Below are 57,370 nucleotides of genomic sequence, written 5' to 3' on the forward strand. Positions count from 1 at the left end.
GCCGAACGATCCGCAGTCGCCGTTCGTGACTTCCGGCATCCGCATCGGCACCCCGGCGGTGACTACCCGTGGTTTCGGTGTCGAGCAGTGCCGGCAACTGGCCGGATGGATCTGCGACATCCTCGATCATCTCGGCGATGCCGATGTCGAGGCGCAGGTGGCCGCGCAGGTCGCCGGACTGTGTGCCGACTACCCGGTGTACCGGTAGCCCGTCGTCCAGTCGGGGTGATGCGCAAGCCCCGGCTGGCCAAGGGCCGCCCTTCAGATGGTGCCTAACGAGACAGCAATACCCAGAATTCAGGAGCACCCCTTATGCAGCGTTATTCCGGCTTCGGCCTGTTCAAGCACTCGTTCAGCCACCATGAGAACTGGCAGCGCATGTGGCGCAACCCGACGCCCAAGCCGCTGTATGACGTAGTCATCGTCGGTGGTGGTGGCCACGGCCTGGCTACGGCCTATTACCTGGCCAAGGAATTTGGCGTGAAGAACGTCGCAGTGGTGGAGAAAAGCTGGCTCGGTGGTGGCAACACCGCGCGCAACACCACCATTGTGCGCTCCAACTACCTGTGGGATGAGTCGGCGCAGCTTTACGAGCACGCCATGAAGCTCTGGGAAGGGCTGTCGCAGGATCTGAACTACAACGTCATGTTTTCCCAGCGCGGCGTCTACAACCTCTGCCACACCCTGCAGGACATGCGTGACGCCGAGCGTCGCGTCAGCGCGAACCGTCTCAACGGCATCGACGGCGAACTGCTCGACGCCAAGCAGGTGGCCGAGGAGATTCCTTACCTCGACTGCAGCAAAAATACTCGCTACCCGATCATGGGCTCGACCGTGCAGCGCCGTGGCGGCGTGGCCCGTCACGACGCCGTGGCCTGGGGCTTTGCCCGTGCCGCCGACGCCCTCGGCGTGGACCTGATCCAGAACACCGAGGTGATTGGCTTTCGCAAGCAGAACGGCGCGTGCATCGGCGTGGAAACCACCAAGGGCTTCATCGGTGCCAAGCGCGTCGGTGTGGTCACCGCCGGCAACTCCGGGCATATGGCCCGCCTCGCCGGCTTCCGTCTGCCGCTCGAATCGCACCCGCTGCAGGCGCTGGTTTCCGAGCCGATCAAGCCGATCATCGACAGCGTGATCATGTCCAACGCCGTGCATGGCTACATCAGCCAGTCGGACAAGGGCGACCTGGTCATTGGGGCCGGCATCGACGGTTATAACGGCTATGGTCAGCGTGGCTCCTACAGCACCATCGAGCACACGCTCCAGGCCATTGTCGAGATGTTCCCGATCCTCTCGCGAGTGCGTATGAACCGCCAATGGGGCGGTATCGTCGACACCTGCCCGGACGCCTGTCCGATCATTTCCAAGACGCCGGTGGACAACCTGTTCTTCAACTGCGGCTGGGGTACCGGCGGCTTCAAGGCAACTCCCGGATCGGGTCACGTGTTCGCCGCGAGCCTGGCCAAAGGCGAGATGCACCCACTGGCCAAACCCTTCTCCATTGACCGCTTCCACACCGGCGCACTGATCGACGAGCACGGCGCTGCTGCCGTGGCTCACTAAGGAGACCTGCCATGCTGCACATCTTCTGTCCTTACTGCGGCGAACTGCGCTCCGAAGAGGAATTCCACCCCAAGGGACAGGCGCACATCGCCCGCCCGCTCGACCCGGAGTCGCTGACTGACGCCGAGTGGGGCGAGTACCTGTTCTTCCGCGACAACCCGCGTGGCATTCACCATGAGCTGTGGGTGCATGCTGCCGGTTGCCGCAAGTATTTCAACGTTACCCGTCATACCGTGAGCTACGAGATCCTCGAGACCTACAAGGTCGGTGAGCAGCCCTCGATCACCGCGGATCAGGCTGGTGACAAGCAAGCCGTGGCAAAAGGAGTAACGGCATGAGCCAGGTCAATCGTCTTGTCAGGGGCGGCCGTATCGACCGCAGCCAGCCGCTGACCTTCAGCTTCAACGGCCAGAGCTACCAGGGCTATGCCGGCGACAGTTTGGCCTCGGCCCTGCTGGCCAACGGCGTCGATATTGTCGGTCGCAGCTTCAAGTATTCGCGCCCGCGCGGCATCGTCGCTGCCGGTGCCGAGGAGCCCAATGCGGTGTTGCAGATCGGCTCGTGCGAGGCGACGCAGATCCCCAACGTGCGAGCCACTCAGCAGGCGCTGTACAACGGTCTGGTGGCTCGCAGCACCAATGGCTGGCCGAGCGTCAACACCGACCTGATGGGCATTCTGGGCAAGGTCGGCGGCGGCATGATGCCGCCCGGGTTCTACTACAAGACCTTCATGTACCCGCAGAACCTCTGGCTGACCTATGAGAAGTACATTCGCAAGGCAGCCGGACTGGGGCGCGCGCCCACCGAAGTGGATCCGGATATCTACGATCAGATGAACCACCACTGTGACGTGCTGGTGGTGGGTGCCGGTCCTGCCGGTCTGGCCGCGGCCCTGGCGGCCGGTCGCAGCGGCGCGCGGGTGATCCTCGCCGACGAGCAGGAAGAGTTCGGCGGCAGCCTGCTCGATACCCGCGAAACCCTGGATGGCAAGCCGGCAGCCGAGTGGGTGGCCGAGGTGATTGCCGAGCTGCAGAAGCTGCCGGAAGTGACGCTGCTGCCGCGTGCCACGGTCAACGGTTACCACGACCACAACTTCCTGACCATTCACCAGCGTCTGACTGACCACCTCGGCGAAGTGGCACCCATCGGCCAGCCGCGTCAGCGCATGCACCGTGTCCGTGCCCGGCGCGTGGTACTGGCCAGCGGTGCCCACGAGCGGCCGCTGGTGTACGCCAACAATGATGTACCGGGCAATATGCTGGCCGGTGCGGTGTCCACCTACGTGCGCCGCTACGGCGTGGCGCCTGGCCAGCAACTGGTGCTGTCGACCAACAACGACTATGCCTACCGCGTGGTGCTGGACTGGCTCGATGCCGGCCGTGAGGTGGTGGCGGTGGCCGATGCGCGCAGCAATCCGCGTGGCACCTGGGTCGAGCAGGCGCGTGCCCGTGGCGTGCGTATCCTTACCGGCAGCGCGGTGGTCGAAGCGCGTGGCAGCAAGCGTGTCTCTGGCGCGCGCATCTGTGCCATCGACAGCAAGATGCACCGGGTCACCAGTCCGGGCGAAATGCTCGACTGCGACCTGATCGTCAGTTCCGGCGGCTACAGCCCGGTGGTGCATCTGGCGTCGCACCTGGGGGGGCGCCCGGAGTGGCGCGAGGACATCCTCGGCTTCGTGCCCGGGCCGGGCAACGGTATCCAGCAACGCATCGACGCCGGTGCGGTCAACGGCGTGTTCGCCCTGTGTGACGTGCTGGCCGACGGCTTCGAGGCTGGCGCCAGGGCTGCTGCCGAAACCGGTCACCAGAGCGTCAGCGGCGAGCTGCCGAAGGTCGAGGCGCTGCAGGAAGAGCCGATGCTGGCACTGTTCCAGGTGCCGCATGACAAGCCTACTTCACGTGCACCCAAGCAGTTCGTCGATCTGCAGAACGATGTGACCGCAGCCGGTATCGAACTGGCTACCCGTGAGGGCTTCGAGTCGGTCGAGCATGTCAAACGCTATACCGCGCTGGGCTTCGGCACCGATCAGGGCAAGCTGGGCAATATCAACGGCCTGGCCATTGCCGCCCGTTCCATGGGCATCAGCATCCCGCAGATGGGCACCACCATGTTCCGCCCCAACTACACGCCGGTGACTTTCGGCGCAGTAGCCGGTCGCCACTGCGGCGAGCTGTTTGAGCCCAAGCGTTACACCCCGATGCAGGCCTGGCACCTGAAGAATGGCGCCGAGTTCGAGGATGTCGGTCAGTGGAAGCGTCCGTGGTATTTCCCGAAACCGGGCGAGGACATGCACGCCGCCGTGGCCCGTGAGTGTCTGGCGGTGCGCAACAGTGTCGGCATCCTCGACGCCTCGACCCTGGGCAAGATCGATATCCAGGGCCCGGATGCCCGCGAGTTTTTGAATCGCGTGTATACCAACGCCTGGACCAAGCTGGATGTGGGCAAGGCGCGCTACGGCCTGATGTGCAAGGAAGACGGCATGGTCTTCGACGATGGCGTCACCGCCTGCCTGGGCGAGAATCACTTTGTGATGACCACCACCACCGGCGGTGCGGCACGTGTGCTGGAGTGGCTGGAGATCTACCACCAGACCGAATGGCCGGAGCTGAAGGTGTACTTCACCTCGGTCACCGACCACTGGGCGACCATGACCCTGTCCGGGCCCAACAGTCGCAAGCTGCTGGCCAAGGTCACCGACATCGACCTGGACAAGGATGCCTTCCCCTTTATGAGCTGGAAGGAAGGCCTGGTTGGCGGCGTGCCGGCGCGGGTGTTCCGCATCTCGTTTACCGGTGAGCTGAGCTACGAAGTCAACGTGCAGGCCAACTACGCCCTGGGTGTGTGGGAGCAACTGATCGAGGCGGGCAAGGAGTTCGACCTGACCCCGTACGGTACCGAAACCATGCACGTGCTGCGTGCCGAGAAGGGCTTCATCATCGTGGGTCAGGACACCGATGCTTCGGTCACCCCGGAAGATCTGGGCATGGGCTGGTGTGTCGGCAAGACCAAGACCTTCTCCTGGATCGGCAAGCGCGGCATGAACCGCGCCGACTGCCTGCGTGAAGATCGCAAGCAGCTGGTGGGCCTGAAAACCATCGACCCGAAGAAGGTGCTGCCAGAGGGCGCGCAACTGGTGTTCGATCCGAAACAGCCCATCCCCATGCAGATGGTCGGCCACGTTACCTCCAGCTATATGAGCGCGACCCTCGGCCACAGCATTGCCATGGCCATGGTCAAGGGCGGTCACAAGCGGATGGGTGAGCGGGTGTTCGCCCCGCTGGCCGATGGCCGTGTGATCGAAGCCGAAATCTGCAGTTATGTGTTCTATGACCCGAAAGGGGAGCGCCAGAATGTCTGATTACAACCTTTACCAACAGCGTCCGGCGAACATCACCGGGCAATCGCCGCTACACCATGCCGGCCTGCATGAGCTGGCCGGCAAGGGCCGCAAGAGCGCTGGCATCATCCTGCGCGAGAAAAAGCTGCTCGGGCATTTGGTGCTGCGCGGCGATGCCAAGGACGCCGCCTTTTCCGGCGGCGTGCACAAGGCTTTGGGGCTGGAGCTGCCTGGCGTCCTGAGTCTTGTGTCAAACGGCGAGACCTCGCTGCAGTGGCTGGCCCCGGATGAGTGGCTGCTGATCGTCCCCGGTGGCAGCGAGTTCGAGGTTGAGCGGCGACTGCGCGAGGCTCTCGATGGCCAGCACATTTCGGTGATTAACGTCAGTGGTGGGCAGACCCTGCTGGAGCTGCGCGGCAGCAAGGTGCGCGAACTGCTGATGAAGTCCACCAGTTACGACGTGCATCCAGGCAACTTCCCGGTGGGCAAGGCGGTCGCAACGGTATTCGCCAAGTCGCAACTGGCGATCCGTCACACCGCCGAGGACACCTGGGAACTGGTGGTGCGGCGCAGCTTCGCCGACTACTTCTGGCTTTGGCTGCAGGATGCCAGCGCCGAGTACGGGTTGGCGGTCGAAGCCTGAAGCACACATGAATCGGCCCTCTGCGTTTGTCGCAGCGGGCTTGGGAGAGGGCAGTCTGGTTCTCTCCCGGCGCCACTTCTCTCGGCAACGGGAGTGGGCGTTATTTAGCGGAGCCACATATCATGAGCCGCACTCCCGATACCTGGATACTCACTGCTCACTGCCCCAGTGCCTTGGGCACGGTGGACGCGGTGACGCGCTTTCTGTTCGAGCAGCGCTGCTACGTCACCGAACACCATTCGTTCGATGACCGGCTGTCGTCGCACTTTTTCATCCGCGTCGAGTTCCGCCCGCCTGAGGACTTCGGCGAGGCCGAGTTCCGTGCCGGTCTGGCCGAGCGTCTGGCGCCCTTCGGCATGCAGGTCGAGCTGACGCCGCCGGGCCGGCGGGCGAAGGTGGTGATCATGGTTTCCAAGGCCGACCACTGCCTGAATGATCTGCTTTATCGCCAGCGTATCGGCCAACTGGCCATGGACGTGGTGGCGGTGATTTCCAATCACCCGGATCTGGAACCCCTGGCCAGATGGCATGGCATCCCCTACCACCACTTCCCGCTCGATCCCAGTGACAAGCCGGCGCAGGAGCGCCGCGTGCTGCAGGTGATCGAGGAAAGTGGCGCCGAGCTGGTGGTGCTTGCCCGCTACATGCAGGTGCTGTCGCCGGAGTTGTGCCGCCGGCTCGATGGCTGGGCGATCAATATCCATCACTCGCTGCTACCCGGCTTCAAAGGCGCCAAGCCCTATCACCAGGCCTACCAGAAGGGCGTGAAGATGGTTGGTGCCACGGCTCACTACATCAACAACGACCTCGATGAGGGACCGATCATCGCCCAAGGGGTGGAGGTGGTCGATCACGCCCACTACCCGGAAGACCTGATCGCCAAGGGCCGCGATATCGAGTGTCTGACTCTAGCGCGCGCCGTCGGTTACCACATCGAGAGGCGCGTGTTCCTCAACGCCAACCGAACGGTGGTACTGAGTCCCTGACCTTAACCGGGCCGTGGCGCCAGTCGCCTCCGCCCGTCCGGCTGATGGCCGCTCTGCCAGATTCCACCGGCGGCCACCGGCTACAGACCTCAAGCAACTCCAGTGCAAGGCCACGCGGTCGTCGGCCGCGTCTTGTGTCAACAACAAGAAAGGAGAGTCAAGTATGTCTGGTAATCGTGGTGTGGTTTATCTCGGTGCGGGCAAGGTCGAAGTGCAGAAGATCGACTACCCGAAAATGCAGGACCCGCGTGGCAACAAGATCGAGCACGGGGTCATTCTCAAGGTGGTGTCTACCAACATCTGTGGCTCTGATCAGCACATGGTGCGTGGCCGTACCACCGCTCAGGTGGGGTTGGTACTGGGGCACGAAATCACCGGTGAAGTCATCGAGAAGGGGCGTGATGTCGAGCGCCTGCAAATCGGCGATCTGGTCTCGGTGCCGTTTAACGTGGCCTGCGGTCGCTGCCGTTCGTGCAAGGAGCAGCACACTGGCGTGTGCCTGACGGTCAACCCGGCGCGCGCCGGCGGCGCCTACGGCTACGTCGATATGGGTGACTGGACCGGTGGACAGGCCGAATACGTGCTGGTGCCCTACGCCGACTTCAACCTGCTGAAACTGCCGGATCGCGACAAGGCCATGGAGAAAATCCGTGATCTGACCTGTCTCTCCGACATCCTGCCTACCGGCTATCATGGCGCGGTGACCGCAGGCGTTGGCCCGGGCAGCACCGTGTATGTGGCAGGGGCTGGCCCGGTTGGTTTGGCGGCAGCGGCCTCGGCGCGTCTGCTGGGGGCGGCAGTGGTGATCGTCGGTGACGTTAACCCGGTGCGTCTGGCGCATGCGAAGAAGGTCGGCTTCGAGATTGCCGATCTGTCCAAGGACACCCCGCTGCATGAGCAGATCGCTGACCTGCTCGGTGAACCGGAAGTGGACTGCGCCATCGACGCGGTGGGCTTTGAGGCGCGCGGCCACGGTCACACCGGAGCGCAGCAGGAGGCCCCGGCGACGGTGCTCAACTCGCTGATGCAGATCACCCGCGTGGCCGGCAAGATCGGCATTCCGGGCCTGTACGTCACGGAAGATCCGGGGGCGGTGGATGCGGCAGCGAAGATGGGCAGCCTGAGCATTCGTTTCGGCCTGGGCTGGGCCAAGTCTCACAGCTTCCACACCGGCCAGACCCCGGTGATGAAATACAACCGTCAACTGATGCAGGCCATCATGTGGGATCGCATCAACATCGCCGAGGTGGTGGGCGTGCAGGTCATCAGCCTTGACGACGCACCGCGCGGCTACGGTGAGTTTGATGCCGGGGTGCCTAAGAAATTCGTCATCGACCCGCACAAGACCTTTAGCGCCGCATAGGGCTTAACGATCCGGCAACCCGTACAAAGGGAGCCTATGGCTCCCTTTGTCTTTTCCGACTCAGCGGACGTAGTGCAGGAACTGCAGGTGTCGCTCGTACTGGACGATCAGGTCGTTGATGATTTGCTCGCGGCTGTAGCCGACCAGATCGTAGTCCTGACTGCCTTCGGCCAGATGCACTTCGGCGCGGTAATAACGGCGGTTATGTCGCTGCCTGGTGTTGAGTCCGGCTACGGCGAAGCTGGGTGTGAAATAGCCGCGCATGATGACCTTGTAGACGAAGGGCTTTTCTTCGTCGTGATGCACTTCCAGGCTGAGGCTGGAGGCATCATTGGCCAGGGAGGCTTCCACCCGCAGGTTCTTTTCGCGGAACTGCTCGGCCACCGATTCCATGGCCGGGCGGACCTTTTCCTGCATGAAACGGTAAACCTCGTCGCGCGATGGGTAATGCATCGTCTGGCTCAGGCGCTGGCGCCAGCCGCCCTTGCGCGGGCGGTGGTCGAGAGCAGCCAGTGACAGCAGTTGTGCGCGCTGGCGCTGCGATTCGAGGAAGAAAGCCTTGCGCAGCCCCCACATCATCAGCAGCAGGATTATCGAGAACGGCAGCGAGGTCAGCACCACGGCCGACTTCAGCGCATCAATGCTGCCGGCGAACAGCAGTCCAATGGTGATCAGCGCGGTCATTGCGCCCCAGAACACCCGCAGCCAGCGTGGGCCATCCTCATCGGCGTGGCCGCCCTTGGACGACAAAGTAGAGAGCACCACGGTGCCCGAATCAGCCGAAGTGATGAAGAACACCAGGCTGATCATCACCGTGACGGTAATCACCGTCTTGCTCCAGGGATAGTTGGCCAGCAGGTTGTAGATGGCCATCGAGGGATCAACGATGGCGCCTTCGGCCATTTCCAGCGCTCCACTCAATGCCAGATTCAGCGCGCTGTTGCCGAAAATCGACATCCACGCCAGGGTGAAACCGAGCGGGATGAACAGCACACCGAAGACGAACTCACGAATCGTGCGGCCGCGTGAGATACGTGCGATGAACAGCCCCACGAACGGCGACCAGGCAATCCACCAGGCCCAGTAGAATACGGTCCAGTCGCCCAGCCAGGTGCCGGGGGTATCCCAGGCGTAGAGATCGAAGCTCTTGGCCGGCAGGGTGCTCAGATAGTCGCCGAGATTTTGCACCAGCATTGCCAGAAGATGCTGAGTAGGGCCGGCGAAGAGCACGAACAGCAGCAGCGAAATGGCCAGCAGCATGTTGATGTCGCTCATCACCCGGACGCCCTTTTCCACTCCGGCGATAGCCACCAGCACGGCACCGCCCATCATCACGCTGATCAGCAGCACCTGAACCCATTGGTTGTGGGGGATGGCGAACAGATAGTCGAGCCCGGCATTCAGGTGCAGCACGCCAAAACCCATGTCGGCCCCCAGCCCGAATACCGTTGCAATGATGGCGAAGGCGTCGACGCTGTAGCCGATCGGCCCGTTGATGCGCTTGCCGATCAGTGGGTAGAGCGCCGAGCGCAGTGCCAGGGGCAGGTTGTGGCGGTAGGCGAAGTAGGCCAGGGCCATGGCCACCAGGGCGAACACGCCCCAGCCATGCAGACCCCAGTGCAGAAACAGCAATTGCATGGCCTGGCGTGCCGACTCCAGCGATCCTGGGTCGCCGGTTGGCGGCTGCATAAGGTGCGTCAGGGGTTCGGAGACGCAGAAGAAGAACAGGGTGATGCTGATGCCGGCAGCGAACAGCATGCCGGCCCAGGACAGGTAGCTGAATTCGGGCTGGTCATGATCGGCACCGAGCTTGATGCGTCCATACCCTGACAGTGCGGTGACCACCACGAACACCAGATACAGAGTCATGGCCAGCATGTAGTACCAGCCCACGGTATTCGAGGCCCAGGCCTGAGCGGCCTGCAGCCAGGCGCCGGCTGTCTCGCTATGGGTCACACTGACCAGCCCGAACAACAGAACGAAGGCGGCTGAGCCGATCAGAACAGGGATATTGGTATGCGGGGTGCTGCGCTGGTCCTCATGCATGGGGTCGTTCACCCCTTGGGCTCGGAATGCAAGGCATGTCGGCTCCTTTGACGTTTTTCTCGACAACTTCCATCAGAGGCTTCGAACGCGGCTGGGTTCATTTTTATTGATTGGATGTTCAATAAAAATCCTTGTCTGCTCTATCGGCTACCCCGAGTGCTGTCCCGGGCACCTATTGCAGGCCGTATTTCTTGACCTTGTCGAACAGTGTCGTCTTGGCCAGACCCAGGGCCTGTGCGGTTTGACTGAGGTTGCCGGCGTGGCGCTCCAGGGCGGCGGCCAGCAGGCTGCGCTCGAAGGCTTCCACTGCTTCGTTGAAGCTGGGCGCGTTGCCATCAGCCAGGCCGCTACGTTTGAAAACCGGCAGGCCTAGGGCAAAACGTTCGGCCACGTTGCGCAGTTCACGCACGTTGCCCGGCCATTCATGGGCGCTCAGGGCGGCCAGGGTCTGACGGTCAAGTTCGGGCACGGCGCGATCGAAACGTAGCGCCGCCAGTTGCAGGAAGTGCTCGAACAGCAGAGCGATGTCCTCGCGCCGCTCGCGTAGCGGCGGCAGTTCCAGGGTCACCACGTTGAGCCGGTAGTAGAGGTCGCTGCGAAATTCTCCGCGCTTGCCCAGCTCGCCGAGATCCGCTTTGGTGGCGGCGATCACCCGGCAGTCCACAGCAATCGGCTGGTTCGAGCCGAGACGTTCCAGGCTGTGTTCCTGCAGCACGCGCAGCAGCTTGATCTGCAGATTGATCGGCATGCTCTCGACCTCGTCGAGAAACAGTGAACCGCCATCGGCATGCTCGATTTTCCCGATACGGCGTTTGCCGGCACCGGTGAAGGCGTGTGCCTCATGGCCGAATATTTCGCTCTCGAACAGGCTTTCTGGCAGGCCGCCGCAGTTGAGCGCAACGAACTGCTTGTGCTGGCGCCGGCTGAAGTCGTGCAGGCAGCGGGCGACCAGTTCCTTGCCGGTGCCGGTCTCGCCTTCGATCAGTACGTTGGCATCGGTGTCGGCAACATTGCTGATTAGCTCGCGCAGCTGCTGCATGGCCGGCGATCGGCCGATGATGCGTTGCTCCAGAGCCTGGCGTCCGGCCAGTTGGCGGCGCAGAGAGCTGACTTCACGAGCCAGGCTGCGCTGTTCCAGGGCGCGTCGGGCGACGTCCACCAGGCGTTCGGGGGAAAAGGGTTTTTCCATGAAGTCGTAGGCGCCATCGCGCATCGCGCCGACGGCCATGCTGATATCGCCATGACCGGTAATCAGTACCACCGGCAGGCTCGGATCGCGCTGCTTGAGACGGGTGAGCAGTTCCAGTCCGTCCATGCCGGGCAGGCGGATGTCGCTGACGACGATTCCGGCAAAGTCCGTATCGATCTGCGCCAGCGCCTCCTCGGCACTGCTGACGCCAATGCTGGGGATGTCTTCCAGGGTCAGGGCCTGCTGGCAGCCGAGCAGCACATGGGGGTCGTCTTCGACGATCAGGACGGTCAGGCTGTCGCTCATGATTGCGGCTCTCGTGGGTAGGGCAGGGTGAGGATGAAGGCTGTGCCGCCTTCCTCGGGATGTCGCACGCCAAGGCTGCCGCCGGCAGCGGCGGCGAGGCTGGCCGACAGGGTCAGGCCCAGCCCCAGGCCCTGCTCGCCGGGCTTGGTGGTAAAGAAGGGTTCGAACAGGTGGCTGCGGGCGTCCGGAGCAATGCCCGGGCCGTTGTCGCGTACCTCCATGCGATAGCTGTCGGTCTCGGGCGCGCCATTTAGCCAGAGCTGGCGATCCTCCTGGTCGCGCATGGCATCCAGAGCATTGCTGATGAGGTTGACCAGTATCTGCTCCAGACGGATCTGTTCGATGCCCAGGCGAGTTTCGCTGAACTCGCGGTGGATGGTCAGGCTGGTACGTTGCAGACGCGGGTGCAGCAACAACAGGGCGGCGTCGACTGCTTGGATCAGGCTGGCTTCTCCACTGTCACCGGTGCGGCGGGCGAAGGCACGCAGGCTGGCGGTGATCTTGCCCATGCGGTCGACCAGTTCGTTGATGGTCTGCAGGTTGCTGCTGGCGACATCCAGCGCGCCACGCTGGAGAAAACGCACGGCATTGCCCGACAGTGTGCGCAACGCAGCCAGCGGCTGGTTGAGTTCATGGGCGATGCTGGTGGACATCTGTCCGATAACCGCCAGCTTGCCGGCCTGAACCAGCTCATCCTGAGCCAGGCGCAGGGTGGTTTCGGCCTGCTCGCGTTCGCGTACTTCAGCCTGCAGCCGCTGGTTGCTGGCCTGCAGATCGGCAGTGCGCTCGGCAATCTTGCGCTCCAGTTCATCGTTGGCCGCCTGCAGCGCCTCACGCGCCGCCAGGCGGGTGGCAATCACCTTGCGTCTCTCGTTCCAGGCAATCAGCAGAAAAGCCAGCAGGGCGGTGGCCACGCCTGCCAGCATGCCGTGGCTCATGGCCGCGCTGCGCTGCTCGGCCAACGGACTGAGCAGAGTCAGGTGCCAGGGGGTATCTTCCAGGCGACGGGTTTGCAGCAGATAGTCGGCGGGCAGGTCGGCGGTGGCGAAGCTGACCTGCTCGATACCCTCGGACAGCGGTGAGCGGTTCAGCAGTTGCAGTTCGTCCAGTACCGCCCAGTGGTATTGCAGGCTACGCGCCAGCCGCTCACGGGTCTCGGCGTCCAGCGGTCGCACGGACTTCAGTCGCACTCTGGGATCGCTGGCCAGGATGATGATGCCGTTCTCGTCGCTGATATAGGCCTCCAGATGTGCCCGCTGCCAGCGTGCCTCCAGCGAATCCAGGCGTACCTTGACCACCGCCACGCCGATGATCCGGTCAGCGTGGCGCAGACCGTGGGCCAGATAGTAGCCAGGCTCGCCAATGGTGCTGCCGATGCCGTAGAAGCGGCCGGGGCGACCGACAATGGCGTCCTGGTAATAGGGGCGGAATGACAGATCTTCGCCAAGGTAGCTGTCGGCAGCTTCCCAGTTGCTGGTAGCCACCACTCGGCCCTCGGGGTCGAGAACGTAGATGGCCAGGCTGCCGCTGCGCTCGTTGAGGCCCTGCAGGTAGCGGTTGACGTGATGTCGGCGGTAGGCGGTAGGCGCCAGCAGCAGGCGCGTGACGTTGCCTTCCAGCTCCAGCAGGCTGGGCAGGTAGGTGTATTTGGTGATCTCGCTTTCTACCGCACGGGCGTTGAGTTCCAGCTGACGCTCGCCGTTTTCCGCCAGGGCGCGGATGCCGGCGTGGGCGCTCAGGTGATAGCCGATATAGCCGCAGCCCAGTACCAGCAGGGCCAGCAGCAGAAACAGCAGCAGATGTCGAAACAGACGCGGTTTCACGATCAGGTCAGTGCGGGAACTGGCGGACAGGCATTGCATCACAGTCGTCCCCACACTGGCCAGCCGATTGCTCCGCCCTTCTCCCGGCGGTAGGCGAAGGGCGCAGGCAGCGGGATCAATGCTGCAGGATTTTCGCCAGGAACTGCTGGGCGCGTTCGGAGCGGGCATTGATATCGCCGAAGAACTCCTCCTTGGCGCAGTCCTCGACGATCTGCCCCCGATCCATGAAGATCACCCGGTCGGCCACCTTGCGGGCGAAACCCATCTCGTGGGTCACGCACATCATGGTCATGCCTTCGTGAGCGAGCTGTACCATCACGTCGAGCACCTCGTTGACCATCTCCGGGTCGAGCGCCGAGGTCGGCTCGTCGAACAGCATCACCACCGGATCCATGGCCAGTGCTCGGGCGATGGCGACACGCTGTTGCTGGCCGCCGGAGAGTTGTCCCGGATGCTTGTGGGCATGGGCCAGCAGGCCGACTCGGTCGAGAAGCTTGAGGCCCTTTTCGGTGGCTTCTTCCTTGCTGCGACCGAGCACCTTGATCTGCGCGATGGTCAGGTTTTCGGTGATGGAGAGGTGCGGGAACAGTTCGAAGTGCTGGAATACCATGCCGACGCGCGAACGCAGTTTGGGCAGGTTGGTCTTCGGATCAGCGATGGATGTGCCGTCGACCACGATGTCGCCCTGCTGGAACGGTTCCAGCGCGTTGACGCACTTGATCAGGGTGGACTTGCCGGAGCCGGACGGGCCGCACACCACGACCACCTCGCCCTTCTTCACCTCGGTGCTGCAGTTGGTCAGCACCTGAAACTCTCCGTACCACTTGTTGACGTTCTGGATGGAAATCATACGGCTAACCTTTTTTGCAGGAGCTTGACCAGGCGCGAGGCGGTAAAGCTGATGATGAAGTAGACCAGGCCGGCGAAGATCAGGAATTCATGGGGCTGACCGATGATGTCGCCACGTGAGCGGGCGGAGTTGAGGAAGTCCATCAGGCCCACGGTGTAAACCAGCGAGGTGTCCTGAAACAGGATGATGCTTTGCTGCAGCAGCAGTGGGGTCATCTTGCGGAACGCCTGCGGCAGGATGATCAGGCGCATGCTCTGCGCGTAGGTCATGCCCAGCGCCGAGGCGGCGCCTATCTGGCCCTTTGGAATGGCCTGGATGCCGGCGCGGACGATCTCGCAGAAGTAGGCCGCCTCGAACATCACGAAGGCCACCAGGCAGGAGCTGAATGCCCCCACCGGGGTGTCCTCGCCAGTGATTTCGCGCAGGATGAACGGCACCGCGAAGTAGAACCAGGTGATCACCAGCAGCAGCGGGATCGAGCGGAAGTAGTTGACGTAGGTGGCGGCGAGGTTCGACAGCAGCCTGCTGTGTGACAGGCGCATCAGTGCCAGCAGGGTTCCCAGCACCACACCGCCGAGTACGCCCAGCACCATCAGTTGCAGGGTCACCAGCATGCCGTCCCAGAGCCCCGGCAGGGCGGGAATGATCTGGCTGAAGTCCATCATTTGCCCCCTACGGAAATCAGGCCCGGCACAGCAACCTTCTTCTCGATCATGCGCATGAGCAGCATCAGGCTCATATTCAGGGTGAAGTAGATCAGCGTGGCCAGGGTAAAGGCCTCGAACAGGTTGGCGCTGAATTCGGCGGTCTGCTTGGTCTGCGCCAGCAGCTCCATCAGGCCGATCAGCGACGCTACCGAGGAGTTCTTGAAGATGTTGAGAAACTCGCTGGTCAGCGGCGGGATGATGATGCGGAAGGCCTGCGGCAGGAGGATGTCCTTGTAGATCTGCGGCAGGCGGAATCCCAGTGCGTAGCTGGCAGCGAGCTGGCCTTTGGGCAGTGCCTCGATACCGGTGCGCACCTGTTCGCAGACACGGGCGGCGGTGAACAGACCAAGGCACACCACTACCGAGAGGTAGGCCGAGGTAGCGGGGTTGAGATCCTGCTTGAACCACAGCTCCAGTGGCTCGGGCAGCAGATCCGGTACCAGGAAGTACCAGAGAAATAGCTGCACCAGCAGCGGTACGTTACGGAAAATTTCCACGTAGGCGGTGGCTATGCCAGCCAACCAGCGGTTCGGCAGGGTTCGCATGACCCCGAGCAGCGAGCCCAGCGCCAGGGCGATGAGCCAGCCGGCTAGGGCAATGGCGATGGTCCAGCCCAGGCCGGTGATGAACCAGTCCAGGTAGATCTCGCTGCCGATACCGGTGGACTTGAAGTAGATACCCCAGTCCCAGTTGTAATTCATTGTGATTTCCCCTCTGGTGAGGAAACGATCTGCTGCGCGTCGGCTCTGCTGCGTTAAAAGCAGATTCGGAAGTCGCTTGCGACGCCACTTCAGTGCGACCCCGAAGGGGCGAACGAAGTGAGTCAGGCTCATGAGCTACAGCACACTCCGCTTCCTCATCCGCTTTACTCGCTGGTGCTTGCCCTTCGGGCCAGCCTTTGGCTGTTACTCCCGTTGGCGCGGTGCCTTGCATAGCTCCAGCTCGCGAGATCGTGGATAGTTTCTACTTTGACGAAGGCAAGAGTCGCCCATATCCGCTTGAGCGGACGGTCCTGGCTTTGTCAGAGGTTAAGTGGGGGAAGCCGCTGGCTTCCCCGGAGTCCCCGCGTCGTCACGCCTTGTGAGCGTGACGACGCATCACCTTCAGATCTGTTCTGCAGATTTGTCGGTGGGGTTGGCGATCAGCTTCTTCAGCTCATCGCTCATGGGGAAATTCAGGTTCAGGCCTTTAGGCGGAATCGGCTGCTGGAACCACTTTGCATAAATGTCGTTGATCTCGCCGGAGGCGAAGGTGTCGCTGATGGCCTTGTCGACCACTTTCTTGAAGCCTTCGTCGCCCTTGCGCAGCATGCAGCCGTAAATTTCAAAAGACTGCGGGGTGCCGACCACGGCCCAGTCGTCGGGCTTCTTGGCCTTGGCCATTTCTCCGGCCAGCAGGGCGTCATCCATCATGAAGGCAACGGCGCGGTTTGACTCGAGCATCAGGAAGGACTCGCCATGATCCTTGGCCGAGATCACGTTCATACCCATCTTCTTCTCGGCGTTCATCGCCTTGAGCAGGCGCTCGGAGGTAGTGCCGGCAGTGGTCACCACGTTCTTGCCACTAAGGTCGTCGAAATCGTTGATGCCGCTGCTCTTCTTGGCCAGCAGGCGGGTGCCCACCTCGAAGATGCCGACGGAAAAGTCGACCTGCTGCTGGCGCTCGATGTTGTTGGTGGTGGAGCCGCACTCCAGATCCACGGTGCCGTTCTGCACCAGCGGGATGCGGGTTTGCGAGGTAACCAGGTTGTAGCGCACCTTCAGATCCGGCATGCCCAGTTCCTGTTTCAGCGCCTCGACTACCTTCAGTTGCAGGTCATGGGAGTAGCCGATGGGCTGGCGTGAATTGTCGCCGTAATAGGAGAAGGGGATGGAGGAGTCACGATGGCCCAGAGTGATGGTGCCGGTGTCCTTGATCTTCTTCAGCGTGCCGGTCAGCTCTTCGGCTACAACCGGGGTGGAAAGGACGGCGGCGGCAATGGCCACGCTCAGTACACGGTGGAGGGTACGCATCAATCGAGTCCTCGATGTTGTTGTTGTGTTGGCGCCGTGGCGCCACTTTGCTCACGAAACGTCGTAGGCGTTTCTGCAGTTGAAGAGAGCAGGTTGCGTGCCATCCTCGTTTTTTACTCGGTATTCTTGATAAGTAATTGATATATAAATTTTTTATTCTCTTGTTGAATGTTCAGTGCATAGTCGGACGTTCGGAGTGCCGAAGTGGTGGCATATTTTTGTTCGGAAATCCGAACGAGCTGGCCAGCAGCTCAGTCTGCCTCGCGGCGCAGGGCTTCAATGCGCGCATCCTTGTCCTGCCAGAGCGCCGAGACCCATTCCTGCACCTGTTGACGGAATGTCGGATCGTTCTCGTAGTCACCCTGCCACAGCGCTGGGTTGAGTGCCCGCGTGCGGATGTCGACGATGATCCTGGGTACCTGGCCGCTGAGCAGTGCCCAGAAGCCCGGCACGCGTCCGGAGGGGTAGACCAGGGTGACGTCCAGCACCGCGTCGATCTGTTCGCCCAGGGCGGCCAGTACGAAGGCTACGCCACCAGCCTTGGGCTTGAGCAGGTGGCGATAGGGTGATTGCTGCTGGGCCTGTTTGGTCAGGGTGAAGCGGGTGCCCTCCAGGTAATTGACCACGGTTACCGGTAGGCGCTTGAACTTTTCACAGGCCGCTTTGGTGATCTCCAGATCCCGGCCCTTCATGTGTGGATTCTTTTCCAGGAAGGCCCTGGAGTAGCGCTTCATAAAGGGATAGTCCAGGGCCCAGAAGGCCAGGCCAAGGAAGGGCACCCAGATCAGCTCCTGCTTGAGAAAGAACTTGAAGTAGGGCGTGCGACGGTTAAAGGCCTGCACCAGCGCGGGAATGTCCACCCAGCTTTGATGGTTGCTGATTACCAGATAGGAGCGGTCGCGGCGCAGCTCGGCGTTGCCGCGGATGTCCCATTGGGTTGGCGTGAGCAGGCCGAAGATGCGCTTGCAGTTTTCTGCCCAGAATTCGGCCACCCACATCACCCCACGCGAGCAGGCGTCACGGGCGCTCTGGCCCGGCAGGAGGAACTTGCCGAAGGCAATCAGCAGCATCGGGCCGATCAGGATCAAGGTGTTGGCGAGCAGCAGCAGGCTGGTGGCGATACCGGTCAGCAGTGGGCGCATGTGGACTCCAGGGCAGGCGGTAAAGGGGCATCTTAAGCAAGCCGGGCGCAGGCTCCAAACCTCGGGAGATTGCCACCGGGCGAGGCTGTGGATGAAGGCCGGTCGGTCGCGGGCCGGATAATGTGTGGCGGTTGGTGAGTATCGTCCGCAATGCTGAGCAAATTGTCGCATTTCGAGAAAGCCTGATATCGATTGGCTATTACACTGGGAGAGGCAAGAATCTGGCTCTTGGCTGCTGATGGCAGTGGGCCCGTTTTTTGCTGTGGTTTCCGCTACGGCAGGTTTCCGACGTCACCCAGGGGATGCGTGGACCGTCTGCCGTACGTCACCTTGTTGCTGCGGGAAGTCCAGGGCAGGAGCAGGCCGCAATGCCGGCCGCTTCCCCGCAATCGAGAGGAGTATCTGGCCAGTAGGTCCAACAGGTTGCTGAGGTGTTGCCATGACAGGGGTATTCAGGCCGGGTGTCCGGTTGCTCCAGCGTTTCAGTTTTGCCCGCAAGTTCCAGTTGGTTTTTCTGCTGTTCGCGTTGCCTCTGGGTTATGCCCTGTGGGTGATTGGCAGCGACTATCTAGCGCGGCTGAAGGCCGTCGATGAAGAGATGGAAGGTGCCCGGGCGCTGCAGCGCATGGCATCGGTACAACAAGAGCTGATCGCTCAGCGCACCCTGACCGCCCGCTGGAAGGGCACCGAGAAGTCTGCGCTGAACCTGCTGCAGCAACGCGAGGAGCGGCTTGACGAGGTACTCCGACAAGCCGCCGAGCCGTTGCAGAGCAGCCTGGTCAGTGAGCAGGCACGCCAGCATTTCGAGGCCCTGCTGGGTGAGCGTTCCAGTCTGGGGGTGGACGAGTTGGCCAAGGTCGCCCTGCCCGATGCGCTGGAGCGATATCAAAAGGCGCTGCTGCACCTGATCGCCCTGCGCGAGCAGGTGGCCACCGACAGCAACCTGATCCTTGATCCGCGCCTCGACACCTATCTGATGATGGAGCAGATCACCTACATCATGCCGCGCCTGCTGGAGCAGCTCGGCACCTTCGCTGCGCAAGGCCACGGCGCAGTGGTTTCGCAGCACTTCACCCTGCAGAGCCGGGTATTGATCCGCGATTTGCGGCGCAGTCTGGACGAACAGCGTGCCCAGCTGGTCAAGGCGCAGACCACCCTGGCACGCGAGGCGCCGCGGGCCATGCGGCAGCTGAACGATCCGTTCAAGGCCAGCCTGGATGCCTTCGATGGCTTCCTTGCCGGGATCGACCGTGACATGTTCGAGAACAGCCCCATGACGCTGACGCCCGAGCAATTCCTGCAACGCGTGGATCAACTGGATGCGCAGCTGCAGTCCCTGCAGGAAGCGCTCTATCGGGAATTCGGCGGCAGCCTCGGGCATTACCGACAGCAGGCGCTGCTGACCATGATCGAGGTGATTGGTGCCTTCGTCTTGCTGGCGCTGCTGGCGATGTACCTGCTGATGTGTCTGAATGCCTCGATTCGCATCAGTACCAGCAACATCATCGAGGCCGCACGCGGGCTGCGTGACGGCGACTTGCGCGTGCGCATGGAGGTCAGCGGGCGTGATGACCTGGCCGCTATTGCTCATGCGCTGAATACTGCCGTCGAGCAGATGCGCGAGTCGTTGCAGGGCGTCAACCGGGAAAGCCTGCAGCTTGATGACACGGTTCAGTTGCTGGCCGGGCAGGCGCGCGATGCCCTGGCAGCGGTAGAGCAGCAGCAGGCGCAGATGAGCCAGATCGCTACTGCCGCGACGCAGATGGCTGCCACTGCCCAGAGTGTGGCGCAGAGCTGCGAGCAGGCCGCCATGGAAGCGCAGCAGACGCGTGAGGTGGCGCAAGGCAGCAACCAGCGTAGCGAACGCACCAGCGCCAGCATGCGCCAGCTCAGCAGTCGCCTTGGCGATAGTGCCGAGGCTCTGCAGCAGTTGCGCGAGCAGACCCAGCAGATCAATCGGGTGGTGGAAGTAATCAAGGGAATTGCCGAGCAGACCAACCTGCTGGCACTTAACGCCGCCATCGAAGCTGCACGCGCCGGCGAGGCAGGGCGAGGCTTTGCCGTCGTTGCCGATGAGGTTCGCTCGCTGTCCAAGCGCACCCAGGATTCGACCCAGGAAATCGCCCAGACCGTGGAGGAGCTGCAGCGAGTCGTCGGCCAGTCCGTGGGGCTGATGGAAAGTGCCTGTTCCCAGGCCGATAGCGACATAGGCAGCGTGCTGGCCATGGGCGATGATCTGCAGGCCATCGTCGATTCGGTGCAGCGCGTTACCGACAGGCTGGCGCAGATCGCCACCGCGGCCGAACAGCAGGCGGCCACCGCCGACGAGGTCAGTGGCAACATCCAGCAGGTCGATCATGCTGCCGGGCAACTGCTCGGCAGTGCCCAGGCAGTCAGCCGGGCGACCGAACAATTGCGCCGTGGCAGCGAGGGACTGGCACAGAACACGCGTCGATTCCGACTGGATTGAGGCTGACCAGACGGCGTAACTCTGCTATAGGTCTGTCTTGAGTTCGCCGCCTTCTGACTGGGTTCTGTAGGAAAGGTTGTCGAGCGAAGCATCTCTGGCAGCGCAGGCACTTTTTATACAGAACTCAAGGCCAATTTCACCGTACCAGCAGGAACCCCGTATGAAGACTGTCGCCGAGATCCTCCGCAATAAGCCCAACGCCTACGTTTACAGCGTTGATGTCGACGACTCCCTGCGGGTGGGGCTGCAGGTCATGGCTGAGAAGGGTGTGGGGGCACTGGTGGTACTTTCCGGCGGGCGTCTGGCGGGGATCGTCAGCGAACGCGACTATGTGCGCAAGGTCGGCCTGGCTGACCGGCCGGTGCAGGACGTCAAGGTCAGCGAGATCATGACCCGCGAGGTGATCTGTGTCGGCCCGCGGGACAGCCTGCAGCACTGTATGGAGCTGATGACCGAAAGACGCCTGCGTCACCTGCCGGTACTGGCTGAGGGCGAGCTCATCGGGCTGCTGTCGATTGGTGACCTGGTCAAGGAAACCATCGCCGAGCAGGCCAGCCTGATCCGTCAGTTGGAACAGTACATCCGCGGCGAGATCCCTTGAGCCCTCGCCTTTACCTCGGCGATAGCGCTTTCTGCCGCGGCAGATACTGAACTACCTGCCACAGCGCACTTCACTTCTGCTTCCACGGCCAGGTAGAGGGCGCCATAGCGCCGGGCTCGGCCTGGTTCATTCCCAACGCGCCGAAATTGCCAGCCTATGATCCTGAGGCTGACGCTTGAGTGCGCCGGCTACTGCGATTTCAGAGCGGAAAATCACAGAGCGAGTCCGAGGATTCTTGAGAGTTATCAATATATTCAATACTTTTGTTCTTATTTTTGCGCTTTTTTATCAATTTTATGTTGATAGCATGGGTTCCGTAGCCACTTAGCAGTCTCATCCAGGAGCCTGATCATGAAAAAGCAAATTCTCACCAGCCTTGTTATCGCCGCCCTGTCCGCCAGTGCCTTTGCCCTGCCGCAGTCAGTCACTCAGGTTTCGCCCGCACCTGTTGTTGCCGAGGACGGTTCCGACCGTGTAGGTGTCAACCGAATCGCGGAAGGTGGTGCAGACCGTGTTGGTCTGAACCGTGTAGCTGAAGACGGTTCTGACCGTGTAGGTGTCAATCGAATCGCTGAAGACGGTGCTGATCGTGTGGGAGCCAACCGTCTGGTTTGAAGATCTTCAGTGCCATCCCTTAAGGCGCCCATTCGGGCGCCTTCATCATGTCAGGAGCCTGGTTGTTTCCGAAAAGTCGTTGAGCACAGGTACTTTTCGTACAACACCTAGGAAATACTGCCGAAAGGGCTGAGATGAGCCAGCCGCCGACAATATTTGCCGAATCTGGCTTCGCCCAACAGCCACGCCGGCGGCAGCAAGGCCAGCCCGAGCCCTATGCCGATCAGTGCGCCGGCGGCCGAGTCGAGCAGGGCCATGACAAGACCGAACACCAGCAGCAGACAGCCGGTCAGCGCCAGGCCCCGGCGTTCCCGCGTTTGTCCGGGATAGCGATCGAGCGAAAAACGCGCCATTTTTGAGACTCACATGAAGAATGGGCGCGGCTGATGATGCCGCATCGCCGAAACCTGCGGAAGTCTCCGCTATCCGTTCAGGGCGGGAATCGGCTGCGAAAGGCGTACCAGTTCCACCTGCCACCAGCTCGGTAGCAGACGGCGTATCTCCGGGCGGGAGAAACGATCGTCGATAAGGTAGAGCACGCCCTGATCCTGCGGCGTGCGGATCACCCGACCTGCGGCCTGTACCACCTTCTGCAGCCCCGGGAACAGATAGGTGTAGTCGTAACCGTCGCCGAACAGCTCGTCCATGCGCTGACGGATTTCCTCGTTGACCGGGTTGAGCTGGGCCAGGCCGAGGGTGACAACGAAGGCGCCGATGAGGCGCTCGCCGGGCAGGTCCACGCCTTCACCGAAGATGCCGCCGAGCACGGCGAAGCCGATACCACGGCCGCCGACTTGAAAACGTTCGATAAAGTCCTGGCGAGCCGCTTCGTCCATTTGCCGCGACTGTGCCCACAGCGGGATTTGCGGATGCTCGTGGCGCAGTTGCTGCAGCACCTGCTCCAGATACTGGTAGCTGCTGAAAAAGGCCAGGTAGTTGCCGGGACGCTCGGCATATTGCTGTGCGATCAACTGGCAGATCGGGGTTAGCGAATCCTCGCGGTCGCGGTAGCGGGTCGATAGGTTGCGCACCACCTGCACGCGCAGTTGCTCGGCACGAAACGGCGAGGCAACGTCGATGCAGCGGGTCTCGGCCGGCAGGCCGAGCAGATCCTGGTAGTAGTGACTGGGGCTCAGGGTGGCAGAGAACAGTGTGCTGCTGTGGGCGTCGGCAAAGCGTGGCCCGAGGAAGGGCGCCGGCAGCAGGTTGCGGATGCACAAGGTCGAATGGCTGCGGCCATTGCCGGTTTCGCTGCGGCTGATATCGAACAGCGAGTGCGGGCCGAAGGTTTCGGCCAGGCGGCAGAACAGCATGGCGTCGAGGTAGAAGCGCAGCAACTCGGCGGCATTGCCTTCGGGCTGATCCGTCAGATGGTCGGTGATGGCGCTGACCGCCTTGCTCAGCGCTGCCAGGAGCAGGTCCGGCACCTGTGGAAAGACTTGGTAAGGCAACGGCTGCTCGCGCTGCAACTGACTCCAGTGACGCTCGACTCGCTCCAGAGGGGCATTGAGTTTGCGCGGAGCCTCCCGGCGCATGGCCCTGAAGCGTGCCTGATCCAGTTCGGCGCTGTACATGCCGCGACCGCGCTCGACCAGGTTATGCGCTTCATCCACCAGCAGGCAGACGCGCCACTGGTTGATCAGCGTCAGGCTGTGCAGCAGGGCGCCGAGGTCGAAGTAGTAGTTGTAGTCGCACACCACGACGTCGCACCAGCGACACAGCTCCTGGCTCAGGTAGTAGGGGCAGACACCGTGGGCAACCGCTATTTCGCGCAGCGTCTGTTGATCCAGCCAGCGTTCTTTCAGCGCAGCGCTGCGCGCCACCGGCAGGCGGTCGTAAAAGCCTCTGGCCAGTGGGCAGGAGTCGCCATGACAGGCCTTGTCCGGGTGTTCGCAGGCCTTGTCGCGGGCCACGTGCTCCAGCACCCGCAGAGGGATCTGTGGATCTGGACGGCGCAGTTGCTGCAGGGCATCGAGTGCCAGGCGCCGCCCCGGGGTCTTGGCGCTGAGAAAGAACAGGCGATCGAGCTGCTGGCCGGGCATGGCCTTGAGTTGTGGAAACAGGGTGCCGAGGGTTTTGCCGATACCGGTGGTGGCCTGGGCCATCAGGCATTCGCCATCACGGGCGGCGCGGTACACAGCCTCGGCCAGTTGCCGCTGACCGTGGCGAAATTCGCCGTAGGGAAAGTGCAGCGCCGTCAGCGCCTGGTCGCGGGCCTGGCGGTGAGCCTGCTCCTGACGCGCCCACTCAAGGTAGCGGCGACATTGCAGCTCGCCGAAGCGGCGCAGCGATTCGGCACTATGGCGCTCGCGGTAGACGGTTTCTTCCTGGCTGAGAACGTTGAAATACACCACCGCCAGCTCCAGCTCCTCCAGCTCCAGCGCCTGGCACAGCAGCCAGCCGTAGACCTTGACCTGTGCCCAGTGCAGCAGGCGGTGATTGGCCGGGATGCGTGCGACATCGCCGCGATGGGTCTTGATCTCCTCCAGCAGGCATTGCTGTGGGTCGAAACCGTCGGCGCGACCACTCAGCGTCAGGCCCTGATAGGCACCGCTCAGCGGTAGCTCGGCGAGGTAGCCTTCGCCGCGGCGGGCCACCACCGTGGCGTGTCCGGCGATGCCTTCAGCAGCCGTCGGTGAGGGCGTGAAGCGCAGGTCGAGATCGCCTTCCTTGGCGGTGAACTCGCATAGCTCGCGTACCGCGACATGCAGGCTCACGTTGCCCACTCCACGTAGCAGACGCTGACCGGCATGCCGTGCTCGGCGCAGAACGCCAGCCAGCGCTTCTGGTTGTCCTGCAGGCGATCGCCCGGGCCTTTTACCTCGATCATTTGATAGCGGCCTTCGTCCGGCCAGAACTGGATCAGATCGGGCATGCCGGCGCGGTTGGCGCGGATGTCGCTCAGCAGTCGGCGGAACCAGGCCTCCAGATGGCTGGCGGGCAGGCAGGCCAGGGCCTGTTCCAGCAGCGTCCTGTCGAGCAGATCCCAATAGACGAAGGGCGACTGAATGCCGAATTTTTCCACGTGGGTGCGGTGCATGGCCTCGCGGTAACTGCCGTCTCCAAGGCGGGCCAGACAGGCATCAAACAGCACCGCGCGACGACTGTAGAAGTCGGCGCGGTACAGGTCGGCCGGCGCACTGTGGAAGGGATGAAAGAAGGCGCCGGGTAGCGGGGCGAAAATCGCCTCCCAGCAGAGCAGACCGAACAGCCCGCAAATCAGTGTGTTTTCCACGTAATGCACTGGTGCTTCAGGGCGCGTCAGGTGGGCGGCTACCGCAAGCTCCACGGAAGGGGCGCTGCCGGCAGGCAGGCTCAAGTGCAGACGGTGTTCAGCCAGGCGGGCGGCTCTGGCCGGTGCCGGCAGGCCGAGGCGTCGGTGCAGGCGAACGCAGGCGCGTTCGGCCAGTTGCGCTTCCTCGGCATTCAGCGGAGCCGCCAGTACCGTTGTGCAAAGCGTTAGGGCTTCGGCGTCACGGCCAAGGCGTTCGAGCACGCGGATCTGCCGTTGGCGCGAGCCCGCTGCGCGGCTGTCGCGATACAGCGTCAGGGCTGAAGCCAGCTCGCCGCTGCGCTCCAGTTGCTGGGCCAGTTGCAGCAGCAGACGCTGGTGACGCTCGTCGATATGTGGGCTGTCACTGTGGAAATCGCCCAACAGTTGCAGCACTTCGGTCACTGGCGCGCCTGTCTCGAAGGCTTCGCGGCAGGCGCGCAGATGCAGGTAGTCGTCGATATCGCGGCGATTGCGAAAACCACGCGATCCTGGGCTGATGGGCACCTGTTCATAGCGGAAGATGCCGAGGTCAGCCAGAACGAATTCGGACCAGTCCTGCCCCAGATTGCCGAAAAACATCAGTCGCAGTCGTTCGCACAGTGGCGCAATGGCCAGGCTCAGCAGGCGCTCGCCAAGGTGCGGGCACCAGTCGGAGAAACGCTGCGGTTCGCGGTATCGGTCGCGCAGCCATTTCAGCAGTGCGCTTTTCTTCAGGTTGCCGGCGGGTAGCTCTGCAGCGAACAGTTGCATCAGCTCGCCCTTTAGCAGTAGGGCGCCAAGCTCGTCGGAACTGAGCAGGGCATCTTCGATCAGCCAGCCGCGCGTCAGCAGAGGTTCGGCTGCCTGGGAAATGTCACCGATCTCGGCATAGTGCAGCCGGCCGGCGCGAAAATGCACACCCTTGCGCATTACCAGCCGCACCAGCAGAGCCTGGGAAACCAGCGGCAGCGCTGGCAACTGGTCGATGAAGGCTTGCTCGGTATCGTCCATCAGGTCGCGGTGATGGGCGTCAAGCCAGTCCAGCGCCTTGCAGAAGTTGGCCAGGTAGTAGAGTTCAGGGGAATCGGGGGTTGGCATGACGTACAGTGTTACTGGTTTTTTATACAGATACCAGTGGCGAGCTGCTGGTGCAATGCAGGCTGGATCGGCGGTGCTTCATCGGCTCGCCCATGGTCGCGGGCGCGACATAGATGCAGATCAATGACAGCTTGCAGGTTGTCGCTAGAATTCCCGGTTTTTGCCTTGCAAGCAGGTGCTCCATGACCTTCCGACCCGAATTGCTGTCGCCGGCCGGCAGCCTGAAGAACATGCGCTACGCCTTCGCCTACGGGGCCGATGCGGTCTATGCCGGTCAGCCGCGCTACAGCCTGCGCGTGCGCAACAACGAGTTTGACCACGCCAACCTGGCCATCGGCATCAATGAGGCCCGTGCCCAGGGTAGGCAGTTCTACGTGGTGGTGAACATCGCCCCGCACAACGCCAAGCTGAGAACCTTCCTCAAGGATCTGGAGCCGGTGATTGCCATGGCGCCGGATGCGCTGATCATGTCCGATCCCGGGCTGATCATGCTGGTGCGCGAGCATTTCCCGCAGATGCCGATTCACCTGTCGGTGCAGGCCAACGCGGTCAACTGGGCCAGCGTCGAGTTCTGGCATCGCCAGGGGCTTTCCCGGGTGATCCTTTCACGCGAGCTGGCGCTGGAGGAGATCGAGGAGATTCGCCAGGCAGTGCCGCAGATCGAGCTGGAGGTGTTCGTTCACGGCGCGCTGTGCATGGCCTACTCCGGACGCTGCCTACTTTCGGGCTACATCAACCGTCGCGACCCCAATCAGGGCACCTGCACCAATGCCTGCCGCTGGGAGTACCGCGCCACGCCGGCAGCGGAAAACGAAACCGGCGATATCGTGCGAATTGTCGAGCCGACCCTGGGCCAGGGCGCGCCCACCGACCAGGCCTTCCTGCTGGAAGAGGCCAACCGCCCGGGTGAGCAGATGGCGGCGTTCGAGGATGAGCACGGCACCTACATCATGAACTCCAAGGATCTGCGGGCGGTGCAGCATGTGCCGCGGCTGGTGGCCATGGGCGTGCATTCGCTGAAGATCGAAGGGCGTACCAAGAGCCACTACTACTGCGCGCGTACGGCACAGGTCTATCGCCGTGCCATTGATGACGCAGTGGCCGGTCGGCCGTTCGATCGCAGTCTATTGCTGGATCTGGAGTCGCTGGCCAATCGTGGCTACACCGAAGGTTTTCTGCGCCGCCACGTCCATGACGAGTATCAGAACTACCAGTACGGCAGCTCTCGTAGTGAACGTCAGCAGTTTGTCGGCGAGCTGACCGGCGAGCGTCGTGGCGAGCTGGCCGAGGTCCGGGTGAAAAACCGCTTCGAAGTCGGCGACCGCGTTGAGTTGATGACGCCGCAGGGCAATTTTCGCTTCACGCTTGAGCATCTGGAAAATGCCCAGGGCGAAGGCATTGGCCTGGCTCCGGGTGACGGCCACCGGGTGTATCTGCCGGTGCCTGTCTCGGCTGATCTGAGCTACGCGCTGCTGGCACGCGATATCGACTGAGGTTGCTCGGCGCTCAGAGCGACAGAGCCTGCTGACGCCGGCGCTGGCTGCTTAGCTGGCGCTCCAGCTCCTGCAGGGTATCGATGCCATGGCGGCGGGCCTTGCTGAACAGCAGCAGGCTCAGTTCGGCGGTGACCAGCGCGTCGGCGCTGGCGTGGTGGCGCTGCTGTACCTGCAGGCCGAAGGTGCTCGTCCATTCGTCCAGGCTGCCGTGGCGTACCTGGGTTTGCGGACAGACCAGCGGAGCGATTTCGGCCACGTCAAAGAAAGGGTGCTGCAAACGGTAGCCCAGACTCTGCTTGAGCGCGGCAGCCAGCATGCGCCGGTCGAACTCGGCGTGGAAGGCCAGTAGCGGGCTGTCTGCGACGAACTCCATGAAATCCAGCAGCGCTTCGGCCGGGTCATCACCGCGTGCCACCTCGCTGGGGGCAATGCCGTGGATCAGGGTGCTGGCGCTGGCCTGGTGATTGGGGCGGTGCAGGGTGCGTTCGAACTGCTGGGCGAAGTCGATGGCTCCATTCTCGATTACCACCGCGCCGATCGACAGTACCTGGTCGCGGCGCAGGTTCAGGCCAGTGGTTTCCAGGTCGAGCACGACGAAACGCTGCTGCAGCAGTGGGCGATCGTCCGGTGCGGCAGGGGCGGGCAGGGTGGCGCGGCGCTCCAGCTGGCGCTGGGTCAAGGCCGGGCCGCGACCGCTGAACCAGATGAACTTGCTCATAACTGATACCTCAGGGCCAGGCTGCTCTGCAGGCGTTGGGCCTGGCGAAAGGACTCACGCAGGATGCGCCGGTCGAGCAGGTTCAGGCTGTCCGGATCCAAACGGTTGGAATAGGGGCGGTTGTCGCGTGCCTGCAACTGATGTTGTTGCATGCGGGTTTGCTGGATGAAGTGATAGGCCTCCTCGAAGGCGGCGCCATCCTGGGTGTCGATCACGCCCCTGGTGACCAGCGCACGCAGGCGTTCGAGGGTGCCGACTGCGCTTACGCCATGGGCCAGGGCCAACAGGCGGGCACCATCGACAAAGGGCGTCAGCCCCTGCACCTTGAGATCAAGGGTGTCCTTGTCGAGGCCGGAGCGGGCCACCACGAAATCCCGGAAGCGCCCGACCGGCGGTCGCTGGCGCAAAGCGTTCTCGGCCAGCATGCGCTGGAACAGGCTGTTGTCGGCCACCTGTTCGAGCAGTTCCTGGCGCAATTGCTCACAGCCTTCGGACGAGCCCCAGATGGCGCGCAGGTCGAAGTAGATGGATGAGCCGAGCAGGTTCTCCGGCGTGGCTTCAAGGACAAAGTTGCGAAAGCGCCGTGACCATTCCAAGCGTGACAGGCACAGCTCGGGGTTGCCGGCCATGATGTTGCCCTTGCACAGGGTGAAGCCGCATTGCGCCAGACGCTGGTTGATCTCTGCCGCCAGTGGCAGCAGGCGTGCGCGGATGGCCTCGGCCTCGGCGTGGTCGCCAGCCTCGAACAGGATGCCGTTGTCCTGATCCGTGTGCAGGGTCTGTTCGCGGCGCCCCTCGCTGCCGAAGCACAGCCAGGTGAAGGGCACGCCGGGGTCGCCCATGTCTTCCAGGGTCAGCTCGATGACCCGGCACACGGTGTGATCGTTGAGCAGGGTGATGATGTGGGTGATCTGCGTTGAGCTGGCGCCATGGGCTAGCATGCGGTCGACCAGCAGGCGAATATCGCCGCGCAGTCCGGCCAGAGTTTCCAGCTTGCCGGCATGACGGATGGTGCGGGCCAGATGCACCAGATCGACACGCTGCAGGCTGAACAGGTCGCGTTCGGATATCACTCCGCAGAGCTGATCGTTTTCCACCAGGCAGACGTGCGCGATATGCCGTTCGGTCATGGCGATGGCGGCATCGAAGGCGCTGTCCCCCGGTGCCAGGAAGAAGGGGCGCGGAGTCATCAACCGGCTGATCGGCTGGCTCAGGTCAACGCCGTCGGCTACCACCCGGCGCAGGTCGCGCAGGGTGAAGATGCCCAGCGGCCGGCGCTGCGGATCGACGATGACGATGCTCCCTACGTGCTGTTCGTGCATCAGGCGCACGGCGTCGCACAGAGGGGTTTGCGGGGGGCAGTTGATGGGCTGACGCATGGCCAGTTCGCCCAGGCGGGTGTCCAGCGAGTACTGGGCACCGAGGCTTTCCACAGCGCGCAACTGCACCTGCTGATTGACCTGATCGAGCAGGCTGCTGACACCGCGCAGGGCAAAGTCGCGCAACGGATTGGAAAGAGCGAACAGACGGACGAAGGCGGCCTTTGGCAGCAGCAGGCAAAAGGTATCCTCGGCGGCCAGGTGTTCGGTGCGGGTGGCGCGCTCGCCGATCAGCGCCGCCAGCGGGAAGCATTCGCCGACGGTGATCTCGAAGGTGGTTTCCGTGCCGCGTTGTGCCGAGTGCGGTCGCTCGCCGTGCACCCGGCCCTGCTTGACGATATAGAAGTGCTCAACCACGCCGTCGTCGGGCCTGATGATGGATTCGCCGGCGTCGTAGAAACGCAGCTGGCAGTTTTCCACCAGATAGGCCAGGTGGGCGATGTCCATCTGGTTGAAAGGCGGAAACTTCTGCAGGAACTCCATTGTGCCATGGATGTTCTGTTTCACGGCCGTCACGCCCGCCTGGTTGATTGCATTCGTTGAGCTCATGGCCGGTCCGAAGCGTTTCTATGACGCTTAGGCTCTGCCCAAAACACTCGAATTTCCATTGGACGTAAGTCTATGCGTTGAGCGAGGCACTGTGTGATCAGGAATGCATCCAGGACGGAACCTGAGTCTGTCCCTTCGCTTCCGCCAGTCCTGCTGAGTGCCTGTGCGGCGGACTTTGGCGGTTCAGGCAAAGGCCATTTTCAGTTCAATGATTTGAGCTTGTTACAGGGGGTCGGTGCATTTCGTCAGGATGATGTCAAAAAAATGTTCAATTTGGTGCATAATTTGGAATTACGTCAATAATGTGTCGTTAGGGTGAGAGGTGCTTTCACATAGTGATGGCGCCTTCACAAGGATGTTTGCGGTGTTTTCAGGTTCCAGACTAAGGTTCGCGGATCGGATTCGCGGGCATGGCTTTTTGTTTTTCCGATTCCCTGCTTTCTGTTTTTCGATTCTGGCTGCGCAGGCGGCGCAGGGACAGGACGCCTACGACGTGCTGCTGGAAAAGGCCCGCGCAGGTGACTATGCGCCGGCACTGAATTTCCTGCGGATGCAGGCGCAGCCGTCTTCCGGGCGTTTTCAGATCGATCACGTGCTGATTGCCGGCTGGGCTGGCGAGGATGCGGAAGTCACGGATGTGTACGAGCAAATTCGCGATGAAAGCATTCTGTCGGCTGATGCGCTGGCCACAGTGGCCCGTGCTTACCGTAATCAGAAGCTCTGGCAGCATGCCCTGGATACTTACCGTGAGGGTATCCGGCGTTATCCCGCACATGAGGGACTGCGCCTTGGGCAGGTGATGACCCTGGCAGACGCAGGCCAGGTGAGTACTGCGATAGAGCGTGGACAGACATTGCTGAGGCAGGCACCGGCGAATCCGGATCGACGCTTGGCACTGGCCTACGCTTATGTGGCCGATGGGCAGCGTTTTGCCGCTCACACAGAGCTGGATCGGGCTTTGAGCCTGGCCCCGGAACGTCAGGACGTACTACGCGAATACCTGTTCAGCCTGCAGCGTTTGGGGATGCCGCAACAGGCACTGGAGCTGCAGGCCCGCTATCCCGGAATACTGACGGCCGCACAGATTCGTAGCCTGCAAGGCGATGCACTGGCCGAGCAGGTACGCCTGGCTGACCTGCCTACTCGTGCCGAGCATGAGCGATACCAGATCGCCGGGCGCGCGCTGGCACAGGCGGAAAAACTCTCGGGGCAATGGCAGAAGCTGCCCGAGGCGCAGGATGACCTTTTGCGCTTGCGCATCGATCGTCTCGGCGCATTGCATACGCAGCAGCGCATGAGCGATGTGCTGGAGGAGTACGAGCAGCTTCAGCGTGCAGGGGTTGAACTGCCCGACTATGCGCTGCGCTGGGTCGCTTCGGCGGCGCTGTTTCTGCGTAAGCCCGAGCTGGCGGCGAGTCTCTATGAACAGGTGGTTGCCGGAGAAACCGACAAGCATCCGCTATGGATGGAGGATCAGCGTAGCCTGTTCTATGCCCGTACTGAAAGCGGGCAGTTGGAACAGGCCAGGTTGCAGGCCGAAGCGCTGGCGCAGACCCAGTCGCCTCAGCGCTATCTGCAGGGCAATCCGGAGCCGCTGCCGAATGCCAACTGGCTGGATGTGCAGGTGCTCAGGGCGGCGGGGCTGATTCAGGTCGATGAGCTGCCAGAGGCTGAGCGCTTGCTGAGCGATATGCTGGCCACGGCGCCCAACAATACGGTTCTGCGTACCACGCTGGCAGGCCTGTATCTGGAGCGCGGCTGGCCGCGGCGTGCGGAGGACGAGTTGAAGGTAGCCGAGAGCACGGCTCCGCGTGATGTCCGGCTGGAGGTTGAACAAGGCTTTGCCGCTCTGGATTTGCAGGAGTGGCGACAGCTGGATCTGCTAACTGACGATGTTCTGGAGCGCTATCCGGAGACCTTGCCTGTGCAGCGTCTTGAGCGTCTGCGCGATATCCATCGAATGGCCGAATTGCGTGTTTCCGCTTATCGCGGTCAGGGCTCTGGCAGTGCAGTTTCCGGCGGGCATGACCTGGGCATCGATACGCTGCTCTACAGCCCTCCCATCGCTCAGGACTGGCGTCTTTTTGCCGGTGCCGGTTATGCCAAGGGCGATTTTGATGAGGGTACGGCCCATCACCGCTGGCAGCGGGCTGGGCTGGAGTGGCGTGTGCGCAACCATACCGTGGAGGCCGAATTTTCCCGGCATGACTTCGATCATGGGGATAAGCCGGGCTTTCGTCTTAGCGGCATACACGACATTGATGACCACTGGCAGTACGGCTGGAGTGCGGAGTACTTGTCGACACAGACGCCTCTGCGGGCGCTGAACTCGGACGTGACTGCCGACAGCCTGAGCGGCTACCTCCGCTGGCGTGCTGATGAGCGCCAGGAGTGGCGCTTGTCTGCCAATGCCGTCAATTTCAGTGATGGCAATGATCGTTTCGGCCTGGTGCTGGATGGTTATAAGCGTTTTTACACGCAGCCGACCTGGAATGCCGGTTGGGGGCTTGAGCTGGCGGCCAGTCTCAACAGCAGCGATGACGACGTTCCTTATTTCAACCCCAAGAGCGAGCTGGCGGTAATGCCGAAAGTACGGCTGCAGCACACCCTGCACCAACGTTACGAAACACGTTGGACTCAGCATGTCGAGCTGGGGGGCGGTGCCATCTATCAGCGTTATTACGGTACTGATCCGGCAGCGCTGATTAGCTACGGCCAGCGTCTGAGTCTGGATGACCGATTCGACGCCGGCTTGGGCCTCTCCGCCCTGAGTCGTTCCTACGATGGCGATCGGGAACACGAAATTCGCCTGCTGTTCGACCTCAACTACCGCTTCTGAGGATTCAAGGATGGTAACTCTCTGCCGTAGCGCACTCATAGGACTGGCGCTGCTGATGCTCAATGCCTGCGCCGTCGAAGCTCCGCCGTTCACGCCGCCGAGCGAACGTCCGCTGGCGCCAGGTGAACAGCCCTGGCCCAAGGGCAAACTCTTGGCGCTGACCTACCATGATGTCGAGGACGGCACGGCTGATCAGGCTTTCATGTCAGTGCGTACTGCCAAGCTGATCGAGCAGTTTGCCTGGCTCAAGGCCAACGGCTATCAGGCTGTTTCAATCGATCAGGTTCTGGCCGCACGCGCGGGCGGGCCGGCCTTGCCCGAGCGGGCTCTATTGCTGTGCTTTGACGATGGTTACAGCAGCTTTTACGAGCGCGTCTGGCCGATTCTCAAGGCCTATCAGTGGCCGGCGGTACTGGCTCCGGTTGGCATCTGGGTGGATGCGCCGGAAGGCCAGACTGTCGACTTCGGCGGACTGCCGGTTGAGCGCGGGCGCTTTCTGACCTGGGAGCAGGTGCGTGAAATATCCCGCTCCGGGCTGGTCGAAATCGCGGCTCATACCAATGCCATGCACTACGGTGCGCTGGCCAATCCGCAGGGTAATCAACAGCCGGCAGCCGTTACCCGTATCTATGATCCGCAGAGCAAGCGCTATGAGAGCGATGCCGAGTACAAGAGTCGGGTGACTGGCGATGTTCGCCGCATCAGCGACAAGATCGCTGCCGCCACCGGGCGGCCGCCGCGTGTCTGGGTGTGGCCATACGGTGCAGCCAGTGGCACCGCTCTGAGCATTCTGGATGAAAACGGCTATGAGCTGGCGCTGACCCTCGAAGATGGCCTGGACAGTATGGACAGTCTCTATGGCGGCGCACGCCAGTTGATCGCTAACGATCCGGAAATCAGCAGCTTTGCCCAGCAGGTTATGACTGTCGAGGACAAGCCGATGATTCGCGTGGCCCATGTCGATCTGGATTATGTCTACGATCCGGATCCACAGCAGATGGATGCCAATCTGGGGGAGCTGGTTCAGCGTATTGCCGACATGCGAATCAATACCGTGTTCCTGCAGGCATACGCGGATCCGCAAGGTGATGGCCTGGTTCGGGAGTTGTATTTCCCCAATCGCCACCTGCCGGTTCGCGCCGATCTTTTCAATCGTGTGGCCTGGCAGTTGCGTACTCGCGCCAAGGTAGAGGTTTATGCCTGGCTGCCGGTTCTGAGTTTCGAGCTGGGATCAGAGTTGCAGCGGGTCGAGCGCTGGAACAAGGACGGCAGCATTGAGGTCAGCGATGAGCATTACGTTCGTCTGTCGCCCTTCGACCCCGAGGTGCGTAAGCAGATTGGCGAGATCTACGAAGACCTGGCCCGTTACGGCAACTTCCAGGGGGTGCTGTACCACGACGATGCCGTGCTCAGTGACTTTGAGGACGTCAGTCCGCCTGCGCTGGCGGCATACCAGCGTGCCGGGTTGCCGGGTGATGTGCAGCAGCTGCGTGGCGACGAAGAAACACTGTGGCGCTGGAGTCGTTTCAAGAGTCGCTACCTGATCGACTTCACCAAGGAACTGACGCAAAAGGTTCGCGCCATTCGCGGGCCACAGGTGAAAACGGCACGGAACATGTTCGTACAGCCGATCCTCAACCCACAGAGTGAGGCCTGGTATGCGCAGAACCTCGATGACTTCCTCGAGACCTACGACTGGACGGCGCCAATGGCCATGCCGTTGATGGAGGGCGTGGCGGTCGAGGACTCCAAACCATGGCTGGATCAACTGGTGCAGCGGATTGCTTCGCGTCCCGGCGCACTGGAGCGGACGGTGTTCGAGTTGCAGGCGCGTGACTGGAATATCGATGGCGGTGTACCGGTCGACAGCGAATTGCTCGCTCAGTGGATGCGCCGCCTGCAGTGGAACGGTGTGCGTAGCTACGGCTATTACCCGGACGATTTCGTCAATGATCAGCCGCGCCTGCTGAAGATCCGTCCTGCAATTTCCAACGCCTGGGACCCATTGCCATGATCGATCGTATTTATGCGTTGCTGATCCTGTGTGTCGTGCTGGGGGCTCCTTTTGGCGTTGCTCTGAGCCTGACCGGAGACGTGCTGCTGGACTTTGTCTTTCTTTATCCGCTGTTTATGTCGGCCTTGTGGATTGCCGGTGGCCTGTACTTCTGGCTGCACTGGGAGCGGCATTGGCCCTGGTCGCGGGATGACAGCGTCGCCCCGCCGAGCTTGCCGGGCGATCCGTTGGTTTCGATCCTGATTCCATGTTTCAACGAGGGCGACAACGCCCAGGAAACCATTGCAGCGGCAATGGCCCAGCGGTACACCAACATCGAAGTCATCGCCATCAATGATGGTTCGCGGGACAACACCGGCGAGGTGCTTGATCGCCTGGCCAGAGAGGATTCGCGTCTGCGTGTGTTGCATCTGGCGCAGAATCAGGGCAAGGCCGTGGCACTGCGCATGGGCGCGCTGGCCGCACGTAGCGAATATCTCGTCTGTATCGACGGCGATGCGCTGCTGGATCGGGACGCGGTTAGCTACCTGGTTGCACCACTGCTCGAAAATCCGCGTTTGGGGGCCGTGACCGGTAATCCCCGTATTCGTACCCGCTCCACGCTGATTGGCCGGATTCAGGTTGGTGAGTTTTCTTCGATCATCGGTCTGATCAAGCGTACTCAGCGTGTCTACGGCCGGGTCTTTACCGTATCCGGCGTGATTGCCGCGTTTCGGCGCAAGGCGCTGGATCGTATCGATTACTGGAGCCCGGACATGATCACGGAAGATATTGATGTGAGCTGGAAGCTGCAGCTGGATCACTGGAGCATCTTCTATGAACCGCGTGCCCTATGCTGGATCCTTATGCCGGAAACCCTGCGGGGGTTGTGGCGGCAGCGCCTGCGCTGGGCGCAGGGGGGGGCGGAGGTGCTGCTGAAAAATATCGGCAGTATCTGGGAGTGGCGCTATCGCTACATGTGGCCGTTGCTGATGGAATTCAGCCTGTCGGCCATCTGGGCCTTCACGTTCGCCATGTCGATAGGGTTCTGGCTACTGGGGCATGTGATCGAGTTGCCGGTCAACCTGCAGGTTGAGCGGATCATGCCGCCAGCCTATACCGGCCTGGTTTTGGCGACGGTGTGTCTGTTGCAGTTTGCCGTCAGCCTGATGATCGAGCGGCGCTACGAGAAGGCGCTGTTCAGTTCGCTGTTCTGGATCATCTGGTATCCGATGGCGTTCTGGATGATCACCCTGTGCACCACTCTGGTGAGCTTCCCCAAGGTCATGCTCAAGGGCAAGAATCAACAGCGGGCCCGCTGGGTCAGCCCGGATCGTGGCATCAAAAGGAGCTGAGCAGCATGACATTACTTATTCGTACCCAGCAGCACTGGCTGCCGCGTTGTGTGGATGTACTGCTTACCGTAATTGCCTGGATTGGTTTTGTGGGGCTGGTTTATGCCGGTATTCGCGAGATGGCGGACGCTGTTCCGCTGGAGCAAAGGCTGATCGAGTCGGAGATATTGATGAGTACGCTGGAAACCCTGCTGGTCTATCTGCTGGGCGGCGTGCTGATTGCTGCGCTACTGCTGTTCTGGGCCAAATACAATCAACTCAGGGCCCGTCGCTACACGCGGCGTCAATGCCCGGGCAGACTGTGTGTCGACGGCCTGTCCGGAAGTTTCCGCGTGGCGCCGGAAGTTATCGAAACCTTGCATGGCGGACAGGTGTGGATTCTCCATCATCATGAGCACGGTGATCTGTCAGCCATTGAAATGCCGGGCAAGGGTATTGTACTGACGGCCGATGCGCAGCAGCAGACGGCCGGCGACACCGGGCGCTAGCAGGATATTCCTTTCCCCGTAGTGGCGAGCGTGCTGACTGGCCCATAAAAAAACCGCCCCGAAGGGCGGTTTTTTATGGTTGCTGGATATGTCAGCGAGCGTTGCGCGCCTTGAACTCGCGGCGACGACGGTGCAGTACCGGCTCGGTATAGCCGTTGGGCTGCTTGGTGCCTTCGATCACCAGTTCCAGTGCCGCCTGGAAAGCGACGTTATTGTCGAAGTCCGGAGCCATGGGGCGGTACAGCGGGTCGCCTGCGTTCTGCCGGTCGACCACCGGGGCCATACGCTTGAGGCTTTCGACCACCTGTTCCTCGCTGACGATGCCATGGCGCAGCCAGTTGGCCAGCAGCTGGCTGGAAATGCGCAGGGTGGCGCGGTCTTCCATCAGGCCGATGTCATTGATGTCCGGCACCTTGGAGCAGCCGACGCCCTGGTCGATCCAGCGCACCACGTAGCCAAGGATGCCCTGGGCGTTGTTATCCAGCTCGTTGCGGATTTCCTCATCGCTCCAGTTGGTGTCCTTGGCCAGCGGGATGGTCAGGATGTCGTCCACCGAGGCCGGAGCACGCTTGGCCAGCTCGGCCTGACGAGCAGACACGTCGACCTTGTGGTAGTGCAGGGCGTGCAGGGTGGCGGCGGTCGGCGAGGGTACCCAGGCAGTGTTGGCGCCAGACAGTGGGTGAGCGATCTTTTGCTCAAGCATGGCTGCCATCAGATCCGGCATGGCCCACATGCCCTTGCCGATCTGTGCGCGGCCCCGTAGGCCCGTGGCCAGACCGACGTCGACGTTGTTGTTCTCGTAGGCGCCGATCCAGGTCTCGCTCTTCATTGCCGCCTTGCGCACCACCGCGCCGGCTTCCATGGAGGTGTGGATCTCGTCACCGGTGCGGTCGAGGAAGCCGGTATTGATGAATACCACGCGCTCGCTGGCGGCTTTGATACAGGCCTTGAGGTTGACGGTGGTGCGGCGCTCCTCGTCCATGATGCCGACCTTCAGGGTGTTGCGCGGCAGACCGAGCACATCCTCGACACGGCCGAACAGCTCGGTGGTGAAGGCCACTTCTTCCGGGCCGTGCATCTTCGGCTTGACGATATACACGCTGCCGGTACGGCTGTTCTTGCGGCTGGTGTTGCCGTTGAGGTTGTGGATGGCGATCAGGCTGGTGAACAGCGCATCCATGATCCCTTCCGGCAGCTCGTTGCCCTGCTCGTCGAGGATTGCCGGGTTGGTCATCAGGTGGCCGACGTTGCGCACGAAGAGCAGGGATCGGCCGTGCAGGGTGAGTTCGGAACCGTCGACCCTGGTGTAGACGCGATCCGGGTTCATGGTTCGGGTGAAGGTTTTGTCGCCCTTGGTCACTTCCTCAGCCAGGTCGCCTTTCATCAGGCCCAGCCAGTTGCGATAGACCACGACCTTGTCGTCGGCGTCGACTGCCGCTACGGAGTCCTCGCAGTCCATGATGGTGGTCAGGGCGGCTTCCATCAGCACGTCCTTGACCCCGGCAGCGTCGGTCTGGCCGATGGGGCTGTTCGGGTCGATCTGGATCTCGAAGTGCAGGCCGTTGTGCTTGAGCAGCACGGCGATCGGAGTGGCGGCATCGCCCTGGTAGCCGATCAGTTGGGCTTCGTCACGCAGGCTGCTGTTGCTGCCGTCCTTGAGGCTGACGACCAGGCGGCCGCCAACGATGGCGTAGCCGGTGGCATCGGCATGGGAGCCAGTGGCCAGCGGCGCCGCCTCGTCGAGGAAGGCGCGGGCGAAGGCAATGACCTTGTCGCCACGAATCCTGTTGTAGCCCTTGCCTTTTTCGGCACCGCCTTCCTCGCTGATCACGTCGGTACCGTACAGTGCATCGTACAGCGAGCCCCAGCGGGCATTGGAGGCGTTCAGGGCGAAGCGGGCGTTCATCACCGGAACTACCAGTTGCGGGCCAGCCAGGCGGGCGATCTCGTCATCGACGTTGCTGGTGGTTACCTGGAAGTCGGCAGGCTCCGGCAGCAGATAGTCGATCTCCTGGAGGAAGGCTTTGTAGGCAGCCGCGTCATGGGCCTGCCCCTTGCGGGCCTGGTGCCAGGCATCGATCTGCGCCTGCAGTTCGTCGCGCTTGGCCAGTAGAGCGCGGTTCTTCGGTGCCAGATCCTGGAACACCGCAGCGGCACCAGCCCAGAACTTGTCGGCAGCGACGCCGGTACCGGGGATGGCTTCGTTGTTAACGAAGTCGTACAGGGCTTTGGCGACCTGCAGGCCACCGACTTGAACGCGTTCAGTCATCACTTGCCTCACTCTCTGAGCTTTACTCAATAGCCGCTTCGGGGACGGAGTCGCCGTCTTGTAGTCCGAGGCGCGGCATACTACATCAAGATCCTGGGAAAATGCAGTGGGGGTGCGTCAGTCTGCGACCGGCAGAGAGGCTGTGGTCACTTTTAGTACGCAATGTATGCAAAATTCTGTCATATTGTCCCATAAAATTAGTAAAAACGTACACGCATAAATGAATTGAGGCTGACAGTTCAGCCAATATGCACTAGCGCCGTTTGCCTATACTGGATGAGACACTACCGGAGTCCATCCCATGCACGTTAATCCCGCTGCGCCTGCTGATCTCGATACGCTGGTGCCACTGTTTGCTGCCTACCTGCGCTTCTATCGCGTTGTGCGCAGCGAGGCAGAGGTTGCCCGGTTCCTTGGCGAGCGTCTGGAGCGGGGGGATTCGCGGCTGTTCGTTGCCTGTAACGAAGCCGGGGCAGCGCTGGGATTCGTCCAGCTGTATCCCTTTCATGCCTCGCTGGAACTGAAGTCGGCCTGGCTGTTAAGTGATCTGTATGTCGATGAGGCGGCCCGTCGTCGTGGTGTGGGCGAGGCCCTTATGCAGGCTGCCCGGCGCCATGCCGAGGCCAGTGGAGCCTGCGGCCTGCAGCTGGAGACGGCCGCATCCAACCATCAGGCGCAGCGTCTCTACGAGCGACTAGGCTATCGGCGCGACACGGTTTTCCATACCTACTGGCTGGCACTGGGCAACTGAAAGGCGCCGGACAAATGCGAAGCGAGGGCAAACAGATGGATCATCTCGTATTGACGGTAATCGCTGAGGATCAGCCGGGGCTGGTCGAGCGGCTGGCCGGCTGCGTTGCAGCGCATGGCGGCAACTGGCTGGAGAGCCGCATGGCGCGCATGGCCGGGCAGTTCGCCGGCATCGTGCGGGTGGATGTGCCGGTGGCGGCGCACTTTGGTCTGGCTCGTGCGCTGGAAGGACTCGGGGCAATGGGCATCCGTGTACAGCTGGCGCCCAGCGGCAGGGAGCCGCAACGCCGGTTCAGAGCAATACGCCTGGAGCTGGTGGGCAATGATCGGCCTGGCATCGTGCGTGACATAAGCCGGTTGCTGGCCGAGCAGGGTGTCAATCTGGAAAATCTGCTTACTGATGTGGCGCCGGCTCCGATGAGCGGTGAAATGCTGTTCAGTGCCCAGGCTCTTCTGGCGGTGCCGGAGAGTCTGACGCTGGAAGCGCTACAGGCGCAGCTGGAGAGTCTGGCCGACGATTTGATGGTGGAGTTGAACCTGCGTCAGGATGAAGCGGGTAGTGGGACGGGTTGAAACCGGATATCCACGGCAGACGTGGATCAGTCTGTGGACAAGCTGGGGAGTGCCGCGGCGCTGGCAGCTGTTCCGCGGCTTTCCGTCGTCTGGCTGAAAAAACAGCACAATCAATAGGTTGTCTACAAAGGTGAGTGAATCTGTGTGCGTGGATGAGGCCGCAGTCGCGCCATGGCGGGCGCAGCCTTCTCTTGCCGGAGGATTTGCGGACAGCCTTCAGGCATTGGTCTGTTTTCGCAGGCTGCGCCAGATATCCAGACTGTATACGGCCAGGCCTGCCCAGATGAAGCAGAAGGACACCAGGGTGGTATGGTCGAAGTGCTCGTCGAACAGGAAGATCGCCTGCAGCAGTACCAGCGTCGGGGCAATGTATTGCAGGAAACCCAGGGTGGTGTAGGGCAGGTGTCGGGCCGCGGCGTTGAAACACACCAGCGGGATCAATGTCACCGGGCCTGCGGCGATCAGCCACAGTGCCTCAGAGGTGCCCCAGAAGCTCAGCTGAGTGCTGCTGGCAGCCGGGTGCAGCAGCAGCCAGATCAGTGCAGCCGGTAGTAGCAGCCAGGTTTCCACTACCAAACCGGGCAGCGCAGCTACCGGGGCCTGTTTACGGATCAGTCCGTAGAACGCGAAGGTCAGCGCCAGTACCAGGGATACCCAGGGCAGGCTGCCGACCTGCCAGACCTGCTGCATGACGCCGACTGCAGCCAGCGCAACGGCCAGCCACTGCAGGCGGCGCAGGCGCTCGCCGAGCAGCAGCAGGCCGAGCAGTACGTTGACCAGTGGGTTGATGTAGTAGCCCAGGCTGGCTTCCAGCATGCGATCGTTGTTCACCGCCCAGACATACACCAGCCAGTTGCTGGCGATCAACGCGCCACTGCCGGCCAGTACCAGCAGCCGGCGTGGATGGGTACGTAGTTCACGCCACCAGCCAGGGTGTTTCCAGACAAGCAGCAGAGCAGCGCCGAAAAGTGCCGACCAGAGGATCCGGTGGACGATGATCTCCAGTGCCGGAACGCTTTGAATAGCCTTGAAATAGAGGGGGAACAGGCCCCAGATGACGTAGGCACTGAGGCCCAGGATGTAGCCGCGCTGCGGATTGGCGGTGGACATCGGAGATCCTTGGTGGGTCGCTAACGGAAGCTGCAAAATTCTAGTGGCTGGCCCCGGTGCTGTCTGTGGCAGCAGGTACTGTCTGGCGTCAGGTGTGCGGAAAGCTGTAACGCAGATTTTACGTGTTGCCGGCAACTGTACAGGTGTCCTTGAAGCTTCAGAATAGTCGCAGTGGCTCCTCGTCGAGCGCGGCTAGCTGCTCGCGAAGGGCCAGAATCTGCTCGCCCCAGTAGCGTTCCCCGGCAAACCAGGGAAAGGCCAGTGGGAAGGCCGGGTCGTCCCAGCGCCGGGCAATCCAGGCGCTGTGGTGGAGCAGGCGCAGCGCCCGCAGTCCTTCGATCAGCGGCAGCTCGCGGGCGTCGAAGTCATGGAATTCCTGATAGCCATCGACCAGCTCGGCCAACTGGCCCAGGCGTTCTTGGCGTTCACCGGCCAGCATCATCCACAGGTCCTGTACAGCCGGCCCCATACGGCAGTCATCCAAATCGACCATGTGGATACTGTCGTCACGGCACAGCAGATTGCCCGGATGGCAGTCGCCGTGCAGGCGGATAGGTGTGTAGTGGATGCGGGCGAAGAGTTTGTCGAGGCGCTTGAGAAGGTCGCGCGCCACGGACTCGTAGGCCGGCAGCAGAGCAGCCGGAATAAAGCCGCCGTCCAGCAGAAAGGCCAGAGCGGCATGGCCGAAACTCTGCACTGAAAGGGTTTCGCGGTGGACAAAGGGACGGCTGGCTGCGATCGCATGCAGACGTCCGAGCAGTTGCCCGAGGCGGTATAGCTGATCCGGGTTGCCTGGCTCCGGTGCCCGGCCGCCGCGCCGCTCAAACAGGGCGAAGCGAAAGCCGGCTTGCTCGAAAAGAGTTTCTCCGTCGTGCCGCAGGGGCGCCACTACGGGGATTTCATGCTCGGCCAGTTCGTGACTGAAAGCGTGCTCCTCAAGAATCGCCGCGTCGCTCCAGCGATCCGGCCGGTAGAATTTGGCGATCAGCGGCGCCTTGCCTTCTATACCGACCTGGTAGACGCGGTTTTCATAGCTGTTGAGTGCCAGCACACGGGCATCGCTGAGATGGCCGAGGTTTTCGACGGCGTCTAGTACCAGATCCGGGGTGAGGCTGGAGAAGGGGTGGCTCATGTCTGGCTCCGCGCGGGTGGGGCTACAGTCTAGCGGCTTATGTCATCAGGGCAGGGTACCAAGCAGCACCTGGACGGGCGAAAAGCAGGCACGGATCAGGGTGCCAGTATTCAGCCTCAGGGCGTTGAGTCTCGGCGGATCGACCAGCGCACACAGGGTCTGGCCGCTGGCCATGGCGATCCGCACTTCGACGGGGCCGTTGTCAGCATTGAGGATCTGCATGACCCGGCCTTCGAGCTGGTTTAATCCAAGAGGAACGCTCTCTTCCGGAGCCTGCAGGTGTAGCCAGCCGGCCTTGATCAGGGCCACCACGCTGTTGCCGGGGGCCAGCTGCAACTGTTCGGTACTGGCATGGGTGATCTGAGCTATCAGGTGGGGGCCGCCGCTTAACTCGATATCGATCAGGTCATTGTGTCCCAGGGGGCGGACTTCGCGTACCCGGCCGCTCAACTGGTTGCGGGCGCTGGTGCGCAACATCAGACGGCCGAGCAGTTGCAGGTCGGCATCGTCGTCCAGACTCTGCAGCAGCTGCGTCTGTATCGACTGCAAGCGTTGATGCAGGGCCAGCAGGCGTTCGCCGGCCGCTGTCAGCCGTGCGCCACCGCCGCCTTTGCCGCCTACGCTACGGCTGACCAAGGGCTGCTCTGCGAGGTTGTTCAGCTCGTCGATGGCGTCCCAGGCTGCCTTGTAGCTGAGTCCGGCGGCCCGGGCTGCACGGGTGATGGAGCCCTGCACGGCGATCTGTTCCAGCAGTGCCAGGCGCTTGGGGCGCTGGCCGAGTAGTTGGGCGAGTGAGCTAAGCGATGACATGTGGCTGTGAACGACAAACGGGGGTGGCGGCACAGTGGGCGAGCTTGCCCGGCGCGTCAAGTCAGATGTCTCCGGGGCGCGGGGTGCGCGCCAGACAGTAAAGATCAATTCGCGCCGCACCAGCCTGGCGCAGCAGGCGCGCCAGTGCTTCGGCCGTGGCACCGGTGGTCATTACGTCGTCGACCAGCGCCAGGTGACTGCCCGCCAGCGAGCCAGTGCTGCCCAGGGTGAAGGCACGGCGTAGATTGCGTTTGCGTGAGGCGGCATCCAGACCCTGTTGCGCCGGTGTTTCCTGATGCCGTTGCAACCAGTTGCCGTGAGCCGGCAGCTGCAGTCTGGCACCGAGCCAGTCGGCCAGCATCTGAGCCTGATTGAATCCCCGCTGACGTTGCCGCAGACGCGCCAGGGGAACCGGCAGCAAGGCCTGAGGGCGCGGCAGGTTTTCCGCATAGGCGTGCAACAGGTGTTCAGCCAGCAGTTCGGCAAGCAAGCGACCATAGGGCCAACGCGCCTGGTGCTTGAAACGGTTGATCAGGCTGTCCACCGGGAAAGCATAGCGCCAGCAGGCCTCGACGCGGGTAAAGGTCGGGGGATGCTTCTGGCAGTTGCCGCAGATCAGTCCGTCAGCTGCTAATGGCAGTGCGCAGATCCGGCAGTGCGCGCCAAGCCAGGGTAATTCGGCCTCGCAGGAGCTGCACAGATCCCTCTGCGCATGGTCGGCGGCTTCGTCACAGAGCTGGCAGCGACGTTGCTGCCGCAGCCAGGGCAGGCGTGATAGGGAGCGAAAGGCGAGAACGGACATGGCAGGCTCATCCTTGAGCAGCGACGGGTTTGATCCGAGCCTAGCATGCCTTAGCGAATCAGCCAGCCCATCACCATCAGGCCCAGTAGCAGCCAGACAACGGCAGCGAGGATCGAGCGGCGCAGCAGGGCGCGTACGGCATTGAGCAGAAACAGCAGGCCGAAGGCCAGCAAAATGAAGCTGAAAATGGAGGGGCTCATGCCGATGGCGTCGGCCAGCCCGTGGAAAAAGGCGTCCAGCGCGTCGCCAATGGCCCCCAGGGTGCCGGACAGTGTCCACCACAAAGCGGATGATGCGGCCCAGTACCTGCCCGAGTCCTTCAAAAAAACCTTCTGCCTGCATGTGTGGCGCTCTGATGGAGAGAACAGTCATTGGGCATTCTGCTATGACAGAAGTTCTGTGATTAAAAAATATACAGACGTAAACCTTTTTGTTTCTTGAGGTTGACAGAGGGCGGGCCCTCCTTATGATGGCCTCAGCCTGACCCACCACAACAGATGCCCCAGGCGTCGAAGGAACATCCGATGAGCGCAACCGCCGCCCCTGCCATCCGCCATGACTGGACGCTCGCCGAGGTGCGCGCGCTGTTCGATCAGCCTTTCAACGATTTGTTGTTCCAGGCGCAGAGCGTTCATCGTCAGCACTTCGATCCCAACCGCGTGCAGGTTTCGACCCTGTTGTCGATCAAGACCGGCGCCTGTCCGGAAGACTGCAAGTACTGTCCGCAGTCCGGTCACTACAACACCGGTCTGGACAAGGAAAAGCTGATGGAGGTGCAGAAGGTGCTGGAGGCCGCTGCCGAGGCCAAGGCCATCGGCTCCACGCGCTTCTGCATGGGCGCGGCGTGGAAGCATCCGTCGGCCAGGGACATGCCCTACGTGCTGGAAATGGTCAAAGGCGTGAAGAAGCTCGGTCTGGAAACCTGCATGACCCTCGGCCGTCTGGACCAGGAGCAGACCCGCGCCCTGGCCGAAGCGGGGCTGGACTACTACAACCACAACCTCGATACCTCGCCGGAGTTCTACGGCAACATCATCACCACCCGCACCTACGCCGAGCGCCTGCAGACCCTGGCCTATGTGCGCGAGGCGGGGATGAAGATCTGTTCCGGCGGCATCCTCGGCATGGGCGAGTCGGTGGATGACCGTGCCGGCTTGCTGATTCAACTGGCCAACCTGCCGGAGCACCCGGAGAGCGTGCCGATCAACATGCTGGTCAAGGTCAAGGGTACACCGCTGGCCGAGGAGAAGGATGTCGATCCGTTCGACTTCATCCGCACCCTGGCCGTGGCGCGCATCATGATGCCGAAATCCCACGTGCGCCTGTCCGCCGGGCGCGAGCAGATGAACGAACAGATGCAGGCCCTGGCCTTCATGGCTGGTGCCAACTCGATCTTCTATGGCGAAAAGCTGTTGACCACTGCCAATCCGCAGGCCGAGAAGGACATGCAGTTGTTCAGGCGCCTCGGCATCAAGCCGGAGGAGCGCGAGGAGCACGCCGACGAGGTGCATCAGGCCGCCATCGAGCAGGCGCTGATCGAGCAGCGCGACGCGCAGCTGTTCTACAACGCCGCCTCGGCTTGATATCCCTTGGTGGATGGATGAAGCGTCATCCACCCTACGCCGCTTGATCTGAGGCGTAGGGGGGATAACCCGCTTGCGGTTATCCACCGACCCTTGGTGCACTTCATGTCTTTCGATCTTGCTTCCCGCCTGGCCGAACGCCGGGCCGCTGATCTGTTCCGCCTGCGTCCGTTGCTGCAGACGCCGCAGGGTCCGCTGGTGCAGGTTGATGGTCAGAAATTGCTGGCTTTCTGCTCCAATGACTACCTTGGCCTGGCCAGCCATCCCGAGGTGATCCGTGCTCTGCGCACCGGTGCCGAGCGTTGGGGCGTCGGTGGCGGAGCTTCGCACTTGGTAATCGGCCATGGCGCGCCGCATCACGAGCTGGAGCAGGCTCTGGCCGAGTTTACCGGGCGACCGCGCGCGCTGCTGTTCTCCACCGGTTACATGGCCAACCTGGCGGCCGTAACCGCGCTGGTGGGGCAGGGCGATACGGTGCTGGAGGATCGTCTCAATCACGCCTCACTGCTCGATGCCGGGTTGCTCTCCGGAGCACGTTTTTCCCGCTATCTGCATAACGACGCGGTAAGTCTCGCCAACCGCTTGCGCAAGGCTAGCGGCAACTGCCTGGTGGTGACCGACGGGGTATTCAGCATGGACGGCGATCTGGCCGAGTTGCCGGGACTATGTTCCGAGGCGCGGCTGAAAGACGCCTGGGTCATGGTCGACGACGCCCATGGTTTCGGTACCCTGGGCGCCACGGGCGGTGGTGTGGTCGAGCACTTTGGTCTTGGTCCGGATGACGTACCGGTGCTGGTTGGCACCCTGGGAAAGGCCTTCGGCACTGCCGGAGCCTTTGTCGCCGGTTCGGAAGAATTGATAGAGACGCTGATTCAGTTCGCTCGGCCCTACATCTACACCACCAGTCAGTCACCAGCACTGGCCTGTGCCACGCTGAAAAGCCTGCAACTGCTACGCGACGAAAGTTGGCGGCGCGAGCATCTGCAGCGGCTGATCCGGCGTTTTCGCGAGGGTGCAGCCGGAATCGGCCTGAGCCTGATGGACAGCCCGACGCCGATCCAGCCGATTCTGGTGGGGGACAGTGCCCGGGCGCTGAAGCTTTCGGCCCTGCTCAGAGCCCGCGGCCTGCTGGTCGGCGCAATCCGCCCGCCGACCGTGCCGGCAGGTAGTGCACGATTACGCGTGACCTTGTCCGCAGCGCACAGCGAAGAGCAGCTGGAGCAGTTGCTGGAGGCGCTGGCCGAATGCTGGCCGCAGGTGCAGGGCGATGTCTGAGCGACTGATACTGCTGCCCGGCTGGGGGCTCTCAGCCAACGTGCTCGACGCTCTGGCCGAGGCCTTGGGCGGGACACTGCAGGTGGAAGTGGCCGCTCTGCCGACACTTGCCTCGGCTGATCCGGTGCACTGGCTTGCCGAATTGCAGGCGCGTCTGCCGGAAGGCTGCTGGCTGGGGGGCTGGTCGCTGGGGGGGATGCTGGCCACAGCTCTGGCTGTGCAAAGGGGAGCGCGTTGTTGTGGGCTGGTTAGCCTGGCCAGCAATGCCCGCTTCGTGGCGGCTGACGATTGGCCGGGCATGTCGGCTGAGACTTTTGCAGCCTTTCGTCAGGGCTGCGCGGTCAATAGCGCGGCTACTCTCAGACGCTTTGCTCTGCTCTGCACGCAAGGGGCAGCCGAGCCGCGCGGACTGTCGCGCAGCTTGCAGAGCCGACTGCTGGATGCTGACGGTGAAACCTTGCTGGCAGGGTTGCAGGTATTGGGGGCACTGGATAACCGCCGGGCGTTGGCCTGTTTCAGCGGGCCGCAGTTGCATCTGCTGGCCGGAGCGGATGCGCTGGTGCCGGTCGCTGCCGCAGCGGCCCTGCAGGCGCTGCCGGCAAACGCCCAGGTGAGCGTGCTGGAAGGCTGCAGTCATGCCTTCGTGCTGGAACAGGCCACAAGTGTCGCGGCGCGTATCCGCAGTTTTATCGGTGAGTGTGGTCATGTCTGAGACGGTGCAATTGAAAGCAGTTCCGATGCTGTTGCCGGACAAGCGACAGGTAGCCGCTTCCTTTTCCCGCGCAGCGGACAGCTATGACGGTGTTGCCGAATTGCAGCGCGAGGTCGGTGCGCAGTTGCTGGCCGATCTGCCGGACTGGCTGCAGCCGCGCCGCTGGCTGGATCTGGGTTGTGGCACGGGTTATTTCACCCGCGCCCTGGCCGAGCGTTATGCCCAGGGCGAAGGGCTGGCGCTGGATATCGCCGAAGGCATGCTGCGGCACGCCAGGGCTCAGGGCGTTCGCGCACATTTTCTCGGTGGCGATGCCGAAGCCTTGCCGCTGCGGGACGAAAGCCTCGATCTGCTGTTCTCCAGTCTGGCCCTGCAGTGGTGTGGCGACTTCCCTCAGGTGCTCAGCGAAGTGCGACGGGTATTGCGTCCGGGCGGAACAATGGCCTTCAGCAGTCTTTGCGTCGGTACCCTGCAGGAGTTGCGCGACAGTTGGCAGGCAGTCGACGGCTTCGTCCACGTCAACCGCTTCCGTCATTTCGAGGAGTATCGCCGGGCTTGCGCTGCCAGCGGCTTGCATATGCACCAACTGCAGCGTCGGGCGCATACCTTGTATTTCGCGGAGTTGCGCAGTCTGACCCGTTCGCTCAAGGATTTAGGCGCGCACAATCTCAACCCCGGTCGTCCGGGTGGACTGACCGGGCGGGCCAGGATTCGCGCGCTGCATGCCGCCTACGAGAGCTTCCGCTGCCCCGAGGGGCTGCCAGCTACCTATCAGGTGGTTTACGGCGTGCTGCACAAACCCTGTCAGGCCTGATTCAGATCCGGCTGCTTTCACTTCCGTTCACCAGGAGCCGTCATGTCCTACGCCTGCTTCGTTACCGGCACCGATACGGAAATCGGCAAGACCACCATAGCCGCGGGTCTGCTGCAAGCTGCCCGGCAGCTTGGCCTGAGTACCGCGGCGGCCAAGCCGGTGGCTTCCGGTTGCAGGCAGACAGCGCTGGGGTTGCGCAATGACGATGCGCTGGCGTTGCTGGCGCAATGTTCGTTGCCGCTCGACTATATCGAGGTCAACCCGATGGCCTTCGAACCGCCTATTGCCCCCCATCTGGCAGCCCGCGAGGCGGGTGTCGTGCTGGATGTGGCCGGTTTGCTGCCTCCGGTACGGGCGCTACTGGGCAAGGGGGCGGAGTTCAGCGTGGTGGAAGGGGCGGGCGGCTGGCGCGTGCCGCTGGCCGGTGGCGAAACCCTCGCCGATCTGGCCATGGCACTGGGCTTGCCGGTCATCCTGGTGGTGGGCGTACGTCTGGGCTGCATCAATCATGCGTTGCTCAGCGCCGAGGCAATTCTCGCTGACGGACTGCCGCTGGCTGGCTGGGTGGCCAACCTGGTCGAACCGCAGACAGCCCGGCTGGCAGACAACCTGTCGACACTGGAGGAGCATCTGCCGGCGCCCTGTCTGGGGTGTGTTCCCTTTCTTGCAGACACCTCGGCGGCTTCAGTGGCGCAGTACCTGCACTTGCAGCAACTGTTGTCCCGGTAATAAACACTGTCACGAGCATAGCCATTTGCCTGTACGCGCTTTGAGCATTCTCTGCTTCAATAAGAACATCAGTATCAAACTACTTCGTCCGGGAGTCCTGTAATGGAAGTATCCAGTGCGATGACTTTGGGGCTGCAAGGTATGCAGGCTGGCCAGCGGCGTGCCGAGCAGGCCGCCGGTGAGATTGCCGGTCAGGCGCTCGTTTCGCCTCAGCAGGCATCTCGGACGCAATCTGCCGGCCAGACCGATGCGGTCGCGTCGCCTGCGCCTTTGACCGAGAGCCTCGAGGCTCTGCGCCTGGCCGAGCATGAGGCGAGCGCCGGTGCCCGCGTCATCGCAACTGCCGACGAGGTAATGGGTACCCTGATCGACACTCGCGCCTGAATTTGCCACGCCGTCGCGGCTCCGGCACTGACTGCAGCCGGTGGCAGGTACAGGCAGGAGGATGGTCATGCAGCTAGGCAGCGCCCTGCCGCCATTCATGCCGGTCTCGCCGGGCGAGCCGGCCCACTCCCGTCCTAAGGCTCCGGCCGAACCTGCCCCTTCATCTGCTCCGGCACAGGAGCCTTCCTCGTATTCGCCCGGTAATTTCCCCGTTCCGAGCGTATCCGCAGGCAGCGCGCCGTCCGACAGTTGGGCGCAACAACAGCAACAACTGGAAATCGCCGCCCTGGTAAAGCGTGACCGCGAGGTGCGCGCCCACGAACAGGCGCATGCCGCCGTCGGAGGCGCATATACCGGGGCACCGCGCTACAACTTCACCCGAGGCCCGGACGGCCAGCGCTATGCCGTCGGTGGAGAGGTGAGCATCGATACGGCAGCCGTACCCGGCGATCCCGAAGCGACCCTGCGCAAGATGGAAACAGTGCTGCGCGCCGCCCTCGCTCCGGCCGAGCCGTCTGCTCAGGATCTGCGTATGGCAGTCCGGGCTCAGGCGCAGGCAACCCAGGCTCGTGCCGAACTGGCCGAGCAGCGCCGTGAGCAGAGCGAGGTGGATCAGAAGAAGGCCGCTGGCGAGCAGCCTTCCGAGAAAAAGCGTGATGACACTGTCGAAGCTCCCGCGGCGGCACTTGATCTGTACCGCCGCCTGGAGCAGCTGCCGACCGAACAGCAGGATGTGGATTTGTTCGCCTAGGCGGTAGATGGCGGGTGCTTGACAAGGGGGAGTCGTAAACGTATGTTTCAAACGCCTGTTTGATTGGTCTGGCTGAAATCAGATAGCCAGGCAGCCGGGATGATCCCGATAGTGACCGCCAAGCCGGTCTCCCAACTACACCAGGAATCCACCGCAGAGGTTTACCGTTATGCCTGACTACAAGGCCCCCTTGCGTGACATCCGTTTCGTCCGCGACGAACTGCTGGGTTACGAAGCGCACTACCAGAGCCTCCCCGGCTGCCAGGACGCCACTCCGGACATGGTCGACGCCATTCTGGAAGAGGGCGCCAAGTTCTGTGAGCAGGTACTGGCACCGCTGAACCGCGTTGGTGACACTGAAGGCTGCACCTGGAGCGAGTCCGGCGTGAAGACCCCGACCGGCTTCAAGGAGGCCTACCAGAAGTACGTCGAGGGTGGCTGGCCGAGCCTGGCGCACGACGTTGAGCACGGCGGTCAGGGCCTGCCGGAATCCCTGGGGCTGGCCATCAGCGAGATGATTGGTTCGGCCAACTGGGCCTGGGGCATGTACCCGGGACTGAGCCATGGTGCGATGAACACCCTGACTGCCCACGGCACCGAAGAGCAGAAAAACACCTACCTGACCAAGCTGGTATCCGGGGAGTGGACTGGCACCATGTGCCTGACCGAACCGCACTGCGGGACAGACCTGGGCATGCTGCGCACCAAGGCCGAGCCGCAGGCCGATGGCAGCTACAAGGTCACCGGCACCAAGATCTTCATCTCTGCCGGCGAGCACGACATGGCTGAGAACATCGTCCACATCGTGCTAGCCCGCCTGCCTGACGCTCCTGCCGGCACCAAGGGCATCTCGCTGTTCATCGTGCCCAAGTTCCTGCCCACCGCTGATGGTGGTGTGGGTGAGCGCAACGGTGTGTCCTGCGGTTCCATCGAGCACAAGATGGGTATCCACGGCAACGCCACCTGCGTGATGAACTTCGACGGCGCCACCGGCTTCCTGATTGGCCCGCCGAACAAGGGCCTGAACTGCATGTTCACCTTCATGAACACCGCACGTCTGGGTACTGCCCTGCAGGGCCTGGCCCATGCCGAAATCGGCTTCCAGGGCGGCATCAAGTACGCCCGCGAGCGTCTGCAGATGCGTTCCCTGAGCGGTCCTAAGGCGCCGGACAAGCCGGCCGATCCGATCATCGTGCATCCGGACGTGCGCCGTATGCTGTTGACCATGAAGGCGTTCGCCGAGGGCAACCGCGCCATGGTCTACTTCACCGCCAAGCAGGTGGACATCGTCCAGCACAGCCAGGACGAGGAGCAGCGCAAGGCGGCTGACTCGCTGCTGGCCTTCCTGACTCCGATTGCCAAGGCCTTCATGACCGAAGTGGGCTTTGAGTGTGCCTCCCACGGCATGCAGATCTACGGTGGTCATGGCTTCATCAGCGAGTGGGGTATGGAGCAGAACCTGCGTGACTGCCGTATCTCCATGATGTACGAAGGCACTACCGGTGTTCAGGCTCTCGACCTGCTGGGCCGCAAGGTGCTGATGACCCAGGGCGAGGCGCTCAAAGGCTTCACCAAGATCGTGCACAAGTTCTGCCAGGCCAATGAAGGCAACGAAGCCATCAAGCACCTGGTCGAGCCGCTGGCCCGACTGAACAAAGAGTGGGGCGAGATCACCATGAAGATCGGCATGGCGGCGATGAAGGATCGCGAGGAAGTCGGGGCCGCCTCGGTGGACTACCTGATGTACTCCGGTTACGTCTGCCTGGCCTACTTCTGGGCCGACATGGCTCGCCTGGCTGCCGAGAAGTTGGCTGCCGGTACCAGTGACGAAGCCTTCTACAAGGCCAAGCTGCAGACTGCCCGCTTCTACTACGCGCGCATCCTGCCGCGTACCCGTGCGCATGTCGAAGCCATGCTCTCGGGTGCCGACAACCTGATGGAAATGGATGAAGAGCACTTCGCGCTCGGTTTCTGATTCATCAGTGGCTCCGTTACAGCGCCGCCCTTCGGGGCGGCGTTGTCGTTTCTGCGCCTGGCAGTGCTGGCAGGGGATTCTTATGACTCAGTGTGACTATATGGTCAAAACAAGACCCTATGTGTCTGTAGTGTTGTTGAAGTAAGCTCCAATCTCTTAAGTCAGTCCGTTTCCGAGGGTGTCCCATGGCCGATTACAAAGCCCCCTTGCGCGACATGCGCTTCGTGCTCAATGAAGTATTCGAAGTTTCCAGGCTATGGGCCGAACTGCCGGCCCTGGCCGAGGTGGTCGATGTCGATACCGCCAGTGCCATTCTGGAAGAGGCCGGCAAGGTCACCGCAGGCAGCATCGCGCCGCTGAACCGCAGCGGTGATGAGGAAGGCTGCTCCTGGGATAACGGTCTGGTGAAAACCCCGGCGGGCTTCCCCGAGGCCTACCGCACCTACGCCGAAGGCGGCTGGGTCGGTGTCGGCGGCTCGCCTGAGTTCGGCGGCATGGGCATGCCCAAGGTCATCGGCGCCCAGGTCGAGGAGATGGTCAACTCGGCCAACCTGTCCTTCGGCCTGTACCCGATGCTGACCGCCGGCGCCTGCCTGTCGATCCTCAACCATGCCAGCGACGAGCTGAAGAACCAGTACCTGCCGAACATGTACGCCGGCGTCTGGGCAGGTTCCATGTGCCTGACCGAGCCGCACGCCGGTACCGACCTGGGCATCATCCGCACCAAGGCCGAGCCGCAGGCCGACGGCAGCTACAAGATCACCGGCACCAAGATCTTCATCACCGGCGGCGAGCATGATCTGACCGAGAACATCATCCACCTGGTGCTGGCCAAGCTGCCGGATGCCCCGGCCGGCCCGAAAGGCATCTCCCTGTTCCTGGTGCCCAAGGTGATGGTCAACGCCGACGGTTCCCTGGGCGAGAAGAACTCCCTGGGCTGCGGCTCCATCGAGCACAAGATGGGCATCAAGGCCTCGGCCACCTGCGTGATGAACTTCGACGGTGCCACTGGCTACCTGGTCGGCGAAGTGAACAAGGGTCTCAACGCCATGTTCACCATGATGAACTACGAGCGTCTGGGCGTCGGCATCCAGGGCCTGGCCCTGGGTGAGCGTTCCTACCAGAGCGCCGTGGAGTACGCCCGCGAGCGTCTGCAGAGTCGCGCGCCGACCGGCCCGGTGGCCAAGGACAAGGCGGCCGACCCGATCATCGTGCACCCGGACGTGCGTCGCATGCTGCTGACCATGAAGGCGCTGAACGAGGGCGGCCGCGCCTTTTCCAGCTATGTGGCCATGCAGCTGGACACCGCCAAGTACAGCGAGGACAAGGCAACTGCCAAACGCGCCGAGGAGTTGGTCGCTCTGCTGACCCCGGTAGCTAAGGCTTTCCTCACCGACATGGGGTTGGAAACCACGGTGCATGGCCAGCAGATTTTCGGTGGCCACGGCTTCATCCGTGAGTGGGGCCAGGAGCAATTGGTGCGCGACTGCCGCATCACTCAGATCTACGAAGGTACCAACGGCATCCAGTCGCTGGATCTGGTGGGGCGCAAGGTGGTTGGTAGTGGCGGTAGCTACTACAAGCACCTGTCCGAGGAAATCCGCGCGTTTATCGCCTCCGCCGACGCCGCTCTGGCCGAATTTACCGGCCCGCTCGGCGCCGCCGTGGACAATCTCGATGACTTGACTGCCTGGGTGCTGGAGCAGGCCAAGACCAATCCCAACGAGATCGGTGCTGCCTCGGTGGAATACCTGCATGTGTTCGGTTACACCGTCTACGCCTACATGTGGGCGCTGATGGCCCGGGCTGCGCTGGGCAAGGAAGGTCAGGACGATTTCTACGTCAGCAAGCTGGGCACGGCGCGTTTCTACTTTGCCCGCCTGCTGCCGCGTATCCATTCGCTGACTGCTTCGGTCAAGGCTGGTAGTGAAAGTCTGTTCCTGCTGGAAGCCGAACAGTTCTGAAGTGTCTGTTGAGTGCAAAAGCCCCGGCCTGGTGCCGGGGCTTTTGCGTTTCATGGGTTGGAAAACTGTTGCCGGATGGTTCGCAGACTGCCGTTTTGTCGTGCTGGCAGTGCCCGAATGATGCCGCAGGCCGGTCATTACGGTGCTTTTGACCTACGCAGTTTTTTCCTAGCCAGCGACTACAAAAATCATCATTTCGCGTTTTCCGGCTTCTGCCCAGAATGGCCTCGACATTCACGTGGATCGCACCCTGTATGCGACTGCTGTAGAACAAGAAGAGGCCGCAGATGAACGATTTGAATCAGACCGCCATCCAGAATCCTGCCGATCTGACTTCCCGAGTGATCGAGATTGATACCCTGGTAGTAGGCGCCGGTCAGGCCGGTGTTGCCATGAGTGAACACCTGACCAAGCTGGAAGTACCGCACCTGGTGCTGGAGCGCAGCCGTATTGCCGAGGCCTGGCGCACCGGCCGCTGGGATTCGCTGGTAGCCAATGGCCCGGCCTGGCACGACCGCTTCCCGGGCATGGAATTCGATGGGCTGGATCCGGACGCCTTCGCCCACAAGGATCAGGTGGCCGACTACTTCGAGGCCTATGCGCGCAAGTTCAATGCGCCGATCCGCACCGGCGTTGAAGTGAAGAAGGTGGTACGCAATGCCGATCGTCCGGGTTTCACCGTAGAGACCTCCGAAGGGGTCATCCAGGCGCTGCGCGTTGTTTCGGCCACCGGCCCGTTCCAGAAGCCGGTGATTCCGGCCATTGCCCCGAAGGACGAGCGTATTACCCAGATCCACTCGGCTGCCTACTACAACCCGCAGCAACTGGGGGAGGGTGCGGTACTGGTGGTGGGTGCCGGCTCGTCCGGCGTACAGATCGCCGACGAGCTGCAGCGTGCCGGCAAGACCGTGTACTTGTCGGTCGGCCCGCATGATCGTCCGCCGCGCAGCTATCGCAATCGTGATTTCTGCTGGTGGTTGGGCGTACTTGGCCTGTGGGACGCCGAAGCGGCGGTACCGGGCAAGGAGCACGTGACCATCGCCGTCAGCGGTGCCCGTGGCGGCCATACCGTGGACTTCCGTCAACTGGCGCAGCAGGGCATCACCCTGGTCGGTCTGACCCGCTCGTTCGATAACGGCGTGGTGCGCTTCCAGTCGGATCTGGCCGAGAACCTCGCCCGTGGCGACGAGAACTACCTGGCCCTGCTCGATGCAGCCGACGCCTATATCGCCCGCAATGGACTGGATCTGCCGGAGGAGCCGCAAGCCCGCGTGCGTCTGCCGGATCCGGAGTGCGTGCGCAACCCGATCCTTGAGCTGAATCTGGAACAGGCCAACATCCGGACAATCATCTGGGCCACCGGCTACTCGGTGGATTTCAACTGGCTGCCGTCCACTGCGCTGGATGCCAATGGCAAGCCCCGCCATCAGCGCGGCGTCTCCAGCGAGCCCGGAGTCTATTTCCTGGGGCTGCCGTGGCTGTCGCGGCGTGGTTCCACCTTCATCTGGGGGGTGTGGCACGACGCCAAGCACATCGCAGATCACATTGCCACGCAGCGCAAGTATCAGTCCTACCAGGACGCCAGTCAGCGTCAGTTCAAGCGCTAAACGCCTGGCAGGTATCCGTGGATACCTGCCTTCCCGGCAAACCTGAAACCAGAACAAGGAATCTCAGCCCGTGCCTACTCATACCCGCATCCGCATGTTCAACACCAAGACCACCTATCCGAACCAGAGTCTGGATAACGACCTGTGCCAGGCCGTGCGCGCCGGCAATACAGTGTACGTCCGTGGTCAGGTGGGTACCGACTTCGAAGGCAACCTGGTCGGCCTGGGCGACCCGCGTGCGCAGGCCGAGCAGGCGATGAAGAACGTAAAGCAACTGCTGGAAGAAGCCGGCAGCGATCTGTCGCACATCGTCAAGACCACTACCTACATCATCGATCCGCGCTATCGTGAGCCGGTCTACCAGGAGGTTGGCAAGTGGCTCAAAGGCGTCTTTCCGATTTCCACCGGCCTGGTTGTCAGTGCTCTGGCACAGCCACAATGGCTGATGGAAATCGATGTGATCGCCGTGATTCCGGACGACTGGACAGCGAATAACGCATAAGGAGTTGCCATGACCTTTTCCATCGTCGGCCGCTGTGCCGAGACCGGCCAACTGGGGATTGCCATCAGTTCGTCGAGCATCGCTGTAGGTGCCCGTTGCCCATGGCTGCGGGCTGGTGTCGGCGCGGTTTCCAGTCAGAACATCACCCTGCCGGCGCTTGGCCCGCAGATCCTTGATGAACTGGAGGCGGGGCTTGAACCGGAGGCGGCGCTGCAGCAGGTGCTTCGGCGTAACGGCTACAGCCAGTACCGGCAGGTGGCGGTGCTCGACAGCAAGGGGCACGCAGCTCTGTTCTCCGGCAGCGAATCGCTCGGCGTGCACAATGCCGTGATGGGTGAGCAATGCGTGGCGGCCGGCAACCTGCTGGCCGGCCCGCAGGTCATCAATGCCATGGTGCAGGCCTTCGAAAACAGTGCCGGGATACTTGCTGACCGTCTGCTCAGTGCCATGCAGGCTGCGCTGTCCGAAGGCGGGGAGGCCGGGCCTGTGCATTCGGCCGCGCTGAAGGTGGTGGACGATCTCACCTGGCCCTTGATCGACCTGCGTGTGGACTGGGCCGAACAGGATCCGATCGGCGAGCTGGAGCGGCTTTGGCAGGCCTACCGGCCGCAGATGCAGGACTACGTAATCCGCGCACTGGATCCGACCAAGGCGCCCAGCTATGGCGTACCCGGCGATGAATAGCAGCCGCGAACTGCTGGCCCGGCTGGTGGCTTTCCCCACCGTCAGCCGCGACTCCAACCTGGAGCTGATCGGTTTTATTCGCAGCTACCTGCAGGGGCTCGGTATCGCCTGTGAGCTGGACTA

The 57,370-nt window shown here is 62.3% G+C and carries 48 protein-coding genes and 1 pseudogene (1 of these 49 cut by a window edge); 30 read left to right on the plus strand and 19 right to left on the minus strand.

Annotated features, from left to right (window positions below; all coding sequences use genetic code 11):
* From glyA to fdhA, 7 genes and pseudogenes are all read left to right on the plus strand, one after another.
* Window positions 1-208 (plus strand): annotated as a pseudogene (gene glyA, locus NCCP436_RS10240) (serine hydroxymethyltransferase); the annotation flags it as partial.
* Between the two features lie 104 nt (window positions 209-312).
* On the plus strand, window positions 313-1,563 hold the full coding sequence (locus NCCP436_RS10245; protein ID WP_220803903.1) for a sarcosine oxidase subunit beta family protein: 1,251 nt from the start codon (window positions 313-315) through the stop codon (window positions 1,561-1,563).
* 11 nt (window positions 1,564-1,574) lie between these two features.
* Window positions 1,575-1,901 (plus strand): sarcosine oxidase subunit delta, encoded by a 327-nt coding sequence (locus NCCP436_RS10250; RefSeq protein WP_220803904.1) that lies wholly within the window; start codon window positions 1,575-1,577, stop codon window positions 1,899-1,901.
* Window positions 1,898-4,921: a sarcosine oxidase subunit alpha gene (locus NCCP436_RS10255; RefSeq protein WP_220803905.1), complete on the plus strand. Its 3,024-nt coding sequence runs from the start codon at window positions 1,898-1,900 to the stop codon at window positions 4,919-4,921. The genes NCCP436_RS10250 and NCCP436_RS10255 overlap by 4 nt, the downstream gene beginning before the upstream one ends.
* On the plus strand, window positions 4,914-5,543 hold the full coding sequence (locus NCCP436_RS10260; protein WP_220803906.1) for a sarcosine oxidase subunit gamma: 630 nt from the start codon (window positions 4,914-4,916) through the stop codon (window positions 5,541-5,543). The genes NCCP436_RS10255 and NCCP436_RS10260 overlap by 8 nt, the downstream gene beginning before the upstream one ends.
* A gap of 122 nt (window positions 5,544-5,665) precedes the next feature.
* Window positions 5,666-6,529, plus strand: a complete 864-nt coding sequence (gene purU / locus NCCP436_RS10265; protein WP_220803907.1) for a formyltetrahydrofolate deformylase — start codon at window positions 5,666-5,668, stop codon at window positions 6,527-6,529.
* Window positions 6,530-6,692: 163 nt separating this feature from the next.
* On the plus strand, window positions 6,693-7,892 hold the full coding sequence (fdhA, locus tag NCCP436_RS10270; protein ID WP_220803908.1) for a formaldehyde dehydrogenase, glutathione-independent: 1,200 nt from the start codon (window positions 6,693-6,695) through the stop codon (window positions 7,890-7,892).
* 60 nt (window positions 7,893-7,952) lie between these two features.
* Here fdhA and betT read toward each other — a convergent pair whose 3' ends face one another.
* The 8 genes from betT to NCCP436_RS10310 form a co-directional block, all read right to left on the minus strand.
* Complete coding sequence (betT, locus tag NCCP436_RS10275) at window positions 7,953-9,938, minus strand: choline BCCT transporter BetT (protein ID WP_220804041.1); 1,986 nt, start codon at window positions 9,936-9,938, stop codon at window positions 7,953-7,955.
* Between the two features lie 172 nt (window positions 9,939-10,110).
* Window positions 10,111-11,433, minus strand: coding sequence for a sigma-54 dependent transcriptional regulator (locus NCCP436_RS10280; protein ID WP_220803909.1), 1,323 nt, complete (start codon window positions 11,431-11,433; stop codon window positions 10,111-10,113).
* Window positions 11,430-13,295 (minus strand): ATP-binding protein, encoded by a 1,866-nt coding sequence (locus tag NCCP436_RS10285; protein ID WP_220803910.1) that lies wholly within the window; start codon window positions 13,293-13,295, stop codon window positions 11,430-11,432. Before NCCP436_RS10285 ends, NCCP436_RS10280 begins: the two co-directional genes overlap by 4 nt.
* Window positions 13,296-13,371: 76 nt before the next feature.
* Window positions 13,372-14,106, minus strand: coding sequence for an amino acid ABC transporter ATP-binding protein (locus NCCP436_RS10290; RefSeq protein WP_220803911.1), 735 nt, complete (start codon window positions 14,104-14,106; stop codon window positions 13,372-13,374).
* Window positions 14,103-14,771: an amino acid ABC transporter permease gene (locus NCCP436_RS10295; protein ID WP_220803912.1), complete on the minus strand. Its 669-nt coding sequence runs from the start codon at window positions 14,769-14,771 to the stop codon at window positions 14,103-14,105. Before NCCP436_RS10295 ends, NCCP436_RS10290 begins: the two co-directional genes overlap by 4 nt.
* The gene (locus NCCP436_RS10300) at window positions 14,768-15,514 is read right to left on the minus strand and encodes an amino acid ABC transporter permease (protein WP_220803913.1); all 747 of its coding nucleotides are present in this window, start codon (window positions 15,512-15,514) and stop codon (window positions 14,768-14,770) included. Before NCCP436_RS10300 ends, NCCP436_RS10295 begins: the two co-directional genes overlap by 4 nt.
* Before the next feature lie 402 nt (window positions 15,515-15,916).
* The gene (locus NCCP436_RS10305) at window positions 15,917-16,825 is read right to left on the minus strand and encodes a glutamate/aspartate ABC transporter substrate-binding protein (RefSeq protein WP_220803914.1); all 909 of its coding nucleotides are present in this window, start codon (window positions 16,823-16,825) and stop codon (window positions 15,917-15,919) included.
* A gap of 251 nt (window positions 16,826-17,076) precedes the next feature.
* A complete protein-coding gene (locus NCCP436_RS10310) occupies window positions 17,077-17,967 on the minus strand; it encodes an acyltransferase (protein WP_220803915.1) in 891 nt (296 codons plus the stop codon).
* 439 nt (window positions 17,968-18,406) lie between these two features.
* Between NCCP436_RS10310 and NCCP436_RS10315 the strand changes: the two genes are divergently transcribed.
* The 3 genes from NCCP436_RS10315 to NCCP436_RS10325 all read left to right on the plus strand — a co-directional run bounded on the left by NCCP436_RS10315 (window position 18,407) and on the right by NCCP436_RS10325 (window position 21,653).
* Window positions 18,407-20,437 (plus strand): methyl-accepting chemotaxis protein, encoded by a 2,031-nt coding sequence (locus NCCP436_RS10315; RefSeq protein ID WP_220803916.1) that lies wholly within the window; start codon window positions 18,407-18,409, stop codon window positions 20,435-20,437.
* A gap of 160 nt (window positions 20,438-20,597) precedes the next feature.
* Window positions 20,598-21,038, plus strand: coding sequence for a CBS domain-containing protein (locus tag NCCP436_RS10320; RefSeq protein ID WP_220803917.1), 441 nt, complete (start codon window positions 20,598-20,600; stop codon window positions 21,036-21,038).
* Between the two features lie 351 nt (window positions 21,039-21,389).
* Window positions 21,390-21,653: a hypothetical protein gene (locus NCCP436_RS10325; RefSeq protein WP_220803918.1), complete on the plus strand. Its 264-nt coding sequence runs from the start codon at window positions 21,390-21,392 to the stop codon at window positions 21,651-21,653.
* Between the two features lie 107 nt (window positions 21,654-21,760).
* Here the strand turns inward: NCCP436_RS10325 and NCCP436_RS10330 are convergent, their stop codons facing one another.
* From NCCP436_RS10330 to NCCP436_RS10340, 3 genes are all read right to left on the minus strand, one after another.
* Window positions 21,761-22,006: a hypothetical protein gene (locus tag NCCP436_RS10330; protein WP_220803919.1), complete on the minus strand. Its 246-nt coding sequence runs from the start codon at window positions 22,004-22,006 to the stop codon at window positions 21,761-21,763.
* 69 nt (window positions 22,007-22,075) lie between these two features.
* Entirely contained in the window at window positions 22,076-24,370 is a 2,295-nt protein-coding gene (locus NCCP436_RS10335; RefSeq protein ID WP_220803920.1) for an ATP-dependent DNA helicase, read from the minus strand.
* On the minus strand, window positions 24,367-26,004 hold the full coding sequence (locus NCCP436_RS10340; RefSeq protein WP_220803921.1) for a VRR-NUC domain-containing protein: 1,638 nt from the start codon (window positions 26,002-26,004) through the stop codon (window positions 24,367-24,369). The genes NCCP436_RS10335 and NCCP436_RS10340 overlap by 4 nt, the downstream gene beginning before the upstream one ends.
* Before the next feature lie 182 nt (window positions 26,005-26,186).
* Between NCCP436_RS10340 and yegQ the strand changes: the two genes are divergently transcribed.
* Window positions 26,187-27,497 carry a tRNA 5-hydroxyuridine modification protein YegQ gene (gene yegQ, locus NCCP436_RS10345; protein WP_220803922.1) on the plus strand — a complete coding sequence of 437 codons (1,311 nt, stop codon included), beginning with the start codon at window positions 26,187-26,189 and terminating at the stop codon, window positions 27,495-27,497.
* Window positions 27,498-27,510: 13 nt separating this feature from the next.
* On the opposite strand, the gene NCCP436_RS10350 is transcribed toward yegQ, so the two are convergent.
* Both NCCP436_RS10350 and NCCP436_RS10355 read right to left on the minus strand, forming a co-directional pair.
* Window positions 27,511-28,218: a PolC-type DNA polymerase III gene (locus NCCP436_RS10350; RefSeq protein WP_220803923.1), complete on the minus strand. Its 708-nt coding sequence runs from the start codon at window positions 28,216-28,218 to the stop codon at window positions 27,511-27,513.
* Window positions 28,215-30,146: a putative nucleotidyltransferase substrate binding domain-containing protein gene (locus NCCP436_RS10355; protein WP_220803924.1), complete on the minus strand. Its 1,932-nt coding sequence runs from the start codon at window positions 30,144-30,146 to the stop codon at window positions 28,215-28,217. The genes NCCP436_RS10350 and NCCP436_RS10355 overlap by 4 nt, the downstream gene beginning before the upstream one ends.
* Window positions 30,147-30,501: 355 nt before the next feature.
* On the opposite strand from NCCP436_RS10355, the gene pgaA reads away from it, so the two are divergent.
* The 4 genes from pgaA to pgaD are packed head-to-tail and all read left to right on the plus strand — an operon-like array spanning window position 30,502 to window position 36,821.
* Window positions 30,502-32,985 carry a poly-beta-1,6 N-acetyl-D-glucosamine export porin PgaA gene (gene pgaA / locus NCCP436_RS10360; protein WP_259651483.1) on the plus strand — a complete coding sequence of 828 codons (2,484 nt, stop codon included), beginning with the start codon at window positions 30,502-30,504 and terminating at the stop codon, window positions 32,983-32,985.
* A 10-nt stretch (window positions 32,986-32,995) separates the two neighbouring features.
* On the plus strand, window positions 32,996-34,999 hold the full coding sequence (pgaB, locus tag NCCP436_RS10365; RefSeq protein WP_220803926.1) for a poly-beta-1,6-N-acetyl-D-glucosamine N-deacetylase PgaB: 2,004 nt from the start codon (window positions 32,996-32,998) through the stop codon (window positions 34,997-34,999).
* Window positions 34,996-36,333 (plus strand): poly-beta-1,6-N-acetyl-D-glucosamine synthase, encoded by a 1,338-nt coding sequence (pgaC, locus tag NCCP436_RS10370; RefSeq protein WP_220803927.1) that lies wholly within the window; start codon window positions 34,996-34,998, stop codon window positions 36,331-36,333. The genes pgaB and pgaC overlap by 4 nt, the downstream gene beginning before the upstream one ends.
* Before the next feature lie 5 nt (window positions 36,334-36,338).
* Window positions 36,339-36,821, plus strand: coding sequence for a poly-beta-1,6-N-acetyl-D-glucosamine biosynthesis protein PgaD (gene pgaD / locus NCCP436_RS10375; RefSeq protein ID WP_220803928.1), 483 nt, complete (start codon window positions 36,339-36,341; stop codon window positions 36,819-36,821).
* 91 nt (window positions 36,822-36,912) lie between these two features.
* Here the strand turns inward: pgaD and NCCP436_RS10380 are convergent, their stop codons facing one another.
* Window positions 36,913-39,090 carry a malate synthase G gene (locus NCCP436_RS10380; protein ID WP_220803929.1) on the minus strand — a complete coding sequence of 726 codons (2,178 nt, stop codon included), beginning with the start codon at window positions 39,088-39,090 and terminating at the stop codon, window positions 36,913-36,915.
* 301 nt (window positions 39,091-39,391) lie between these two features.
* On the opposite strand from NCCP436_RS10380, the gene NCCP436_RS10385 reads away from it, so the two are divergent.
* Complete coding sequence (locus NCCP436_RS10385; RefSeq protein ID WP_220803930.1) at window positions 39,392-39,841, plus strand: GNAT family N-acetyltransferase; 450 nt, start codon at window positions 39,392-39,394, stop codon at window positions 39,839-39,841.
* A gap of 35 nt (window positions 39,842-39,876) precedes the next feature.
* Window positions 39,877-40,413, plus strand: coding sequence for a glycine cleavage system protein R (locus tag NCCP436_RS10390; RefSeq protein WP_220803931.1), 537 nt, complete (start codon window positions 39,877-39,879; stop codon window positions 40,411-40,413).
* Between the two features lie 216 nt (window positions 40,414-40,629).
* Here NCCP436_RS10390 and rarD read toward each other — a convergent pair whose 3' ends face one another.
* The 5 genes from rarD to NCCP436_RS10415 all read right to left on the minus strand — a co-directional run bounded on the left by rarD (window position 40,630) and on the right by NCCP436_RS10415 (window position 44,551).
* A complete protein-coding gene (gene rarD, locus NCCP436_RS10395) occupies window positions 40,630-41,523 on the minus strand; it encodes an EamA family transporter RarD (RefSeq protein ID WP_220803932.1) in 894 nt (297 codons plus the stop codon).
* Window positions 41,524-41,680: 157 nt separating this feature from the next.
* Window positions 41,681-42,655 carry a serine/threonine protein kinase gene (locus NCCP436_RS10400; RefSeq protein WP_220803933.1) on the minus strand — a complete coding sequence of 325 codons (975 nt, stop codon included), beginning with the start codon at window positions 42,653-42,655 and terminating at the stop codon, window positions 41,681-41,683.
* Between the two features lie 45 nt (window positions 42,656-42,700).
* Window positions 42,701-43,465 carry a TOBE domain-containing protein gene (locus NCCP436_RS10405; protein WP_220803934.1) on the minus strand — a complete coding sequence of 255 codons (765 nt, stop codon included), beginning with the start codon at window positions 43,463-43,465 and terminating at the stop codon, window positions 42,701-42,703.
* Between the two features lie 61 nt (window positions 43,466-43,526).
* Window positions 43,527-44,267 (minus strand): ComF family protein, encoded by a 741-nt coding sequence (locus tag NCCP436_RS10410; RefSeq protein WP_220803935.1) that lies wholly within the window; start codon window positions 44,265-44,267, stop codon window positions 43,527-43,529.
* A gap of 50 nt (window positions 44,268-44,317) precedes the next feature.
* Window positions 44,318-44,551, minus strand: a complete 234-nt coding sequence (locus NCCP436_RS10415) for a hypothetical protein (RefSeq protein WP_375709484.1) — start codon at window positions 44,549-44,551, stop codon at window positions 44,318-44,320.
* Window positions 44,552-44,791: 240 nt separating this feature from the next.
* Between NCCP436_RS10415 and bioB the strand changes: the two genes are divergently transcribed.
* The 13 genes from bioB to argE form a co-directional block, all read left to right on the plus strand.
* On the plus strand, window positions 44,792-45,850 hold the full coding sequence (gene bioB, locus NCCP436_RS10420) for a biotin synthase BioB (RefSeq protein WP_220803936.1): 1,059 nt from the start codon (window positions 44,792-44,794) through the stop codon (window positions 45,848-45,850).
* 105 nt (window positions 45,851-45,955) lie between these two features.
* Window positions 45,956-47,125, plus strand: coding sequence for an 8-amino-7-oxononanoate synthase (bioF, locus tag NCCP436_RS10425; RefSeq protein WP_220803937.1), 1,170 nt, complete (start codon window positions 45,956-45,958; stop codon window positions 47,123-47,125).
* Entirely contained in the window at window positions 47,118-47,837 is a 720-nt protein-coding gene (locus NCCP436_RS10430; RefSeq protein ID WP_220803938.1) for an alpha/beta fold hydrolase, read from the plus strand. Before bioF ends, NCCP436_RS10430 begins: the two co-directional genes overlap by 8 nt.
* Window positions 47,830-48,651 carry a malonyl-ACP O-methyltransferase BioC gene (bioC, locus tag NCCP436_RS10435; protein ID WP_220803939.1) on the plus strand — a complete coding sequence of 274 codons (822 nt, stop codon included), beginning with the start codon at window positions 47,830-47,832 and terminating at the stop codon, window positions 48,649-48,651. Before NCCP436_RS10430 ends, bioC begins: the two co-directional genes overlap by 8 nt.
* 42 nt (window positions 48,652-48,693) lie before the next feature.
* The gene (gene bioD, locus NCCP436_RS10440) at window positions 48,694-49,380 is read left to right on the plus strand and encodes a dethiobiotin synthase (RefSeq protein WP_220803940.1); all 687 of its coding nucleotides are present in this window, start codon (window positions 48,694-48,696) and stop codon (window positions 49,378-49,380) included.
* A 102-nt stretch (window positions 49,381-49,482) separates the two neighbouring features.
* Window positions 49,483-49,764 carry a hypothetical protein gene (locus NCCP436_RS10445; protein WP_220803941.1) on the plus strand — a complete coding sequence of 94 codons (282 nt, stop codon included), beginning with the start codon at window positions 49,483-49,485 and terminating at the stop codon, window positions 49,762-49,764.
* A gap of 67 nt (window positions 49,765-49,831) precedes the next feature.
* Complete coding sequence (locus tag NCCP436_RS10450) at window positions 49,832-50,515, plus strand: putative metalloprotease CJM1_0395 family protein (RefSeq protein WP_220803942.1); 684 nt, start codon at window positions 49,832-49,834, stop codon at window positions 50,513-50,515.
* A 169-nt stretch (window positions 50,516-50,684) separates the two neighbouring features.
* Window positions 50,685-52,490, plus strand: a complete 1,806-nt coding sequence (locus NCCP436_RS10455; protein ID WP_220803943.1) for a phenylacyl-CoA dehydrogenase — start codon at window positions 50,685-50,687, stop codon at window positions 52,488-52,490.
* Window positions 52,491-52,675: 185 nt separating this feature from the next.
* A complete protein-coding gene (locus NCCP436_RS10460) occupies window positions 52,676-54,454 on the plus strand; it encodes an acyl-CoA dehydrogenase C-terminal domain-containing protein (protein ID WP_220803944.1) in 1,779 nt (592 codons plus the stop codon).
* Window positions 54,455-54,741: 287 nt separating this feature from the next.
* Window positions 54,742-56,061, plus strand: coding sequence for an NAD(P)/FAD-dependent oxidoreductase (locus NCCP436_RS10465; RefSeq protein ID WP_220803945.1), 1,320 nt, complete (start codon window positions 54,742-54,744; stop codon window positions 56,059-56,061).
* A gap of 70 nt (window positions 56,062-56,131) precedes the next feature.
* On the plus strand, window positions 56,132-56,563 hold the full coding sequence (locus NCCP436_RS10470) for a RidA family protein (RefSeq protein WP_220803946.1): 432 nt from the start codon (window positions 56,132-56,134) through the stop codon (window positions 56,561-56,563).
* 9 nt (window positions 56,564-56,572) lie between these two features.
* Window positions 56,573-57,247, plus strand: a complete 675-nt coding sequence (locus tag NCCP436_RS10475) for a DUF1028 domain-containing protein (protein ID WP_220803947.1) — start codon at window positions 56,573-56,575, stop codon at window positions 57,245-57,247.
* On the plus strand, window positions 57,240-57,370 hold the start of the coding sequence (gene argE, locus NCCP436_RS10480) for an acetylornithine deacetylase (protein WP_220803948.1). The gene runs 1,024 nt beyond the window's last position; 131 of the gene's 1,155 nt are visible here — the first part of the coding sequence; the start codon lies at window positions 57,240-57,242; its stop codon lies beyond the right edge, outside the window. Before NCCP436_RS10475 ends, argE begins: the two co-directional genes overlap by 8 nt.

The organism is Pseudomonas sp. NCCP-436 (assembly GCF_019656335.1).
Taxonomy (GTDB): Bacteria; Pseudomonadota; Gammaproteobacteria; order Pseudomonadales; family Pseudomonadaceae; genus Aquipseudomonas.

Bases quoted from the DNA above. Each gene is read 5' to 3' on its own strand.
- NCCP436_RS10245 (WP_220803903.1), top strand. From the start codon at position 313: ATGCAGCGTTATTCCGGCTTCGGCCTGTTCAAGCACTCGTTCAGCCAC.
- NCCP436_RS10380 (WP_220803929.1), bottom strand. From the start codon at position 39,090: ATGACTGAACGCGTTCAAGTCGGTGGCCTGCAGGTCGCCAAAGCCCTG.
- NCCP436_RS10455 (WP_220803943.1), top strand. From the start codon at position 50,685: ATGCCTGACTACAAGGCCCCCTTGCGTGACATCCGTTTCGTCCGCGAC.
- yegQ (WP_220803922.1), top strand. From the start codon at position 26,187: ATGACCTTCCGACCCGAATTGCTGTCGCCGGCCGGCAGCCTGAAGAAC.
- NCCP436_RS10330 (WP_220803919.1), bottom strand. From the start codon at position 22,006: ATGGCGCGTTTTTCGCTCGATCGCTATCCCGGACAAACGCGGGAACGC.
- NCCP436_RS10385 (WP_220803930.1), top strand. From the start codon at position 39,392: ATGCACGTTAATCCCGCTGCGCCTGCTGATCTCGATACGCTGGTGCCA.
- betT (WP_220804041.1), bottom strand. From the start codon at position 9,938: ATGCATGAGGACCAGCGCAGCACCCCGCATACCAATATCCCTGTTCTG.
- pgaB (WP_220803926.1), top strand. From the start codon at position 32,996: ATGGTAACTCTCTGCCGTAGCGCACTCATAGGACTGGCGCTGCTGATG.
- rarD (WP_220803932.1), bottom strand. From the start codon at position 41,523: ATGTCCACCGCCAATCCGCAGCGCGGCTACATCCTGGGCCTCAGTGCC.
- NCCP436_RS10310 (WP_220803915.1), bottom strand. From the start codon at position 17,967: ATGCGCCCACTGCTGACCGGTATCGCCACCAGCCTGCTGCTGCTCGCC.
- NCCP436_RS10350 (WP_220803923.1), bottom strand. From the start codon at position 28,218: ATGAGCAAGTTCATCTGGTTCAGCGGTCGCGGCCCGGCCTTGACCCAG.
- NCCP436_RS10465 (WP_220803945.1), top strand. From the start codon at position 54,742: ATGAACGATTTGAATCAGACCGCCATCCAGAATCCTGCCGATCTGACT.
- NCCP436_RS10250 (WP_220803904.1), top strand. From the start codon at position 1,575: ATGCTGCACATCTTCTGTCCTTACTGCGGCGAACTGCGCTCCGAAGAG.
- bioF (WP_220803937.1), top strand. From the start codon at position 45,956: ATGTCTTTCGATCTTGCTTCCCGCCTGGCCGAACGCCGGGCCGCTGAT.
- fdhA (WP_220803908.1), top strand. From the start codon at position 6,693: ATGTCTGGTAATCGTGGTGTGGTTTATCTCGGTGCGGGCAAGGTCGAA.
- NCCP436_RS10295 (WP_220803912.1), bottom strand. From the start codon at position 14,771: ATGATGGACTTCAGCCAGATCATTCCCGCCCTGCCGGGGCTCTGGGAC.
- bioD (WP_220803940.1), top strand. From the start codon at position 48,694: ATGTCCTACGCCTGCTTCGTTACCGGCACCGATACGGAAATCGGCAAG.
- NCCP436_RS10450 (WP_220803942.1), top strand. From the start codon at position 49,832: ATGCAGCTAGGCAGCGCCCTGCCGCCATTCATGCCGGTCTCGCCGGGC.
- NCCP436_RS10325 (WP_220803918.1), top strand. From the start codon at position 21,390: ATGAAAAAGCAAATTCTCACCAGCCTTGTTATCGCCGCCCTGTCCGCC.
- pgaA (WP_259651483.1), top strand. From the start codon at position 30,502: ATGTTTGCGGTGTTTTCAGGTTCCAGACTAAGGTTCGCGGATCGGATT.
- NCCP436_RS10475 (WP_220803947.1), top strand. From the start codon at position 56,573: ATGACCTTTTCCATCGTCGGCCGCTGTGCCGAGACCGGCCAACTGGGG.
- NCCP436_RS10305 (WP_220803914.1), bottom strand. From the start codon at position 16,825: ATGCGTACCCTCCACCGTGTACTGAGCGTGGCCATTGCCGCCGCCGTC.
- NCCP436_RS10340 (WP_220803921.1), bottom strand. From the start codon at position 26,004: ATGCCAACCCCCGATTCCCCTGAACTCTACTACCTGGCCAACTTCTGC.
- NCCP436_RS10300 (WP_220803913.1), bottom strand. From the start codon at position 15,514: ATGAATTACAACTGGGACTGGGGTATCTACTTCAAGTCCACCGGTATC.
- purU (WP_220803907.1), top strand. From the start codon at position 5,666: ATGAGCCGCACTCCCGATACCTGGATACTCACTGCTCACTGCCCCAGT.
- bioB (WP_220803936.1), top strand. From the start codon at position 44,792: ATGAGCGCAACCGCCGCCCCTGCCATCCGCCATGACTGGACGCTCGCC.
- NCCP436_RS10430 (WP_220803938.1), top strand. From the start codon at position 47,118: ATGTCTGAGCGACTGATACTGCTGCCCGGCTGGGGGCTCTCAGCCAAC.
- NCCP436_RS10400 (WP_220803933.1), bottom strand. From the start codon at position 42,655: ATGAGCCACCCCTTCTCCAGCCTCACCCCGGATCTGGTACTAGACGCC.
- NCCP436_RS10280 (WP_220803909.1), bottom strand. From the start codon at position 11,433: ATGAGCGACAGCCTGACCGTCCTGATCGTCGAAGACGACCCCCATGTG.
- NCCP436_RS10410 (WP_220803935.1), bottom strand. From the start codon at position 44,267: ATGTCCGTTCTCGCCTTTCGCTCCCTATCACGCCTGCCCTGGCTGCGG.
- pgaC (WP_220803927.1), top strand. From the start codon at position 34,996: ATGATCGATCGTATTTATGCGTTGCTGATCCTGTGTGTCGTGCTGGGG.
- NCCP436_RS10290 (WP_220803911.1), bottom strand. From the start codon at position 14,106: ATGATTTCCATCCAGAACGTCAACAAGTGGTACGGAGAGTTTCAGGTG.
- NCCP436_RS10315 (WP_220803916.1), top strand. From the start codon at position 18,407: ATGACAGGGGTATTCAGGCCGGGTGTCCGGTTGCTCCAGCGTTTCAGT.
- NCCP436_RS10390 (WP_220803931.1), top strand. From the start codon at position 39,877: ATGGATCATCTCGTATTGACGGTAATCGCTGAGGATCAGCCGGGGCTG.
- NCCP436_RS10355 (WP_220803924.1), bottom strand. From the start codon at position 30,146: ATGAGCTCAACGAATGCAATCAACCAGGCGGGCGTGACGGCCGTGAAA.
- NCCP436_RS10285 (WP_220803910.1), bottom strand. From the start codon at position 13,295: ATGCAATGCCTGTCCGCCAGTTCCCGCACTGACCTGATCGTGAAACCG.
- bioC (WP_220803939.1), top strand. From the start codon at position 47,830: ATGTCTGAGACGGTGCAATTGAAAGCAGTTCCGATGCTGTTGCCGGAC.
- NCCP436_RS10445 (WP_220803941.1), top strand. From the start codon at position 49,483: ATGGAAGTATCCAGTGCGATGACTTTGGGGCTGCAAGGTATGCAGGCT.
- NCCP436_RS10255 (WP_220803905.1), top strand. From the start codon at position 1,898: ATGAGCCAGGTCAATCGTCTTGTCAGGGGCGGCCGTATCGACCGCAGC.
- NCCP436_RS10320 (WP_220803917.1), top strand. From the start codon at position 20,598: ATGAAGACTGTCGCCGAGATCCTCCGCAATAAGCCCAACGCCTACGTT.
- NCCP436_RS10460 (WP_220803944.1), top strand. From the start codon at position 52,676: ATGGCCGATTACAAAGCCCCCTTGCGCGACATGCGCTTCGTGCTCAAT.
- NCCP436_RS10405 (WP_220803934.1), bottom strand. From the start codon at position 43,465: ATGTCATCGCTTAGCTCACTCGCCCAACTACTCGGCCAGCGCCCCAAG.
- pgaD (WP_220803928.1), top strand. From the start codon at position 36,339: ATGACATTACTTATTCGTACCCAGCAGCACTGGCTGCCGCGTTGTGTG.
- NCCP436_RS10260 (WP_220803906.1), top strand. From the start codon at position 4,914: ATGTCTGATTACAACCTTTACCAACAGCGTCCGGCGAACATCACCGGG.